Origin of the sequence: Nocardioides albertanoniae (genome assembly GCF_006716315.1) — a bacterium.
Classification (GTDB): domain Bacteria; phylum Actinomycetota; class Actinomycetes; order Propionibacteriales; family Nocardioidaceae; genus Nocardioides; species Nocardioides albertanoniae.
The window spans coordinates 4,921,844-4,970,507 of sequence record NZ_VFOV01000001.1 but is presented as its reverse complement, the minus strand read 5'-3'; the positions used below and the strand labels follow the sequence as shown (position 1 = coordinate 4,970,507).

Genomic DNA, 48,664 nt, shown 5'->3' with positions numbered 1-48,664 from the left:
TGCGGCAGACCGAGGGCCATGACGATCACGCCGACCATCTGCACCATGGTGAGCAGCCGGAACGCCCAGTCGTCGGTGTCGTAGGCCGAGGCCATCCAGGAGTAGTTGATCCACGCCCAGCAGATCGCGAAGGTCGCGAAGCAGAACGCGATGATGCCCGCCGTGACGTGCCCGGCCGCGAGCTGATGGGCGAGCTCGTTGCCGCTCGTGCCGAACGCGACGACGAAGGTCAGGTCGAAGAGCAGCTCGAGGGGCGTCGACGCCCGATGCTCCTCCTGCGGGTCGCGGCCGGTCATGCGTCGTAGGCGGCTGGTCGTTGTCACGCTGACGAGGATAGGACCTCGGAGGTGTGGTCGGGGAGGACGCCTCGCCGCGTCGGAGCGCCGCGGCTAGGCGCTCAGCGCAGGGCGGCAGTCGCAGCGGCGAGCGCGGTGACTCGATCCCAGTCGCCGGCGGCGAGCGCGTCCGCCGGGGTGAGCCAGGAGCCGCCGACGCACCCCACGTTGGCCAGCCCGAGGTAGCTGGGAGCGTTGGCGAGGGTGATCCCGCCGGTTGGGCAGAACCGGGCATCGGGAAGCACGCTCGGCAGCGACCCGAGGAACTTCGCGCCGCCGGAGGCCTCGGCCGGGAAGAACTTCATCGCGGTGTGGCCCGTCTCCAGCACCGCGAGCGCCTCGGACACCGTCGCGGTGCCGGGCAGGAACGGCAGCCCGGTCTCACGCATCGCGGCCAGCAGCGACGGAGTCGCGCCCGGCGAGACCAGGAACCGGGCGCCGGCCTCGGCCGCCTGCTTGGCCAGCGCCGGGCTGGTCACCGTGCCGGCGCCGATCACGACCTCCGGCACCTCGGCGGCGATGGCGCGGATGGCGTCGAGCGCTACCGACGTACGCAGCGTCAGCTCGACCACGGGCACACCACCGTCGGCGAGCGCTCGAGCCACGGGCACCGCCTGGTCGAGGGTGTCCACGACGACGACCGGCACCACCGGGGAGAGGTCGAAGAGGTCGGTGGAGGTGAGGTCAGACATGGACGGGGGTCTCCTGAGGCGTGGGGCTCTGCTGAAGCGGAGCGATGGGGAAGACGGATGCGCCGGTGTCGGCAGAGCCTACGGTGGCCCGGAAAGCACTGAACAGCTCACGACCGGTGCCGCGCCACTCGGAGTCCAGCGGCGCCCGGCCGGTGGTCGGACGGTGCGCGAACTCGCCGGCGTCGACCCCGGTCGACAGGGTGCCGGCGACGGCGTCGACGGTGATGATGTCACCGTCCTGCACCCGGGCGAGCGGCCCGCCGAGAGCGGCCTCGGGGGTGACGTGGATGGCGGCCGGCACCTTGCCTGAGGCACCGGACATGCGGCCGTCGGTGACGATGGCGACGTGCTGGCCACGGTCCTGCAGCACCCCGAGGGCCGGGGTGAGCTTGTGCAGCTCGGGCATCCCGTTGGCCGCGGGGCCCTGGTAGCGGATCACCGCGACGAAGTCGCGCCCGTCGAGGCGATGCTCCGAGAAGGCGGTGAGGAAGTCGGCCTGGTCGTCGAAGACCATCGCCGGCGCGGAGACCACGCGATGCTCGGGCGCCACCGCCGAGGTCTTGATGACGGCGGTGCCGAGATCGCCGTGCAGCACCCGCAGGCCACCATCGGGAGCGAACGGGTCGTCGGCCGGTCGCAGCACGTCGGGGTCGCCCGAGGTCGGCGCACCTTCGACCAGCTCGACCTCGCCGTCGCGGTTGAGCCGCGACTCCTGGGTGTAGGCCGACAGGCCGCGGCCCAGGATCGTGGAGACGTCCTCGTGCATGAGCCCGGCCGCCAGCAGCGTACGGATCAGGAAGCCGACGCCGCCGGCGGCATGGAAGTGGTTCACGTCGGCGGAGCCGTTGGGATACATCCGGGAGAGCAGCGGCACGACCGGGGAGAGGTCGGCGATGTCGGACCAGGTCAGCTGGATCCCGGCCGCTCGGGCGATGGCGACCAGATGCATGGTGTGGTTGGTCGAGCCACCGGAGGCGAGCAGGGCGACACAGGCGTTGATGATCGACTTCTCGTCGATCATCTCGCCCACGCCAGGAGCGCCCTCGAGCGCGAGCTCGGTCGCCCGGGCGGCGGCGGCCTTGGTGAGCGCGCCGCGCAGAAGCGTGTCGGGCGAGGCGAACGAGGAGCCCGGCAGGTGCAGGCCGAGCACCTCCATCAGCAGCTGGTTGGAGTTGGCGGTGCCGTAGAAGGTGCAGGTGCCGCGCGAGTGGTAGCTGGCGGCCTCGGCCTCGAGCAGCTCCTCGCGGGAGGCCTCGCCCGCCGCGTACCTCTGGCGTACGCGGGCCTTGTCCTTGTTGGGCAGGCCCGACGACATCGGGCCGGCCGGCACGAAGACGGTCGGCAGGTGGCCGAAGGAGAGGGCGCCGATCAGCAGGCCCGGCACGATCTTGTCGCAGACCCCGAGCATCAGGGCCGCGTCGAACATGTCGTGGGAGAGGGCGATCCCGGCCGACATCGCGATCACGTCGCGGGAGAAGAGGGAGACCTGCATGCCGTCGCGACCCTGGGTGATGCCGTCGCACATCGCGGGTACGCCGCCGGCGACCTGCGCGAGCCCACCGGCGCGCATCACGGCCGCCTTCAGCAGCGGCGGGTAGGTCTCGTACGGCGCGTGCGCGGAGAGCATGTCGTTGTAGGAGGTCACGATCGCGACGTTGGGCTTCGCGGCGGGGGTGACGACCTTGAGCTCGGCCTTGGCCGGTGCCGACGCGGCTGCGAAGCCGTGCGCCAGGTTGCTGCAGGCGAGGCGCCCGCGGGCCGGCCCGGTCGCGCGGGCGGCGGCGACGCGGGCCAGATAGTCGGCTCGCGTGGCGGCGGACCGTTCGATGAGTCGAGCGGTGACGTCGGCGACGATCGGGGAAACGGTCACGAACCCTCCAAAGGCAGTGTGCTTTGGCACACAATCCCATGATCTTTGGATCGATACAAGTAACTCTTATGTACTCCAAAAACATAAGAGGCGTACGCTTCACCCCATGCCCGAGATGACGACTGCCGCCGATGTCCTTGCTCTGGTGCGCTCGGGACGCGCCTCGACCCGCAGCGACCTCCAGAAGGAGACGGGCCTGTCGCGCACGGCCGTCGTCTCACGGGTCTCGGCTCTGGTGAACGCCGGGCTGATCCTCACCGGCGAGGAGCTCGCCTCCACCGGTGGCCGGCCGCCGGGCGCGCTGACGTTCAACGCCGACGCCGGGGTGGTGCTGGCGGTGGCGATCGGACGCTCGCGCAGCCAGCTCGCCGTCTTCGACCTCGACGGCCGTGAGCTCGCCGGAGACACCCGTGACCACGAGGTCGGCATCGCCGCCGACGCGCTCATGCCGGAGGTGACCGACCGGCTCGGGGCCCTCCTGGAAGGCATCGAGCCGCCGGTGCTCGGCGTCGGCATGAGCCTGCCCGGTGTCGTCGACCCGGCCCGTCTGGTCTCGGTCGACTCACCGGTCATGCGCGGGTGGGACGGCGTGGCGCTCGACCCCTACTTCGACCGTCTCACCGACGGCCCGCTCGTGCTCGTCAACGACACCGACGCGCTGGCCACTGCCGAGCTGTTCGGCAACGGACTGCACCCGCGTGACGCGCTCGTGGTGAAGGCCTCGACCGGTCTCGGCCTGGCCGTCATCGCCGACGGCCGGGTGCTGCGTGGCCACGCCGGCGCGGCCGGCGAGATCGGCCACACCCGCGTCGAAGCCGCCGGAGATCGCCCGTGCCGGTGCGGTGCGACCGGATGCCTGGAGACGGTTGCGGCCGGCTGGGCGCTCACCCAGGGACTGGTCGACTCCGGCGTATCCGCAGGTCACATCCGGGATCTGGTTGCCGCCGCCCTGGCCGGCGACGCGATCGCCCGGGGGCTGCTGCGCGAGTCCGGGCGCCAGCTCGGCGAGGTGCTGGCGATCGCGATCAACCTGCTCAACCCGGAGGTGGTCGTCGTCGGTGGCGACATGGCCGCCGCCTTCGACCTCTTCACCGCCGGCGTGCGCGAGACCGTCTACGCGCGATCGACCGCCCTCGCCACCCGCGACCTGACCTTCGTGCCGTCCACCCACGCCGACTCCACCGGCGTCGTCGGCTGTGCGGCCGTCGTCATCAACCACCTGCTCTCCGCCGAGCGCCTCGACCCCCAGCTCGCCCCCGCCAGATAAACGCCGAGTCGGCTCGTCCTGACCGAAATTCGCGTCGAGTCGGCTCGTTAGAACGAGCCGACTCGGCGATGAATCTCGTCAGGGTGCGCCGACTCGACGCGGTCAGCGGTAGATGAGGTATTTCCGGCGGGTGGCGTCGAAGGTGGCCAGCTCGTCGCGCCAGGCGGCCTCGACGTCGTCGCCGGAGGCGCCGTCGTCGATCTGCGTACGCATCCTGGTGGAGCCGGTGAGCTTGTCGATCCAGAAGGGGCGGGCGGTGTCCCAGGAGTCCTGCCGCCAGGCGAACTCCGGGTAGAGAGCCTTCGCGGCGACCAGCATCTCGACGCCGGTGCGGACCGGGTCGAAGCGGTCACGGTCCTGGATCGTCACCTGTACGCCGCCGCAGACCTCGCCGGCGAACTTGTTGACCGACGGGTTGAAGTACGCCTCGCGGAAGGTCACGCCCGGAAGGTCGGCCTCCTCCAGCCTCGCCGCCCAACGATGGTCGACGAACGGCGCCCCGATCAGCTCGAACGGCTTGGTGGTGCCGCGGCCCTCGGAGAGGTTGGTGCCCTCGAACATGCAGGTGCCGGGGTAGGCCAGGGCGGTGTCGGAGGTGGGCATGTTGGGGCTCGGCATGACGAAGTCGAGCCCGGTGTCGGCGTACAACGTCTTTCGCCGCCAGCCGGAGACCTCGACGACGTCGAGGTGGGTCAGCCGCCCGCCGGCGTGCTCCTCGAGGAACTCCCCGTCGAAGAAGCGGGCCAGCTCGCCGACCGACATCCCGTGCTGCTGCACGATCTCGCGGGCGCCGACGCCCGAGGTGTACGCCGCGGTCATCATCGGCCCGCGCGCGGTGCCGCCCACGGGGTTGGGGCGGTCGAGGACCACGAAGCGCTTGTCGGTCGCCACCGCCGCCTGCATCGCTGTCCACATGGTCCAGATGTAGGTGTAGAACCGCGAGCCGACGTCTTGGATGTCGAAGACGACCGTCTCCACGTCGGCCGTCGTGAACATCTCGGTCATCTTCGCGACGTCGGCGCCGTAGGCGTCGTAGACGGTCAGGCCGGTGCGCTCGTCGATGAAGGTGCCCTCCGATCCGCCCGCCTGCGCGGTGCCACGGAAGCCGTGCTCGGGGCCGAAGACTCCGGCGATCTCCACCTCGCCCGACTCGTGCATCTCGTCGACGATGTTGCGCAGGTTGCGGAGCACGCCGGTGGGGTTGGTGATGACGCCGACCCGCACGCCGGCCAGTGTCGACCAGCCGTCGTCGGCGGCCCGGTCGGCGCCGGTGGTGACCGCTCGCCCACGGCCGAGCGGAGCGGGTGCCGCAGCCGTGCGCGCCGCGGTCGCGTCTGCCGGACCCGCGAGGAGCGGAGCCGCTGCCGCGCCTGCCGCGGCGGCTCCGAGCAGGCGCCGTCGGTCGAATCTGGGGACGTCAGTGCTCATCGCTGCTCCTGGGCCGTGGGGTGAGGATCACCTTGCAGGCTAGACCTGACGGTGCCGGTCGGGAGGCGATTTCCCGACGTCGACCCGATGGCGACCCGATCGATGTCGGCGCTCAGTCCGTCGCCCGCTCGTGACGCGGTGATGGAAGGATGGCCCCATGAGCACCACGTCGCCGGACCCCCTCCGGATCGCCGCCTGGCAGTGCGCCCCCGACCAGCTCGACGTCGAGCGCAACCTCGCCCGCCTCGACGACGTCTGCGGGCGCGCCGCCGAGGCCGGCGCCGCGGTGCTGGTGGCGCCCGAGATGGTCACCACCGGGTATGCGATCGGTCCCGAGCAGGTGCACCGCCTGGCCGAGCCGGCCGACGGGGCGACGTACGCAGAGGTGGCTCGGATCGCGCAACGGCACCGGATCGCGATCGCCTACGGGTTTCCCGAGCTCGCCGGGGAGAAGGTCTACAACTCGGCGGCGCTGGTCGCGCCGGACGGCACGCTGTGCGGGGTCCACCGCAAAACCCATCTCTGGGGTGGCACCGACGCCGCCCAGTTCGACGCCATCGACGTGGCCCCGGAGCCGGTCGAGCTCGACGGAGACCCGGTGGGGATGCTGATCTGCTACGACGTCGAGTTCCCCGAGCCCGTACGCCGCCTTGCGGTCGCCGGGTCACGGCTGCTGCTCGTGCCGACCGCCAACCCGGTCGGCAGCGAGCACGTGCCGGAGGTGCTGGTGCCGGCGCGGGCGCTCGAGAGCCGCATCGCGGTCGTCTACGCCAACCAGTGCGGCAGCGACGCCCTGCACACCTACGGCGGGCGCAGCGTCATCTGCTCCCGCACCGGCCAGGTGCTGGCCGCGGCCGGCACCGAGGAAGAGCTGTTGGTCGCCGACGTGGACCTCGACGAGGTCCTCGCCGACGACCATCTGGCCGACCGGAGGCCGGAGCTCTACCTCTGACCGCTCCCCTATGAGGGGAGGGAGCGGACGTCGTTCTCTCAGTCGTCGAGCGTGGCCGCGGCGAGCACCGCGGCCGGGGCGACATAGCCGTTCGGGTCGATGACCCGGCCGGCCTCGCGGGCGTCCGCCACGACCTCGTCGGCCCACTCCAGACGTACGCGGCCGTCGCCGCCGTTGACGACCAGCAGCTCGGCGGTGCCGGGCTCGGCCGGGTTGTCCGTCGTGGCGTCGGCGACGTGGAACGTACGCCACGCGCCGGCGGGCACGGAGAGCGAGTCGAGCTTGCCGAGGCGTACGGTCTCCTCGCCGTCGCCGGTGTCGAGGGTGACTTCCCAGGTGCCGGCCTTGGCCGTGACCACCTGGGTGTGGTCGTGACGGTGCCGGAGCATCGCCTCGCCCTCCCGGCCGCGCAGCCAGGCGAGGTTGAAGGTGTGCGGCTCGTGCAGGTGCGGCACGGCTCGGCGGTCCTCGACCATGCCGTAGCCGATCACGGGGCTGAGCTCGACGCCGGCGCCGGGGAGCACCGAGCACAGGAACGGCTCGCTGACCCAGGTGCGGTCGCCGGGCGTCACGACGCGCTGCCGGAACTGCTCGGGCGTGAACGCGTCGAGCTGGTCGATCTCCGCCTGCGGCATCGGCTTGATCAGCGGCACCCCGTCGGGTGCGGCGTCACCGGCCACCGTGTCGATGAGCTGGTTCTCGGCGGTGAGGTAGAGCCCGTGGCCGGCGGCGTCCTCGAGGACCCGCGGACCCCAGATGATGCCGCCGGTGTCGTCGTGGCCGAGGACGGTCAGGAGCACGCCTTCGTCGGCGCCCTCGTTGGTGAAGCCCCGGAACACCCAGCTCGGGACGGAGATGACATCACCGTCGGTGGTGACGTACTCACCCTGGTCGCCGTCGGCGCCCCACCGCAGCCGGTAGTCACCGTCGAAGTTGATGAACACCTCAGCGGTGAAGTGCAGGTGCAGGCTGTTGGTCGTGCCGTTCGGCATCCCGGCCGCACCCAGGTTGAACCCGTGCGGCTCGGTGAGGTTGACGACCTGGTCGGGGTTCTGGGAGACACCCGGACCGATGAAGGAGTAGTTGTCCTTGCGGTCCGAGCCGGGCGTCCGGCAGTCGATGAAGGCGGCCTTGCAGGGCACCCAGTCGGTGCGCAGGATCGTCCGCTCGCGCAGGTCGCTCACGGTGTCTGCGTCCGTGGTGGAGTCCGTGGTGGACACGGTCATTCTGTTCCCTTCTTCTCTCCCGCGCGGGGAGGCGGGGTCGCGTCAGTAGATGTTGGTGTTGATCGCGGTGTCGCTGTCGCTGCGCATGCTGTTGATCTGCGCCCGCAGCGCGATGTCGTCGTAGACGCGGGTCTCGCGGACGATCCGTCCGTCCTGGATCAGGAACTGCGAGACGCCGATCAGGTCGACGGGCTGGTTCGTGAGCGCGCCGTAGCGGGGCACCCCGTTGTAGGTGCCCTTCATCTGCCACAGCACGGCGATGCGCAGGCCGGCGTAGCGCTCGGCGTCGTTGGTCTGGACGTCGCGTACGGCGAAGGTGGCGTCGGGGAACGGCGCGATCAGCCCGAGCAGGTCGCGCTGGTAGCCGTCGGGACGCACGATGGTCTCGTCGCCGACCGTCTGCAGGAACAGGTCGCGCACGAAGTAGTCCTGGACCTTGTTGAGTCGGCGCTTGTTCCAGACCTCCTCGATCATCTCGAGGACCATCTCGCACTCCTTGCGGTGGTCGTCGGGGCGCGGCCCGCTGTCACCGGCGGCGAGCACGTCGGCCGGGGGCTCCTCGAGCCAGGAGCCGGTGAACCCCTGGAAGACGACCTGCTCGGCGGCCTCGTCGGGGTCGATACCCCGCTGCAGCGCCTGGGCGAGGGTGTCGCGGGCGACCCACTCCTCGACCATCCGGCCGCGGCGGTAGAGACAGTTGGCGACCGTGCGGCTCCGGATCCGCCGCGGCACGCCGTCGACCAGGTGCTCGTCACTGCTGAAGACGAGGTGGGAGCTGAGGAAGGCGTCGTCGCCGCGGGCCTCCCAGATCACGTCCTCCGCCTGGCCGACGTGCTGGGGGGTCTCGGCGATCCGCATGAGGCTCCCGGCGATCACGCCGTCGCGGTCGAGCGTGGTGCCCAGGCCGCCGTGGACGATCGAGTCCGGCTCGTAGTTGTCCTCGATGAAGGAGATGTCGCGCTGCACCCAGATCAGGTCCGTCACCTCCCGGATGAAGTCGTCGGGATCGGTGAACGGCTCGTAGGCGACCGGCTTCAGCGTCATGTCTCTCCTCGTACGAAATGATCAGTACGCAAAGACTGTATGCGTATGCACACGAGGCCCGCAAGGGTTCTCGCCGAGCAACCCGGCGAGGTTCGTGCTCAGCCCTCGACGCGGCCCAGCGTCGCCCGCGGGACGTAGCTGGTGTCGAAGCGGGCGGTGTGCACGCCGCCCGCCTCGACCGACTCGCCGCTCTCGACCCGCTCGACGAGCAGGCGCGCGGCCTGCCGTGACATCGCCTCGAGGTCGTAGGCGACGGTGGTCAGCCGCACCAGCGGCCACGCGGAGGTCGGCAGATCGTCGAAGCCGACGATCGAGACCTCCTCCGGCACCCGTACGCCGCGTTCGACCGCCGTGTTGAGCGCGCCCAGCGCCACGACGTCGTTGCCGCAGATCACCACGGTCGGCGGGTCGTCGAGGTCCAGCAGCTCCTGCATCGCGTCGCGGCCGGTGCCGAACTCGAACGGGCCGCGGCGGACGTGCTTGCGGGCCAGGGTCAGCCCCTGGTCGTCGAGGATGTGGCGCAGTGCCTGCTCGCGCTCCTCGCCGGTGCTGGTGTTGACCGGACCGAAGACCGCGCCCACGCGGGTGTGGCCCAGGCGTACGAGATCGTCGACGAGCTTCTCCAGGCCGGGAGCCGGGTCCACCGTCACGGAGTCGGCGGGCACGTTGGGAGTGGTGCGGTTGAAGTAGACGAACGGGATCCCGCGGTCGGCGAGTCGCACGGGGAGCACGGAGTCGAGCGTGGTGGTGGCGAGGACGACACCGCACAGCCCGGCTCCGGCGACGAGGTCGGCGACCGGCGCCTGCTCGGAGGACTCGGTGATCAGCAGGAGCTCGTAGCCGTGCTTCTCGAGCTCGCGGTGCATCGGCGAGATCACGTAGGAGTAGAACTGGTTCTCCAGGTCGGTGACGACCAGCCCGACCCTGGTCGAGCGCCCCACGGCGAGCGCGCGGCCGATCGGGTTCGGCGAGTAGCCGAGCGTGATCGCCGCCGACCTCACCCGCTCCTTGGTGTCCAGGGCCACCTTGGGGTCGTCGCGCAGTGCCCGGGACACCGTCGCCTGGGAGACGCCGGCCAACCGGGCGACGTCATGACTTGTGACCACGCGTGTGTCTCCTCCGTGAATCTGGGGTTCGAGCATAACGGCGGTGGGTCCTGCCAAGGCTTCCGCACTTCGACCCTTGACGCCCTCGTCCCTGACCACTCTAATGTAAGGAATACGTATTCCCTACTGATTCCCCGAAAGAGGCAGCGGCATGGCGCGACACCTGAAGTCGGCGACCCCGAAGACGTTCAACGACGAGGCCCAGCGGACGGTCGCCGAGCGGGTGAGCGCGATCATCAGCGACATCCGTCGGCGCGGTGACGCGGCCGTACGTGACTACTCCGACAAGTTCGACGGCTGGACGCCCGAGTCGTTCCGACTCACCCCGGCCGAGATCGACGACATCGTCGCCACGCTGCCGGCGCAGGTGATCGAGGACATCGCCTTCGTGCAGGCACAGGTGCGCGGCTTCGCCGAGGCCCAGCGCGCCTCGATGCAGGACATCGAGGTCGAGACGCTTCCCGGCGTACGCCTCGGACATCGCCATGTCCCGATCGACGCCGTCGGGGCGTACATCCCGGGTGGGCGCTACCCGCTGACCGCCTCGGCCCACATGACGATCGTGACCGCCAAGGCCGCCGGCGTGCAGCGCGTCGTCGCCTGCACGCCGCCGATCCGTGGCGAGATCCCGGCCGCGACGGTCGCGGCGATGCACATGGCCGGCGCCGACGAGATCCACATCCTCGGCGGCGTCCAGGCGGTCGCGGCGATGGCCCTCGGCACCGAGACGATGACCCCCGTCAACCTGATCGCCGGCCCCGGCAACGCCTACGTCGCCGAGGCGAAGCGCGAGCTCTTCGGCGAGGTCGGCATCGACCTGTTCGCCGGCCCGACCGAGATCCTTGTGGTGGCCGACGAGACCGCCGATGCGTTCACCACCGCGGTGGACCTGCTCTCCCAGGCCGAGCACGGCCCCGACTCCCCGGCGGTGCTCGTCACCACCAGCGAGGCGCTGGGCAGCGAGGTCATCCGCCTGGTCGAGGAGATCCTGCCCGGCATGTCGACCAAGGACTTCGCCGAGCCGGCCTGGCGCGACCACGGCCAGGTGGTCGTCGTCGACGACATCGAGGAGCTGTGGCAGGTGGCGGACTCCTACGCCTCCGAGCACGTCCAGGTCTTCACCGCCGAGCCGCGCGACGCGCTGGAGAAGATGTCGAACTACGGCGCGCTCTTCCTGGGCGAGGAGACCTGTGTGTCCTACGGCGACAAGGTCATCGGGACCAACCACGTGCTGCCCACCCTGGGGGCCGCGCGCTACACCGGAGGCCTGTGGGTCGGGAAATACCTCAAGACCGTCACCTACCAGCAGATCTCCGACACCGCCTCCAGCGCCGAGCTCGGCCGCGTCTGCGGTCGTGCGGCCCGGGTGGAGCTCTTCGAGGGGCACGCCCGCTCCGGCGACGTACGCGCCTGGCGGCACGGCGGTGAGTCGTTCCCCTGGATCGAGGAGGTCGTCGGTGCGGCCCAGCCTTCCTGAGCAGGTGGCGATGAGCTCGAGCATGCCTGAGATCGCCGGCCGGACCGCGATCGTGACCGGCGGTGGCACCGGACTGGGCGCCGCGATGGCGCGGCACCTGGTGGGCGCCGGTGCCGCCGTCGTCCTGGTCGGCCGGCGGGCCGAACCGCTCCGGGTGACCGCCGCGGCGATCGGTCCGGCGGCCCGCGCGGAGACGTGCGACGTCGCCGATCCCGACTCGGTGGCCCGGCTCGCCGACCGGCTGGCGTCGGCCGAGGTCTCCGTGCTGGTCAACAACGCCGGCGTGCCCGGTCCGGTCGCCCCGCTGACCGAGGTGAGGCCGCAGGAGTGGGACGACGTCTTCGCGGTCAACGTGCGGGGCACCTACCTGATGTGCCGCGCGTTCCTGCCCGCGATGCTGGCGCGCGGTGAGGGCGACATCGTCAACCTCGCCTCGGTCTCGGGCAAGCGTCCGCTGGAGCGCCGGACACCGTACGCCGCCTCGAAGATGGCCGTGCTCGGGCTGACCTCGACGCTGGCCTTCGAGACGGGCGGGTCGGGCGTACGCGTCAACGCGCTCTCCCCGGGGCCGGTCGACAGCGAGCGGATGCACCGCAACTTCACCCTGGAGGCGGAACGCACCGGCACGAGCTACGACGAGGCCCGCGCGGCCTTCGTCGGACGCGCCGCGATGGGCCGGATGGTGACCGAGGACGAGGTCGGCCGTGCGCTCGTGTGCCTGCTGGGCATGCGCGGCATGACCGGTGCCGACATCGACCTGTCGGCCGGGATGGTCGCATGAGCGCGGCGCTCCGGGGCCGGCTCGAGGCCGGGGAGCAGCTGGTCGGCGGCATCGTACGCATGCCGTGCGAGGACCTGGTCGACATGATCGGGGTCGCGGGGCTGGACTTCGTCGTCATCGACTGCGAGCACGGTCCGCCCGACGTCGTCCCGCTGCGGCAGCACATCGCGTTCGCGGAGGCGCACGGCGTCGGTGTCCTGGTGCGCACCGGCGAGCGCGAGGACGGGCTCGTCCTCCGCGCGCTCGACCAGGGCGCCCAGGGCATCGTGGTCCCGCACGTCGACGACGCCGAGCAGGCTCGCCAGGTGGTCGCGAGCGCACACTACCCACCCCGGGGTCGTCGCGGTTTCGCCACCTACCCGCGGGCGGGCGGGTTCGGCACCGCCGACGCGGAGGCGCATCGCTCCCGGATGTCGGCGGAGACGCTGGTCATCGTGATGATCGAGTCACCTCGCGGCGTACGCAATGCCGAGGAGATCCTGGCCGTCGACGGCGTCGACGGCTATCTGGTCGGCGTCGCCGACCTGGGCGCCTCCTCGGGGCCCGGCGACCCGAGCGTCGCGGAGTCCCTCGCTGCCGTTGCCGCCGCGGCGGAGCGACAGGGCAAGATCCGCGCCGACATCGTCGGTACGCCGCAGGCCGGCGTCGCCGCCCACGACGACGGTGCCCAGCTGGTGGTCCACAACATCGCGGCCGCCGTGATGAGCACCCTTCAGGGGCTGCGGATCCCCTAGCTCGTCAGCTCTCGCCGTCCGAGCCCGGGCGGAGCCACACGGCTTCGTCCGGGCCCAGGCGGCCCGCCGTGCCCGAGGACCGAAGCATCTCCTCGGCGCCGGCCGGCAGGTCGACCGGGTCGGCGGAGGTGTTGAGCCACACCTGGACAGGGCCGCGGGCGAACGCCAGGACCCCCTCGGGTGCGGGCAGCCACGCGAACGAGGCAGAGCCCGTCAGCCGGTGCCTCCGGAGCGCGATCGCACGGCGGTGGAGCTCGAGCATCGAGTCCGGCTCGCCCTGCTGCGCCTCGACGGTGAGGGCGTCCCAATCCTTCGGCATCGGCAGCCAGGTGCGGTCGGTGGTCCCGGGCGGGCTGAATCCGTACGGCGGCGTCACTCCCGACCACGGGAGCGGGATCCGGCAGCCGTCCCGCCCGGGCCGGGTGCCGCCCGACTGGGACCAGATCGGGTCCCGACGGTCCGCGTCGGGGATGTCCTCGACCTCGGGAAGCCCGAGCTCCTCGCCCTGGTAGAGGTAGGCGGTGCCCGGCAGCCCGAGGGTCACCAGCGCCGCCGCCCGTGCCCGGCGCGTGCCGACCTCGAGATCGGCAGCCTCGGCGAGCCAGCGCTCCTGCTCCCACGTGCTCGCGACGGCGTGGTCGGGCTGGTGGCGCGCGAAGCGGGTCACGTGGCGTACGACGTCGTGGTTCGAGAGCACCCAGGTGCTCGGTGCACCGACCGCGGCCGCCGCGGAGAGCGCGCTCTCGATCGTCGGGCGCAGCACGTCGGCCCGGAACGGCGCGTGCAGGAAGTCGAACTGGAACGCCGTGTGGAGCTCGTCGGGCCGCAGGTAGCGAGCGAGACGCTCGTTGTCGGCGACCCAGGCCTCGGCGACGAAGACCCGGTCGGGGTAGCGGTCGGCGACGGCCCGCCAGCCGCGGTAGATCGGATGCACCGCCTCCTGGTCCCAGGCCGGGTGCCGGTAGTCGCCGGGCGGGAAGTCGCCGCCGTCGGGCAGGTCGGGGTGCTTCGCGAGACCGTGCGCCACGTCGATGCGGAAGCCGTCGACCCCGCGGTCGAACCAGAAGGCGAGCACGTCCTCGAAGTCGGCGACCACGTCGGCGTCGTCCCAGGCGAGGTCGGGCTGCTCGGGAGCGAACAGGTGGAGATACCACTCGGTCGTCTCCGCGCCCGGACGGGACGGCATCCGCGTCCAGGCCGGCCCGCCGAACAGGCTCTGCCAGTTGTTGGGCGGCTCCTCGCCGTGGTGGCCCCGGCCCGGGCGGATGACGTAGCGACGCCGGGCGTCCTCGTCGCCGGCCAGCGCGGCCCGGAACCACGGGTGCTCCGAGGAGGTGTGGTTCGGCACGATGTCGAGGAGCACACGGAGGCCGGCGGCGTGAGCCTCCGACAGCATCGCCTCGGCCTCGCCGAGGGTGCCGTACGCCGGTTCGATCTCGCGGTAGTCGGCGACGTCGTAGCCCGCGTCGGCCTGCGGCGAGCGATACCACGGGTTGATCCAGATCGCGTCCACACCGAGGTCGCGCAGGTAGGGCAACCGGTCCCGCAGGCCCGCGATGTCGCCGATGCCGTCGCCGTTCCCGTCGGCGAACGAGCGTAGGTAGACCTGATAGACGACGGCCGTACGCCACCACTCCGTGCCGCTCATGAGTCGAGCCACTCCTCGAGGATCGTCGCGATCTGTGCCGGCCGCTCCAGCGGGGAGAGGTGGCCGGTGTCGGGCAGGACCTCGAGCCGGGATCCGGGCACGAGGTCGTGGATCTCCTGGTGACGGTCCAGCCCGCAGAGCGCGTCGTCGGATCCGGCCACCACCAGCGTCGGCACCCGGACCTCGACCAGCCCGGGGCGCTCGTCACGCCGAGTGCCCTGGAGCCGGAGCTGCCGGACGTACCTCTCCGCACCGACCTCCTCGGCCATCAGCAGCGTCTCGGTGGCGGCGTCCTCGTCGGCCGCCGGACCCAGCAGCACCTCGAGCAGGCCGGACTGCAGCTCGGCGGCCGAGCCGCCTGCCGAGAGAGTCGCGATCTGCTGGTCCCAGGCCGTGCGCTGGGCGTCGGTCGGGGGCCGGGCGTTCGTGTCCATCAGGCACAGCCGGGTGACCCGTTCCGGTGCTGACCGGACCAGGGCCATCGCGACGATCCCGCCCAGGCTCAGGCCGGCGAGCGCGAACCGGTCGGGGAGGGTGCCGAGCAGCGTGGCCACGCAGGCGTCGAGGTCCGGGTCGTCGATCTCTTCGACGAGTGTCTCGTGGGTCGGGAGAGCGGCCCGGACCCCTGCCCACAGCCGGGGTGAGCACCCCATGCCGGGCAGCAGGACCAGGGGTTCCCGCTCGGCGGCCGCCGTCATCCCTTGACGGAGCCGGCGTTGAGACCGGCCACGAGGTATTTCTGGGCCACGAACGCGAAGGCGATCACCGGGAAGGTGAGCAGCATCGCCGCCGCTCCGGCCTGTTGCAGCAGCGGCAGCGTCTGACCCAGCTGGGTCGAGATGAAGACCGGCACGGTCCCGGCGTTGACGTCGCTGAGGATCAGCGCCGTGAGGTACTCCTGGAAGGCGAAGAGGAAGATGAACAGTCCGGCGGTGATGATGCCGGGCCCCATCAGCGGGACCATCACCTTGCGCAGCACCTGGAACTGCGAGCAGCCGTCCAGCATCGCCGCGTCGTCGAGCGAGCGCGGGATCGCGGCGAAGAAGTTGCGCAGCAGCCAGATGCTGAACGGCTGGTTGATCGCCACCAGAGCCAGCGCCACCGCCAGGTTGGTGTCGTAGATCCCGATCTGCTTGGAGATCTCATACATCGGCAGCAGCACCGAGAACCGCGGCAGCGCGCGGAAGACGAGCGCCAGGATCAGCAGCCCCGCGGCCACCCAGCCCGGACACCGGGAGAGGGCGTACGCAGCCGGGATCCCGAGCACGAGGGCGAGCACCGTGCTGATGACGGCGACCACGATCGTGTTGAGGAGGTACTGGTGGAAGGTCGTGGTCTCCCACAGGTCGACGAAGGCCCGGAAGCTCGGGTCCCAGGTGAACGTCGGCGGGTTGAGGAAGGCGACGTTCGTCGGCTTGGAGACGGTGATCGCGGTCCACAGCACCGGCGAGAGCATCATCAGGCAGACGACGAGGAGCAGGCTGCCGATGAAGACCTTCTTGGACGTGAGGAGTCGGCTCGGGGTCATCACTGGTTCGCCTCTCGGGCCGTGTCGCGGATGAAGGGGAAGAGCATGACCACGATCAGCACGATCAGCAGCACGTTGATGGCGCTTCCCAGGCCGAGCTGCTGGCCACCGTCGTGGAAGGCGACGTTGTAGATGTAGAGCATGATCGACTCGTTGCCGATCCCGACCGCTTGTGGCGAGAGCGGGATCAGCGCGTCGAAGACCCGCAGGATGTCCATCACGGAGATCAGGCACACGAACCCGAGCACGCCCCGGATGCTGGGCACGATGACGTGCCAGTGGATGCGCCAGCCGCGCGCTCCGTCGATCCGCGCGGCCTCCATCGTCTCGTGGGGCACGCCCTGGAGGCCCGCGATGATCACCATCATCGCGAACGGGAGCATGAACCAGAGCACGTTGAGCAGGATGACGACCCGGTTCGCCCACGGATCGGTGAACCACAGGATCTCCGTGCCCGTGATCTCGGTGACCAGGTGGTTGACGATCCCGCCGAAGTTCGAGTTGAACAACCAGGAGAACATCGTCGCACCGACGATCTGCGGGACGACGTAGGAGATCAGCAGGATGCCGAGCACGATCGGCTTGGTCCGGCCCAGCTGGTTGACCAGATAGGCCAGCCAATACCCCAGCACCACCAGGAGAAGACTGGCGACGAGGGTCAGCCCGACGGTGAACACGGTGGCGTGGATCAGCCGCGGGTCACTGAGCGCCTCCCGGTAGTTGTCCAGCCCCACCCAGGTGCCGTCCGCGCCGTACTGCACGCGCTCGAAGCTCCACCGGATCGTGCGGTAGAGAGGGTAGGCCAGCAGGCCGAACATCACCACCAGACTGGGAGCCATCAGCACCCAGAAGTCGCGTCGTCGCACAGTTTCTCCTCACCTGCTCAGTGCAGTGTCGAACGGCCGTGGGCCGCCCCACGAGACGATGGTCAGCGGTAGTCGGCCAAGATCTTGGTCGCGGTGCTCTGCATCTTCGCCGCGCCGTCCTCGACGCTGATCTCACCGAGGATGATCTTCGCGATGGTCGGGGTGACCGCGATGCTGATCCGCGAGGTCCACGGGTACGGCTCGGTCGCAGGCGCGCTCTTGATCGCCTCGTTCGAGGCGTCGGCGAACGGGCTGCTGTCCGAGTCGACCATTCCCTCGCGAGCCGGATAGGAGGCCGGCACTGCCGCGCGTGAGGCCTTGGGGCTGACCGAGGCGGCCATCATCTGGAACAGCGCCTCCTCGTCGACCTCGGTGTTCGCCGGGATCGACCAGCCGTCGATCGACAGCGTGTTGAACAGCGTGCCGCCCTTCTCGACGGCCGGCGGCGGTGCGAACGCCGTCTTCTCGGCGTACTGGGAGTTCGAGGTCATGGTGAGGTCGTTCATCCGGCCCGAGAACATGATGGAGATCGCCGCGGAGCCGTTGTACATCTGCTGCTGGACCGCCGGCTGGTCGAAGGTGGTGACCTCCGGGTCCATGTAGGGCAGCAGCGACCGCATCTCCTCCAGCGCCTTGATCGACGTCGGCGAGTCGAGGTTGGCGGTCTTCGCCTTGGGGTCGGTGAGGTTCTCGCCCAGGCTGCCCATCACCGAGTCGTACGCCGTCGCGATGTCGCTGCTGGCCAGCCACGGCAGAGCGAGGGGGTACTTCACCTCGCCGGAGTCCTGGATCTTCTTCGCGACCGCGCGCAGCTCCTCGAACGTCGTCGGCGGCTTCAGGCCGAGCTTGTCGAAGATGTCCTTGCGATAGGACATGACGTACGTCTGCGCCTGCATCGGCAACGCGTAGGTCTTGCCGTCGTACGACATGCCGTTGGTCATGTCCGCGTTGATCTCGTCGAGGGCGTACTTGTCGGAGTACTTCTCGATGAGACCGTCGAGCGGCACCAGCTTCTTCTGGGCGGCGAGGTCGGGGAGGGCGAACCCGTAGGTCTCGACGATGTCGTAGGTGCCGCTGTCCTCCGCCAGGGTCGCCGTGGTCTTCTGGATCTGGCCCGCGAAGTCGATGGGCCGATGCTTGAGGGTCACGTCACCCTTGGTGCAGCTCTGCACCATCGTGTTCGTGTAGGGGTCGATCGCCGTCGAGTTGTAGGCGAGGACGTTGGCGGTGATGGGCTTGTCGGTCTTGATGTCGCACGCGACCTTGGTGGCGTCTTCGGAGGCGACGCGGCTGCCGGCCGAGCACCCGGACGCGAGCACGGCGGTCGCCGCGAGTGCGGCAACGGCCGGTAGCACGATGTAGTGACGTGTCATGACGGTCTCCAGGGGGTTAGTGATACGTATGCACGACGTCAGTCGTCGAGCAGGTCCAGCCGGAGCTGGGCGCTGTCGCGGTGCCCGTCGAGCTGCTCGAAGTTCGAGACGGTGACGACGGGACGGGCCTGGGCTTCGGTGGCCTCCTTCGTGGAGCGCTGGTAGGTGAGCGTCTTGAGGAAGCCGGCCACGGAGAGGCCACCGGTGAAACGGGCGTTGCGGCCCGTGGGGAGCACGTGGTTCGTGCCGGACATGCCCTTGTCGGCGTAGGCGACGGTCGACCACTCACCGAGGAACAACGAGCCGTAGTTCGTGAGGTTCTGCAGGTACCAGTCGAGATCGTCGGTGAGCACCTCGAGGTGCTCGGGCGCGAGCAGGTCCATGATCGCGACGGCGGTCTCGCGGTCCTCGGCGAGGTAGATCGAGCCGTAGTCGCGCCACGCGGGCTCGGCGACGCTGCGGGTCGAGAGCCCGGCCAGCTGGCGGTCGATCTCGGCCGGGAGCTCCTCGGCGAGGCGCCGGGAGGTGGTGACCAGGGAGGCCGGCGACGTGGGGCCGTGCTCGGCCTGGCCCAGCAGGTCGGCGGCGACCATCGTGGTCGTCGCGGTGTCGTCGGCGATGACGGCGACCTCGGACGGACCTGCGAGCACGTCGATGCCGACGCGGCCGTAGAGCTGGCGCTTGGCCTCGGCAACGTAGGCGTTACCTGCGCCGACGATCATGTCGGCCGGCGGGATGCCGTCGAAGAGACCGAAGGCCATGGCGGCGAGCGCCTGGACGCCACCGACCTGGAAGACGCGCTCGGCGCCCGAGGCGCGGGCGGCGTAGAGGACCGCCGGGTGCGCGGCGCCGGCGTTGCTCGGGGGCGTGCAGCTGACGATGTTCGGGACGCCGGCGACCTTGGCGACGCCCACGGTCATGAAGGCGCTGGCGAGCAGCGGGAAGCGGCCTGCCGGCAGGTAGGCGCCGACCGCGCCGACCGGGACCTGGCGCTGGCCGCAGACCAGACCGGGGAGGATCTCCTCCTCGAAGTCGACGAGCCGGTCGCGCTGCATCTGTGCGAAGCGCCGGCTCCGGTCGGCCCCGGCGTCGAGCGCCTCGCGCAGGTCGGCCGGCAGGTCGCGCGCCGCGGCGGCGAACTCGGCCTTCCCGACCTCGAGGTCGGCGCCGGTGAATCCGTCGAGCTGCTCGGCGTACTTGCGGACGGCGTCCAGGCCGCCGGACTCGATGGTGGACAGCATCTCCGAGACCGTCGCGGCGACCTTCGGGTCGCGCTGCGCGGGGGCGTCAGGGCCGGGGGGCTCCTTGATGACGTGGAAGGGCCCGGGGATGAGCTGCTTGTCTTCGGGGTTCATATGCATACGCATACACTGGCAGACGCCCCTGGTCGTCCGCAAGGGTCGCGTGTGACCTGCCTCACCGAGGTCGTGGTGCGGAGCGGGGGACGTTGTTCGTGTGCGTCGTCAGTGGACCGAAGCGCTGATCGGCGGCCTCCCTGCGACGAGTGCGGGACGCGAGGTGACCGGGCTGGCCGCTAGGGCGTGCGTGGCCCGAAGCCCTGATGGTGGAGGAGCAGAGTCCCCTCGGGGCTTCGGAGGCGTCTGGGGCGTATTCGGCGACCAACTGCAACGTCGCTGCTCAGAAGCACGTAAAAAGCAGCGAAGGGTCTGATCCAGGCCGAACTCGGGAGCGCTTGGCTGCAGGCCACGCAACTCACGTCAGGAGAAGGCATTGAGCTCGAAGATTCTCGGGGGACTTCGCAGGTCGCTGGCGGCAACCCTCATCGCGGGTGGTCTCGTCGCTGCCGGTGCGGGAGGCGCGCACGCGGCACAGGGGGATGAGCCGATCCGGCAGCCCGACCGCGGGCCGGCGGGTCCGGTGACGGTCGGGGGCGCCGCGCTCGGAAGCGACGCCGCGGTGACGGCGACGACGGACGGGACGACGGTCGTGGGCAGTGGTCGGGCCCACCTCGAGTCGCCGCTCGGTCACAACGCAGGTGGCGTGGTCCACCATGACGACACCGGCGGTCCTCTCGGTCGCGGTGCTCGCCTCGGCGACGATCACCTCGGATTCGCCGGAGGTGTCACCGGTGACACCTCGTCGGTGGACGTCGTCGGCACCGGCCGTATCGGCGTGGAGAAGCGCTACTACGTGCAGGACTGATCTGCTCGCGACATGCGTCGGGGCCACCGGGACATTCCCGGTGGCCCCGACGAAGTCTTCGGCAAGCGCCGCGAGGCTCAGGCCTCGGCGCCGACCTTGATGGCCGAGATGTCGAACTCGAGCTTGATCTTCTCGGAGACGAGCACGCCGCCGGTCTCGAGAGCGGCGTTGAAGGAGAGGCCCCAGTCGGTGCGGTTGATCGCGACGGCGCCCTCGAAGCCGACCCGGATGTTGCCGAACGGGTCCTTGGCGGAGCCGGTCTGCTCGAACGGGACGGTGACCGAGTTGGTGTTGCCCTTGATGGTCAGGTCGCCGGTGATGTTCCAGGTCTCACCGTCGAACTCGACCGCGGTCGAGGCGAAGGTGATGTTGGGGTGGGTCTCGTTCTCGAAGAAGTCGCCGGAGAGCAGGTGACCGTCGCGGTCGGCGTTGCCGGTGTCGACGGAGTCGGCCTTGATGGTGAGCGAGACCTTGGAGTTGGCCGGCTCGGCGGTGTCGATCGTCGCGGTGCCGTCGAACTCCTTGAACGCGCCACGCACCGTGGTCACCATCGCGTGGCGAGCCGAGAAGCCCAGGCGGGTGTGGGTGGGGTCAAGGGTGTAGTCGCCCGAGATGTCCTCGATGGCGGCGGTGGGTGCGTCGAACTCGGTGTCGGCCGGGGCCGCGTCCTTCTTGCTGAAAATGCCCATGGTGGGAAAGCTCCTGGAAGAATTGGTTGAATCTGCAATTATCGTAACAGGGAAGGCTCCGCCAATGTTCCCGCTCTCGTGGGCAATCTGGCGGCAACCGGAGAAATTGGTTGCAGTGACAACGCTATCCCTAAATGACGAAGGCCCGCTCCCCTGAAGGGAGCGGGCCTTTGAAGTGCTTGGTCTCAGGCGGCGTGACGCGTGGTCGCGGGCGCACTGACTTCGACCCAGCGGGCCTCCATGTGCTTACGGCCGCGGCGGTCGACGACGGGAAGCCAGCGCAGCTCGAGCTTGCCGGTCACCTTGTTTCCGTTCATCAGACACCTCCTGTTCACCTTGTGTTCACCAAAGGTACCTCACCCCCACTGGAATGTCCAAGTAATCGCAGATGTCGGTCGTTGCGCCCCACCTGCGGGTGCTCTGCAGCAGTGAATGTGGCCTTCGCTCCCCACTTGAGCGTGAACTGGCTGATCTTGCCCGATATCGGGCAGAAACTTGTGACTCTGGTTGGGGTGCTTCACAGTTGCTCCGTGAACGCCGAGCAAGCGCTGATCGACCACGTGGTCGCCACCACCGGGCTCTCGCCCACCGAGGCGGCCCGTGTGATCGAAGACGTGGTGGCCTACTTCGACGAACCGGTCGAGGCCTACGTACGTCGTCGGCACGCTCAGCTGAAGACCTATGGCGCGAAGAACGATGCGATCTTCGCGCTGCTCGCCGAGGAGTTGCGGGCGCGGGTCGTCGCTGCGCCCCGGCTCACCGAACGACAGCTGCGACGGCTCATCTACGGATAGCCACGGAGAGAAGGACAGAGCAATGTGCGGAATCGTCGGATACGTCGGCCCCCAGCAGGCGGTCGGCCTGCTCACCGAGGGCCTGGCGCGGCTGGAGCACCGCGGCTATGACTCGTCGGGCGTCGCGGTGCTGGGCAGCAGGCTGCAGGTGGTGAAGAAGGCCGGCCGCGTACGCGATCTGGTCGATGCCCTGCCGAAGCGGTTCGCCGGCAAGGTCGGCATCGGCCACACCCGGTGGGCGACCCACGGCCCGGCCAGCGACGCCAACGCCCACCCGCACGTCTCCGCCGACGGTCGCGTGGCCGTCGTGCACAACGGCATCGTCGACAATGCCGCATCGTTGCGCGAGCGGCTCACCGAGGCGGGTGTCGAGCTCGCCAGCGACACCGACACCGAGGTCTTCGCCCACCTCGTCGCGGCCTCGACGGCCGACACCCTCGAGGCCAAGGTCGTCGACGTGCTGGCCCAGATCGAGGGCACCTGGGGTCTCGCGGTCGTGCACGCCGACTTCCCCGACCGCATGGTCGTGGCCCGCAACGGCTCACCGCTGATCGTCGGCGTGGGTGACGGCGAGATGTACGTCGCCTCCGACCTGGCCGCGGTCGTACGCCACACGACCACCGTCGCCCACCTCGACGACGGCGAGCTGGCCACCGTCACCGCCACCGGCTTCACGACGTTCCGCCAGGACCTGACCACGACCACGACGACGGCCCGCGAGGTCGACGTCGACCCGTCGGCCTTCGAATACGGCGAGCTCGCCGACGAGCCGCGGATGTTCACCGAGATCCTGGAGCAGCCGTCGTCTGTCGAGCGGGCGCTGCGCGGGCGGCTCGACGAGCGGTTCGGCACGGCGCATCTCGGCGGTCTCAACCTGGATCCGCGCGAGCTGCGGGCGATCCGCCGGGTGAAGATCCTCGGCTGCGGGTCGGCCTACTACGTCGGCCAGATGGGTGCCGGCCTGATCGAGGAGCTCGCCCGCGTCCCCGCCGACGCCGAGGCCGCCTCCGAGTTCCGCTACCGCAACCCGATCATCGAGCCCGACACCCTCTACGTCGTCGTCTCCCAGTCCGGCGAGACCATCGACACGCTGCTCGCCGTGCAGGAGATCAAGCGCAAGGGTGGCCGGGTGCTCGGCGTCGTCAACGTCGTCGGCTCGGCGATCGCGCGGGCGGTCGACGGCGGCATCTACCTCCACGCCGGCCCGGAGATCGCGGTGGCCTCGACCAAGGCGCTCACCAACATGTACGTCGCGTTCTCGCTGCTCGCGCTCCAGCTCGGCCGCGTACGCGACCTCTCGATCGCCGACGGCAAGCGGCTCATCGCGGGCCTGCAGGCGCTGCCGGCCCAGATCGAGGAGGTGCTCAAGAGCGAGTCGCATCTCGAGGAGATCGCAGCGCGCCTGGCCGAGGCGGAGTCGATGTTCTTCATCGGGCGCGTACGCGGCTACCCGGTCGCCCGCGAGGGCGCCCAGAAGCTGAAGGAGATCTCCTACCGGCACGCCGAGGCCTACCAGACCTCCGAGCTCAAGCACGGTCCGCTCGCGCTGATCTCGGCGGAGGTGCCGACGGTAGCGATCGTGCCGCAGGACGAGCTCACCGACCGCAACGTCGCAGCGCTGCACGAGATCGACGCCCGCCGCGGGCCTCTGGTCGTGGTCACCCACCCCGACGTCGACCTCGGCGAGCTCGACGCGCTGCGCGTCGACGTACCGAAGAACGAGGTCGAGCTCGACCCCATCCTGATGACGATCCCGCTCCAGCTGATCGCCTTCCATGCGGCCAAGGCGCTCGGTCACGACGTCGACAAGCCCCGCAACCTCGCAAAATCGGTCACGGTCGAGTAGCCGGGTCCGATTCAATGGGCCGCATGCACCTGGCAGGGATCAACGTCCATCCGGTGAAGTCGACGGCGATCAGGCCGGTCGAGGCGGCGTACGTCGGCCGCACCGGGATCGTGGGCGACCGCGAGTGGATGGTGGTCGACGGCAGGGACAAGCTGGTCACGGCTCGAGAGCTGCGGTCGCTGTTCGAGATCGTGGCGGAGACCCCGGCGACCGGTGGCCCGACGGGCGTGGACCTGACGCTGAGCGGCCCGGGGGCGGACCCGCTGGAGGTGACGGCGCCCGACGAGGACGCGCCGACCGTCGGCGTACGTTTCTTCCGGAAGCAGCTCACGGCGCGGGCTGTCGGCGAGACGGCCGACAGCTGGCTGCGGAAGGTGCTCGGCCGCGACGACCTGCGACTGATGTGGTGTGCCGAGCCGACGAGGCGGGCGATGAACCCGGACAAGTTCCGGCCCGGGGAGCACGCCGCCTTCCACGACTCCTCGCCGGTGTCGCTCATCTCGGATGCGTCGGTCGGCCAGGTCGATGCCTGGGCCGACGACGACGTCCCGGCCGGACGGTTTCGCGCCAATCTGCTCGTCGAGGGCGTCCCCGAGCCGTTCGCCGAGGACGGCTGGCAGGAGGTTGCGATCGGCGGCGCCAGGTTCCGTGTCGCCGAGCGGATCGACCGCTGCGTGATGACCACCATCGACGCCGAGACCCTGGAGTCGGGCAAGGACCCGCTGCGTACGCTCGCCCGGCACCGCCGCTGGGACGGCAAGGTGTGGGCAGCGGTGCACCTCGCCGTCGTCCACCCCGGAGAGATCGCCGTCGGCGACGAGGTCATCGCCTCCTGACGCCGTTCAGAGCAATCGCCGACCTTCCCAGAGTGCGGATAGTGGCACCGCGGTGAGTCGGTCGCCGAAGGGCCGGATCTCCGAACCCAGATAGAGCACGTAGCCCGCACGAAACTTCTCGCCGTACTTGTCACGCATCCAGGCCAGATGCTTGAACGAGTCGACCTTCGCCGTAGCGCTGGCCTTGACCTCTATGCCGACGATGCTCCCGTCTCGCTTGGTGAGGACGAAGTCGACCTCGCGGCCCTCACGATCTCGAAAGTAGTTGAGGCTCGCACGAGCGCTGCTGGTGGTGAGCTGGCGGGTGAGCTCGGTGAAGACGAGAGTCTCGACGAGCTGGCCCGCCTGGGGATGTCCGGGCTCGGCGACGCTCTCATCGACACCGAGAAGAGAAGCGGCTAGCCCGGTGTCGGTCACGTACGCTTTCGGGGTCTTGATCAGCCGAGAGCTGAGGTTGGTCGACCACACCGGAAGGCTCGCGGTGAGGAACACGATCTCGAGATAGCCGAGGTAGTCCCCGCGCGGTGTTCTGTGCGAGGTGCATGCTCTTTGCCAGGTCGGTCAGGACCAGCTGACTGCCGGAACGTGCCGCGACCAGGCTCAGAAGCTGCGGAACCGCGCTCGCGTTGCGGATGTCGGCGAAACTTGCCACATCCCGCAGCGTCACTGTTGAGACGTACGAGTCGAACCATGCGTCGCGGACAGACTCGGGCACACGGATCGCCTCCGGATATCCGCCCGATCGGATCAAGTCGAAGTACTGGTCTCGGTCCCAGGGTGAGAGCAGGTCGCGGGAGGTGAATCCCGACGGGTCGAACAGCGCGGCGGGCGTGTCAACGACGGAGCCGGTGCGTTCAGCAGCGCTCAACGGCCAGAGGTCGAGAAACACGGCTCGGCCTGCCAACGACTCTGAGAGCGTCGGAACGGTCAGGAATCTGGATGATCCGGAAAGAACGAACTGACCCGGTGAGTTGTCGCCATCAGCGCACTCGTTGATCGCAAGGAGTAGGTCGTCGCCGCCTCGTTGCACCTCGTCGATGATCCGAGGCCGCGCCCCGAACGACACGTAGCCAGCGGGAGGATGTCGTTCACGCCGTCAGTGTATCCGCAGATTTCTCATCTACTGATGGATCCGCGGTGGGTCTATTGATTGATTCGCGGACCATCTGGTAATCGATTTGCTGGCGATTGCTCCGCGCAGGACGATCGGTGCCTGGCGTCGACGGGTGGGCGCGTGCTGGCAGAGGTGGATGCGTACGCATGCTCGGTGGGCGTCACCACGCTCGAACTCTGGGTGCTTCAGGACAACGCCCGGGCGATCGCGTTCTATGAGCGGTCGGGGTGGCGTACGTCTGCTGATCTGAAGTCGCAGGTCGATTCCCGCCGCATCGAGCGGCGGCTTGAACGGATCTTGACTGTCGGCACGTGATCGGGGCCACCGCGGCGAGGAATGCAGAGAACGTGCTATATGGGCCTACCGTTGGATGGTGAGCACCGACGCTGATTCTGCCGTATCCACCCCTCCCGCGCCCGAGGCGGCCGGCGGCGAGTCCGGCGTGGAGGCGCAGCAGGGTCCGACCTTCGACTCACTCGGTCTCTCCGCCGGTGTGCTCGACGCCGTCAAGGCGCTCGGCTACGAGACGCCGTCGGCGATCCAGGCCGCGACGATCCCCTCGCTGCTCGAGGGTCACGACGTCGTCGGCCTCGCGCAGACCGGCACCGGCAAGACCGCCGCGTTCGCGCTGCCGGTGCTCTCCAACCTCGACGTCTACCAGAACGCTCCGCAGGCGCTGGTGCTCGCGCCGACGCGTGAGCTGGCGCTGCAGGTGTGCGAGGCGTTCGAGCGCTACGCGACCAACCTCGACGGCGTACGCATCCTGCCGGTCTACGGCGGCCAGGGCTACGGCCCGCAGCTGACCGCGCTGCGCCGCGGCGTGCACGTCGTCGTCGGCACCCCCGGCCGGATCATGGACCACCTCGAGAAGGGCACGCTGGATCTCTCCCAGCTGCGCTTCCTGGTGCTCGACGAGGCCGACGAGATGCTCAACATGGGGTTCGCGGAGGACGTCGAGACGATCCTCGCCGACACTCCTGAGGACAAGCAGGTCGCGCTCTTCTCGGCGACCATGCCCTCCCAGATCCGCCGGCTCTCGAAGAAGTACCTGCGCGACGCCAAGGAGATCTCGGTCAAGGCGAAGACCCAGACCGCCTCCAACATCACCCAGCGCTACCTGATGGTGTCCTACCCCCAGAAGGTCGACGCGCTCACCCGCATCCTCGAGGTCGAGAACTTCGAGGGCATGATCGTCTTCACCCGCACCAAGTCGGAGACCGAGTCGCTCGCCGAGAAGCTGCGTGCGCGGGGCTTCGCGGCCACCGCGATCAACGGTGACATCGCTCAGGCCCAGCGCGAGAAGACCGTCAACCAGCTCAAGGACGGGTCGCTCGACATCCTGGTCGCCACCGACGTCGCGGCTCGCGGTCTCGACGTCGAGCGGATCTCCCACGTCGTCAACTACGACCTGCCGACCGACGTCGAGGCCTACGTGCACCGCATCGGTCGTACGGGTCGCGCCGGCCGCACCGGCGACGCGATCTCGTTCGTCACCCCGCGCGAGCGCTGGCTGCTGCGCGCGATCGAGAAGCACACCAAGGCATCGCCGAAGCAGATGAACCTGCCGTCGGTCGACGAGGTCAACGCGACCCGCCTCTCGCGCTTCGACGACGGCATCACCGCCGCTCTCCAGGAGGGCGAGAAGATCGAGTTCTTCCGCGACGTGGTGCGCCACTACGTCGAGGAGCACGACATCCCCGAGGTCGACGTCGCTGCCGCTCTGGCCGCGGTGCTCCACGGCGAGGAGCCGCTGCTCCTCGAGCCCGAGCCCGAGAAGCCCGCCTACGACGACCGTCGTGGACGTCGCGACCGCGACGACCGTGGCTCGGGGGCGCGCCGGGAGACCGGTACGTCGCGCCACACCGGGCAGCCGCTCGCGACGTACAAGATCCAGGTGGGCAAGCGTCACCGCGTGGAGCCGCGCCAGATCGTCGGCGCCATCGCCAACGAGGGCGGCCTGCGTCGCGCCGACTTCGGCAACATCTCCATCCGCAACGACTTCTCGCTCGTCGAGCTCCCCGCCGACCTCGCCCCCGAGACCTGGAAGGCCCTGGAGTCGACCCGCATCTCCGGCAAGCTCATCGAGCTCTCCGAGGACTCCGGCGGTCCCGTACGCCGCTCCGGCGGTCGCTTCGACAAGAGCGGCCCCCGCCACGGTGGTCGCGGCGACTCCAACGACCGGCCCCGCAAGCCGCGCCAGAAGCGCAAGTTCGACTGACCTGATCCTCCTGCGCTCTGCCGAGAGGTCACCCCTGCAGGCTGAGAAGTCACTCCCGCAGGCCGAGGCGTCACTCCTACAGGGTGAGAAGTCACTGGTGTGACTTCTCGACCTGCAGAGTTGACCTTTCGGCCTGCGGGAGTGACGCCTCGGCGGGTGGGTCTCAGCAGGCGGCGAGGGTGCGCTGGGCCGAGACGGCGACCAGGGCGAACGGGATGGCCATGAAGGCGATCGCGCTCATCGCGAGCATGACGGTGAGTCCGCCGGTGAGGGTGAGCATCGTGAAGCCGATCACCGGGATCGCGAGGGCCGTGGCCAGCGACCAGGCCGCGGTCAGGCGAGCGGTGCGAGCGCCGATCGGGAGCCAGCGCTGACCGATCGCGGTCGCCACGAGCGCGATGACCGCGCCGATGGTGCCCGCGGTGCCGACGTAACCGATGAGGGTGTCGAGCACGTGGAAGAGGCCTCCGTCGGGTGCCGCCGCGCCGGCGCTGGCGCCGAGGTCGATCCGTCCGTCCCAGAGGACCGTCTGGGGGATCATGACGAGCACGAGCAGGATCGCCGTACGCCGCGCAGCACCGATCGCGACGGTGTCCCGGAAGCCGGGGGCGACCTCGTCGACCGAGCCGAAGTCGCGCAGTGCGAGGGTCTCGGCCTCCATGGTCGAGTAGCCGGCGGTGGCGTACGCCTCGGTCGCGTCTTCGAGGTGGCCGCCGGCCTCGCGCAGCAGATCGCGTCGGGTCCAGCTGGGGCCGGGGATGGCGGCACGCAGGTCCGCTAGGTAGACGTCGACTGCGCTCATGGGCTGATCGTCGGTCGCAGGTGACCTCGGGCGCATCAGGGACGACCCTGAAACGACGCCGGAGCAGCCCTGGTGCCTGGTACCCACTCGACCTGCAGGAGTGACTCCTCGGCCTGCAGGGGTGACTTCTCGGCGGAGGTGGACAGCGGAGGGAGGGGGATCAGGCAGGGCCGAGCACGTCGGAGACGACGGTGGCGAAGGTCTTCCACTCCTGGCGGTGGGCGGCGAGGGCCTTGTGGCCGGCGCGGGAGAGCTCGTAGGTGCGGCGCTTGCGGCCGCCGACCTCTGACCAGGAGCTGTCGAGATAGCCGGCCTTCTCGAGGCGGCGCAGGGCGGGGTAGATGGTGCCGGTGGGGAGGTCGAGCTCGCCACCGCTGCGAGCGGCCAGCGCCTCGATGATCGCGTAGCCGTGAAGGGGCTGCTTCTCGACGACGGCCAGGATCAGCGAGTCGAGGTGGCCACGGAGGGCGTCGGCTTTCATGTAGACAGCCTACACAGCCCGACGTACATTGTCTCCGTACATGTTGTCTGTCTACACGTAGCCAGGCATAAGCGACAAGGAGACATGATGACCATCCAGACCACCCCGAGACCCAGCCCGCTGCGGCGGCTGGCGTCCTTCTCGCAACGCCATCACTGGACCGCCCTGCTGTTGTGGGTGGTCGTCCTGGTGGGTGTGACGGCGGCCGCGCAAGGCATCGGCGACGACTACCGCAACTCCTTCGACATCCCGGGCACCCAGTCGCAGGAGATGGCCGAGCTGCAGGCGAAGCACGGCGGATCGAACGGTGACGAGGTGCGCGCGGTCATCCATGACGAGCGCGGTTGGAACACCGACCGGCAAGCCGTCGACGACCTGGTCGCCGACCTCGCCGCGCTCCCGCACGTCGAGACCGTCGAGCCCGCCGACCCGCAGCGAGGCTCGGTGAGCGAGGACGGCACGACCGCACTGGTCACCGTCGTGATGGATGCCGAGCCGGGCGAGCTGCCGATCAGCACCTACGAGCCGTTCCTCGAGCTGGCCGACGACACCTCGGCCGGCGACCTCCAGGTCGAGATGGCGGGCGACTCGATGCGCGAAGTCAACGAGGGCGAGGGCGGCAGCTCGGAAGGGATCGGGATGCTGGCGGCCCTCGTGGTCATGCTGTTCATGTTCGGCTCGTTCCTGGCCGCGAGCCTGCCGCTGATCACTGCGATCTTCGCGGTCGGCACGACCTTCGGCGTGGTCACGCTGCTCTCCCACGTGACCACGATCCCCGACTACACCGCGCCGATGCTGATGATCGTCGGGCTCGGCGTGGGCATCGACTACGCGCTGCTGGTCTTCTCCCGCTACCGCAGCGAGCTGCTCCACGGCGCCACCCGTGAGGACGCCGCCGCGACCGCCATCGACACCGCCGGCCGCTCCGTGCTCTTCGCCGGCGTCAGCGTGATCCTGGCGCTCTGTGGCCTCTACGTGCTGCAGCTGACCTCGATCCAGGGCGTCGTGCTCGGCGTCGCGCTCACCGTTGCGATGACGATGATCGCCGCGGTCACCCTGCTCCCGTCACTGCTCACGCTCTTCGGCAAGCGCCTGGAGAAGTCCGTACGCCGCCACGCGGCCCGGTCCCGTCGCGAGCCCGGCCGCGGCTGGCGGGCGTGGGCGCGTGGGGTGCAGCGGCACCCGTGGGTGGCGCTGCTCGTCTCCCTGGTCGCCCTCGGAGCCCTCGCGACTCCCGTGCTCGGCCTCCAGCTCGGCTTCGCCGACGCCGGCAACGATGACGCCTCCTCGACGACGCGCAAGGCATACGACCTGGTCAGCGACAAGTTCGGGCCCGGCGCCAACGGCCCGCTCGTGGTCGTGACCGAGGGCTCGCAGGCGCAGGCCGCCGCGGCGTACGAGAAGACCCAGGCGTACGCCGGTGTGGCCGCCGTGACGCCGCCGCAGCCGTCGGACGACGGCGCGGTGTTCACCTCGATCGCCTTCCCGGAGACGGGCCCGCAGGACGAGGCGACCACCGAGCTGGTCAAGGATCTGCGCGAAGACCTCGGCGACGACGTGCTCGTCGGCGGCTCCACCGCGGCGCTGATCGACTACTCCGACGCGGTCGGCAAGAAGCTGCCGCTCTTCATCGGTCTCGTGGTCGGTCTCTCCGCGCTGCTGCTGATGTGCGTCTTCCGCTCGGTCGCGGTGGCGATCAAGGCGGCCGTGCTCAACCTGATCTCGATCGGCGCCTCGATGGGCGCGATGACGTACGTCTTCCAGGAGGGGCTGCTCGGTGTCGAGCCGGGGCCGATCGAGGCCTTCCTGCCGGTGATGACGTTCGCGATCGTCTTCGGGCTCTCGATGGACTACGAGGTCTTCCTGATCTCGCGGATGCGCGAGGAGTGGCTGCGCAGCGGCGACGCGCAGGAGGCCGTGCGCGAGGGCCTGGCGAACACCGGCGGTGTCATCACCGCGGCCGGCGCGATCATGGTGGTGGTCTTCGGCGCCTTCTGGTTCAGCCCCGACCGGATGCTGCAGGAGATGGGCTTCGTGATGGCGGTGGCGGTGCTGCTCGACGCCCTCGTCGTACGTTGCCTGGTGGTCCCGGCGGTGATGCGGCTCCTCGGCGCGGGTGCCTGGTGGCTTCCCGGCTGGCTCGATCGAGCCCTGCCTCGGCTGCAGAACATCGAAGGCAACCCGAGGTAAACGGATTCCAGGAGTCAGGTAAAACGTGCAACGAAGGCCTGCGGGCAGGCGGAAGAAGGCGTAGAACCGAATAGTGAACGGGCCACCGACCGGTGGCCCCGGACCTCGGGAGTTGCCATGATCGGTTCGACCTTCCGCCTGTCCAAAGTCCGCCTCGCGGTCTCCCTCACAACCCTCTCCCTCCTCGGCGCCGGCCTGGCCGCCGCCTCCGGATCGCCAGCTTCAGCAGCGGTGCCCATTGCTTCGAGCTCCGCTTCAGCAGTGCACATCGCTTCGAGCTCCGCTTCAGCAGCAGCTGGCGAGCCCTACGTAGCACTTGGCGACTCCTACGCCTCAGGAGTCGGCACCCGGAGCTACATCGACGACGGCACCACCTGCAAGCGTTCGCCGTTGGCCTACGCGAGCCTGATCTCCGCGGCGAAGGGCTACTCGCTGAACTTCCGCGCCTGCTCGGGCGCGCGAGTCCCCGATGTCACCAACAACCAGATCAGCGCCCTGTCGACCTCGACCAAGTTCGTCACGATCTCGATCGGCGGCAACGACGCCGGCTTCGTCGACGTGGTCACCGAGTGCGCTCTGCCGGCCTGGGCGAGCGACTGCCCCGGCGCGGTCGCCGGCGCTCAGAACTACATCCGCAACACGCTGCCCGGCAGCCTCGGCAACCTCTACTCCCAGATCAGCTCGCGCGCACCCGGCGCGAAGGTGGTGGTCGTGGGCTATCCGAAGCTCTTCATGGGCGAGGACTGCAACGCGGGCACCTACTTCAGCCCGGAGGACGAAGCCCTCCTCAACGACACCGCGGTGCTGCTCAACGACACCACGGCCTCCCGCGCGAGCGCTGCCGGCTTCACGTACGTCAACCCGATCAGCCGGTTCACCGGTCACGCGGTCTGTGACGACGTGGAGTGGGTCAACGGGCTCTCCAGCCCGATCGAGGAGTCGTATCACGCCAACGCGGCCGGTCACCGCGACGGCTTCACACCGCTGGTGAGCCCTCCGCTCACCGGCGCCGCCACCGCCACGAGCCCGGCGGTGATCGCCGACGCAGAGGCGGCCGGTCCGGCACAGGCGGCCAAGCAGAGGACGTACGCCGCCCGTGACCGTCACATCGAGCCGGAGGTGTTCCAGCCCCCGAGCCGTGAGCTCCTGGAGAAGCTCGCCGACGAGCGCGGCGTCGACCTGGACGCCTGGCTGGCGACCCACTGACCCGGGTGGTGAAGCTGGGCGCGGCCGGACCGGTCGTGCCCAGCTTCACAACTCCCGCGTTGAGGAGGTGTAACCCACTGTTGGGGTCGCGGCTGATAGAACCGTTCCATGCGAGTCTTCCGGGGCATCACGGCCCTTGCCGTTGCTTTACCGCTGCTTGCTGCCTGCGGTGGGGCCAAGGACCCCGGACCGAGCATGTCGTCCCTGACCTCGGCTCTGGAGACCGGCACGTTCACGAGCGTCGACTTCGTCGCGAAGACCGACCCGGCCGCCGTGGCCGACGAATACGGTGACCTCACCGGCAACCTGTTCGGCAAGCTGGGCGCCCCGCACGTGTCGGCGACCAAGCCGACCTTCACCGGCAACGGTGCCGACCGAGCCAAGTCGACGCTGACCTGGGCTTGGGGTCTGCCGGGAGGCAAGTGGACCTACCAGTCGGAGGTCGAGCTCGCCAAGAAGGGCGACACGTGGGAGTTCGTCTGGGAGCCGACGGTCGTCTCGCCCGTGCTCACCGAGGGCCGAAGCCTCCACGTCGAGACCGTGCAGCAGCAGCGCGGCGAGATCATGAGCACGTCGGGCGCGACCCTCATCGCCGACCGCCCGGTCGTCACGGTCGGCATCGACAAGACGCTGATCGACCCCGTCGCGGCGCCGGCCGCCGCCCGTGACATCGCCAAGATCGTCGACATCAACCCGAAGCGCTACGCCAAGCGGGTCAGAGCGGCCGGCGCCAAGGCCTTCGTCGAGGCCCTCTCGATCCGCAAGCCGATGATGACGAAGGCGAAGCGAGACCGGATCGCCAAGATCAAGGGCGCCGCCATGCTCAACCGCACCCTCCCGCTCGGTCCGACCAAGCAGTTCGCCTCCCCGGTCGTCGGCATCGTCGGCGAGGTGACCGCGGAGATGATGAAGAAGAAGCCCGGCACCTACCTTCCGGGCGATCATGCCGGCCTCTCCGGGCTGCAGGCCCGCTACGACGACCGGCTGAGCGGCAAACCCGGCCTGCAGGTCACGGTGGTCGACGACAAGGGCGAGGTGCTCAAGAACCTCTACAACACCGACCCCGTCGACGGTCAGTCGCTGACCATCACGCTCGACGAGGGGCTGCAGAAGAGTGCGGAGAAGGTGCTCAAGCGCGTCAAGCCCGAGAGCGCCCTGGTCGCCATCCGGCCCAGCGACGGAGCCGTGCTGGCCGCCGCCAACGGCAAGGACAACAAGATGAACCTGGCCACCTACGGCCAGGCCGCCCCGGGATCGACCTTCAAGGCTGCCACCACCCTGGCGCTCCTGCGCAAGGGGTTCAACGCCGACAGCCAGGTCAAGTGCCCGGCCAAGACCACCGTCGACGGCAAGACCTTCACCAACGACTCCTGGTTCCCGAAGTCCGCGATCGGCGAGATCACCCTCGCCCATGCCGTCGCCGAGTCGTGCAACACCGCGATGGTCGGTGCCGCCGAGGAGATCAGCCACGCCGAGATCGCCTCGGCCGCCGCTTCCCTCGGCTTCGGCATCGACCGGGAAGCCGGCTTCACCTCCTACTTCGGGCAGATCCCCGAGCCCGGCAGCGACACCGAGCACGCCGCCGACCTGATCGGACAGGGCAAGGTGCTCGCCTCGCCGCTCGTGATGGCCTCCGTGATCGGGTCGATCCAGGCCGGCCACACGGTGGTGCCCAACCTCGTCGAGGGCCAGGTCGCGAAGCCGTCCGGCGTGGAGCCGCTCGCGGAGGACGAGGCCGAGCAGCTGCGTACGATCTTCCGCGGTGTGGTCACCGACGGCACCGGTCGCGGCCTGCTCGACGTGCCCGGCAAGCCGGTCATCGCCAAGACCGGCACGGCGGAGTTCGACCGCAACGGCAAGCGCCTGACCCACACCTGGATGATCGCCGCGCAGGGTGATCTCGCGGTCGCCGTCTACGTCGACGAGGGCGAGAACGGCGCGGCCACCTCGGGGCCGTTGCTCGAGGCCTTCCTGCGGATGGCCAACGAGCGCTGAGCGGACAACCCCGCAAATGGGATGTGGCCCGGCCAGAGGCCGGGCCACTCTCGAGTTCCCAGTGCTTCTCCACCGACGGGGGGAACGGTAGAGGAGCTGTAGGGACGAGCCTGGCGGCCTTGCGGCCGCGAGGCCCGGTCGAGGCTTGGAAGTGCTCCCTCCCTACGTCGACACGGATAGACAATCAGACTTGTTCCGGCGAGTCACGCGTACGGCTCTTTGCAGTCGAACTGGTGATCAATCGTTGACAAGATGTTGATCAACGAGCCGCGTATCGCTCGCGTGGTTTGATCGGTGTCATGAGTGGACTCGATCTTCTGGCACCGGAGCACCACGGGCTCTTCATCGGCGGCAGCTGGCGCGAGGCGGAGGGTGGCGCGAGCTTCGCCGTCCTCGACCCGGCGGACGGCTCCGAGCTCACCAGCGTCGCCGACGGCACGGTCGGCGACGCGATCGCGGCGCTCGACGCTGCCGTCGCGGCGCAGGCCTCCTGGGCCAGGACGCCACCGCGCACCCGGGCGGAGATCCTCCGCACGGCGTTCGAGCTGATCAATGAACGGGCCGACGACCTGGCCCACCTGATGAGCCTGGAGATGGGCAAGCCCGTGGCCGAGGCCAAGGGCGAGGTGAGCTACGGCAACGAGTTCTTCCGCTGGTTCTCCGAGGAGGCGCCGCGCATCCACGGCCGCTGGATGGAGAACCCGGTCGGCGGCTCGCGGCTGCTGACGGTGCGCAAGCCTGTCGGCCCCTGCTTCTTCGTCACCCCGTGGAACTTCCCGCTGGCCATGGGCACCCGCAAGATCGGACCGGCCATCGCCGCCGGCTGCACGATGGTGGTCAAGCCGGCCGAGCAGACACCGCTGACGATGCTGGCGCTGGCCGCCATCCTGGCCGAGGCCGGGCTGCCCGACGGCGTGCTCAACGTCGTCACCACCACCGCCGCACCCCAGGTCTCCCGGGCGGTCCAGGCCGACCCGCGGCTGCGCAAGATCTCCTTCACCGGGTCGACGCCGGTGGGCCGTACGCTCGTGAAGCAGGCGGCCGACAACCTGCAGCGGATGTCGATGGAGCTCGGCGGCAACGCGCCGTTCATCGTCTTCGACGACGCTGATGTCGACGCCGCGGTCGAGGGCGCGATGGTCGCGAAGATGCGCAACATGGGCGAGGCCTGCACCTCCGCCAACCGCTTCCTCGTCCACACCGACGTCGCCGAGGAGTTCGCCACGAAGCTGGCCTCGCGGATGGGGGCGCTGGTCGTGGGCCGCGGCCAGGACGACGGTACGCAGGTGGGGCCGCTCATCGACGAGAAGGCCGTCGACTCGGTGACCTCGCTGGTCTCCGCCGCCGTCGAGGGCGGCGCGAAGGTGCTCACCGGCGGCTCGGCGCCGTCGGGGCCCGGATACTTCTTCACGCCCACCGTGCTCTCCGACGTGCCCGCCGACGCGGAGATCAACGCCCAGGAGATCTTCGGCCCGGTCGCGCCGATCACGACGTTCACCACCGAGGACGAGGCGGTCTCGAAGGCCAACGCGACCGAGTACGGCCTGGCCTCCTACGTCTACACCCGCGACCTCTCCCGCACCATCCGGATGGCCGAGTCGCTCGACTACGGCATGGTCGGCGTCAACACCGGGCTCCTGTCGAACCCGGCCGCGCCGTTCGGCGGGATGAAGTCGTCCGGTTTCGGCCGCGAAGGCGGCTTCGAGGGCATCGATGAGTATCTGGAGACGACGTACGTCGGGATCGCCGCCGACTGACCGGTTCCTCTGGAAAACGGTCGGATGACCGCCACCCCCGCGGCGGTCACCTGACCTTCGTGCGTGCTGTTCAGTGCCTGCCCGGCTCACCCCCACATCCTGAGCCGGGCAGGAGACCTCGGCTGGTCAGATCACTGAACCGGGATGGCCGTCACGAAGGACTTGGCGTCGACCTTGCCGCTGTCGGCGCTGCCCTGGTCGTCGGCGTAGCCGAAGGCGTACACGTCGACCTTCTCGCCCTCCGCGATCTCGACCACGCGGGTGGAGGAGCAGTGGGACTCGCGGTTGGTCAGCGTGCTGATCGCGCCGGTGAAGCAGGTGCCGAGGTCCTTGCCCCAGTCGGTGCCGTCGTTCACGCGGACCGCGAGCTGCATCCGGGTCTTGCCGCTGGTGGTGTCGTTGTTGAGGAAGAAGCCCTCCGAGGAGAGGACGTACGTGCCGGGGGTGAGCTCGATCGTGTCGAGCAGGGTGGCGCGGACGGTTCCGGTGAACTTGCCGAACGAGCCGCCGACGTCCTTCACGGTCACGAGCTCGGTGTCCGAGTAGATCGGCGACACGACGCCGTCCTTGCCGGGTGCGCCCGGAGTGCCCGGCGCGCCCGGAGTGCCCGGCGCGCCGGTGTCGCCCCTCTGCCCCTTGAGGTACTTCTCGGTGGAGTCGTTGATGTCGGCGCTGGTGATGGATCCGTTGCGGATCTCGGACGCACCGACGCCGGCCTCGCCGATGTCGCCGGACTCGATGGTCTGGTTGCGAATCTCCGAGGTGCCGACGCCCTGGGCGGCGATGTCACGGGACTGGATGGTCTGGTCCTTGATCTGTGCCGACGTGATCTGGGCGGCGGCGTAGGCGCCACCGCCGCCGAAGATGGCCGCGGTGGTGGCGGCGATGACGACGGTCGGGACCTGTCCCATGAGCTTCTTGAACATGACTTCTCCTTTGAACCCACTGAGTGATGAGGAGCCAGGCGCCTCGAGACAGCCGGCCTGGGATCAAGGTGCGGTCAGGGTCAGAAGGATCAAGCGACAATCAAATTCTGATCACCCAAATCAGGTACGGAGCCGACCGCCGCAAGGTTCGGCTGCGAGCTACTCGAAGCACCACAGCAGCAGCTCGGTCGGCACCCCGGCGCTGATCGTGAACGGCGTTGACTCCGCGCCCTCGTCGGCGGTGATCTCGTAGGCGTCGCCGGCGGCGAGCGGCTCGGCCATGCCGCTGCGCAGCAGCGCGCCGGAGGCGACGTGGAGGTGCCGCAGGCGCGCGTCGGGGAGGGTGATCTCGGCCGGGCCGGAGGAGCCGACGTGGCCGATCCACAGCGTGCCCTGCTCCAGGCGCACCGCCTCGGTCCACTCGCCCTCACGCGCGGCGACGTCGCGGACGGCGTACGTCGGGTCGCCGGTGCTCCCGGAGATCCACGCCTGGATGAACCGGGTGCCGGCAGCCGACGCGACCTCGGAGTGGTCGACGCCGTCGCCGCTGGCGAAGACGCCGAGCTGTCCCGGCGCCACGGTCGCGGTGGTGCCTGTCGAGTCGGTGTGGGTCACCTCGCCCGACAGCGGCCAGGTCAGGATGGTGACTCCCGCATGGTGGTGCGTGTCGAAGCCCTCGCCGTTGCGCAGCAGGTGCTCGTCGTAGGTCACGATCGGCCCGAAGCCGATGCGGTCAGGGTCGTAGAAGGGGCCGAAGGAGTAGGTGTGCCAGGTCATTCTTCCTGGTCGGAGGCCAGGGGGACGTTCGGTGAATCGGGCGGTTCCTCGGCGGATCTGGGCAGTCACAGTCATGATTGTGCCGTGGCGTTTCCCAAGTTTCCGACAGGCTTCGTGTTCGGCACTGCAGACGTCACCCGGCCGGGGGGCGAGCAGGACGTTGACCTGCTCAAACGTCTCGGTGCACCCGGATACCGGTTCGCGGTCTCCTGGCGCGAGCTTCAGCCGGGTGGGCGCGGTGCCCTCGATGCGGCTGCCCGCGATCGCTACGACCGTCTCGTCGACGAGCTGCTCGAGGCCGACCTGCGCCCGTCGGCCACCCTCTACGCCGGCGAGCTGCCGGAGCCCCTGGCGGCCGACGGCGGCTGGCTCAACCGGGCCACCGTCGACGCGTTCGGCGACTACGCCGAGGCGGTCGCCGCGCTGATCGGCGACCGGGTGCCCGAGTGGGTGCCGGTGCAGGACCCCAACGTCGGCGCCTATCTCGGCTACGGCCTGGGCACGATCGCGCCCGGGCGTCGCGCCGGCTGGGGAGTCGTCGCGGCGATGCACCACCTGCTCCTGGCACATGGCCGGGGCGTGCAGGTGCTGCGTACGGCCGGAGCGACGACGGTCGGCTGCGCGACCCACCACGAGCCGATCTGGCCGCTCTCGGAGGATCCTGCCGACGTCGGCGCCGCCAAGCTGGTCGACCTCGCCTGGAACGGCGTGCCGCTGGAGGCGATGCTGATGGGCCGCTACCCGCGCGACATCGCCGGTCTCGCCGACGACGTCGTGATGCCCGGCGACATGGCGGTGATCCGCTCACCCCTCGACTTCTACGGCATCAACTACTTCGCGCCGCAACGTATCGGCGCCTCGGCCGAGGGCGACGACCTCCCGTTCCGGCTGGTGCCGCTCGTCGGCTACCCGGCCACCGACACCGGTTGGGGCGTCGTGCCGACCGCGCTCCGGGAGTGGCTGATCATCACCCGATCCCGCTATCGCGCCGCGATGCCGCCGATCGTGCTGACCGGGTGCGGCGCCGCCTACGACGCGCCGGTGGAGAACGGCGTGGTCGACGACCAGGCGCGCGTCGACTACCTCGAGGCCCATCTGGAGGCGATCTCGGCCGCGATCGAGCGCGGTGTCGACGTGCGCGGCTTCTACGCCTACACACTGCTCGACCGCGACGGCTGGGAGGCCCCGTTCACCGGCAAGGACTGGGAGGACGGCGTCGGCGGCAAGTACGGCCTGGTGCACGTCGACGACGCCGGGGTGCGTACGCCGAAGCGCTCCTTCGGGTGGTACGCCGACCTGGTCGCCGCCCACTCCGAAGGCGCCCCTACGGGCTGAACTGCCGGGTTGAGCCGACGGGCTAGAAGGCGAGCTTCTCGCCGACCGCCTTGATCGCGTCGAGGTCGCCCGGCTTCGGGATCCACGGCAGCGTGAGGGAGTCCTTGGACTTGTCGGTGTAGCGCGGGATCACGTGGAAGTGCAGGTGGAACACGGTCTGCCACGCGGTCGACCCGCAGTTGTTGAGCACGTTCACGCCGTCGGCGTTCAGCACCTCGACGGCCCGCTTCGCGACCGTCTGGGCGGCCTTCGCGGTCGCCGCATAGACCGCCGGGTCGGCCTCCAAGACATCCTTGGTGTGCGTCTTCGGCACCACCACGACGTGGCCCTCGGAGGCCGGCGCGATGTCCATGAAGGCGTACGTCTCGTCGTCCTCGTAGACCTTCGTCGAGGGGATGTTGCCCGCGACGATGTTGCAGAACAGGCAGTTTTCGTTGGCCGAGTCGCTCATGTGCCCGAGGTTATCGGGTCACCGCCCGGCGGGTCAGAGGCCGGCGGCGACCTCGGTGCCCTGCTTGATGGCGCGCTTGGCGTCGAGCTCGGCGGCGACGTCGGCGCCACCGATCAGGTGCCAGTTCTGGTAGGCGCCCTGCATGTCGGCGTCGGCCTCGGGCCACAGGGTGCGCACCGACTCCTGGCCCGCGCACATGACCACGTGGTCGACCTCGAGCGACCGGGGCTCGCCGTCGACGGCGTAGTGGAGGGTGAGCGCGTCGTCGCCGGCCTCGATCTTGTCGTACGTCGCGCCCCGGACCTGCTTGACGCCGTCCTGCTTCAGGTGGGCACGGTGGGCCCAGCCGGAGGTCTTGCCGAGGCCGATCCCGATCGGGGTGGTCTTGCGCTGCAACAGGGTGACCTGGCGGGCGGGCGCGTCGAGCACCGGGGTGGTGAGGCCGCCACGGGCGGTCGCGGGGTCGCCGACGCCCCAACGGGCCTTCCACTCGTCCATGGTCTCGGGCTGGTGGGTCAGCCAGGCCGACACGTCGACACCGATGCCACCGGCGCCGATCACCGCCACGCGGCGGCCCGGCACGACCCGGCCGGCCAGCACGTCGGCGTACGTCACGACCCGGTCGTCGTCGGAGCCGGCGATCTGCGGCACCCGAGGCGTCACACCGGTCGAGACGATGACGTGGTCGAAGCGCTCCAGGTCGGCCGTGGTGGCCTCGGTGCCGAGGCGCACCTCGACGCCGAGCACCTCCAGACGACGGGTGAAGTAGCGCAGCGTGTCCTTGAAGTCCTCCTTGCCGGGCACGGCCATCGCCAGGCGGAACTGGCCACCGAGCTCGGGGGACCTCTCGAAGAGGGTGACCTCGAAGCCGCGCTCGGCGGCGGAGGTGGCTGCGGCCAGACCGGCCGGCCCGGCACCGACGACGGCGACCTTCTGCTTCAGCTTGGTCGGCGCGAGCACCAGCGTCGTCTCGCGCGCGGCGCGCGGGTTGACCAGGCAGGAGGCGGCCTTGTTGGCGAAGACGTGATCGAGGCAGGCCTGGTTGCAGGCGATGCAGGTGTTGATCTCGTCGGTGCGGCCCTCGGCGGTCTTCTTGGCGAACTCGGGGTCGGCGAGCAGCGGCCGGGCCATCGAGACCAGGTCGGCCTTGCCCTCGGCGATCGCCGACTCGGCGAGCTCGGGGGTGTTGATCCGGTTGGAGGCACAGACCGGCACCGACACCTCGGCCTTGAGCCGCGCGGTCATGTCGAGCCAGGCGCCGCGGGGCACCTGGGTGATGATCGTGGGCACCCGGGCCTCGTGCCAGCCGATGCCGGTGTTGAGCACCGAGACGCCGGCGTCCTGGAGCGCGTAGGCGAGCTCGATCGTCTCCTCCCAGGTCTGGCCGTCCTCGACCAGGTCGAGGATCGAGAGCCGGAAGATGATCGGGAAGTCGTCGCCGACCAGCTCGCGGGCGCGGCGCACGATCTCCACCGGGAAGCGCATCCGGTTGGTCACCGAGCCGCCCCAGCGGTCTTCACGCTGGTTGGTGCGCTCGGTGAGGAACTGGTTGATCAGGTAGCCCTCCGAGCCCATGATCTCGACGGCGTCGTAGCCGGCCCGCTTGGCCAGCGCGACGCTCTTGGCGAAGTCGGTGACGGTCGAGTCGACGCCCTTGTCGGAGAGGGCCGAGGGCTTGAACGGGTTGATCGGCGCCTTCAGCGCGGAGGCGCTGACCGAGAACGGGGTGTAGGCGTAGCGGCCCGCGTGCAGCACCTGCATCGCGATCGCGCCGCCCTCCTCGTGCACCGCACCGGTGACCCGACGGTGCTGGGCGGCGTGCAGCCGCGAGCTCATCTCGCTGGCGAACGGCTTCAGCCAGCCGCGCTTGTTGGGTGCGTAGCCACCGGTGATGATCAGCCCGGTGCCTCCCCTGGCCCGTTCGGCGAAGTAGGCCGCCAGCTTCGGGATGTCCCACGCGTGGTCCTCGAGCCCGGTGTGCATCGACCCCATCACCACCCGGTTGCGCAGGGTGAGCGACCCGATCGTGAGTGGGGAGAGGAGGGATTCGTACGCCATGGACGTATGCTACTCATGAGTAATAAGAAGCGGCTAGTGCCCGGACCCCTTACGATTCCGATCATGCCGATTCCGCGCGTGCGCACTCGCCTCGCTGCCCTGCTCGTCGCTCCGCTGGCTCTCGCTGCCGGGCTCACCGCCTGCGGCAGCGAGGGTGAGACCAGCGCCGAAGGCGGCGCACCCGCCTCCTGTAAGGCGGCGGACCTGCCGCTGAAGCAGGACGGCAAGCTGACCATCGGCACCGACTCCCCGGCGTACGAGCCGTGGTTCTCCGACAACGACCCGAGCAACGGCAAGGGTTTCGAGTCGGCGGTCGCCTACGCCGTCGCCGAGCAGCTCGGGTTCGCGAAGGACGACGTCGTCTGGATCAAGCAGGCGTTCAACACCTCCTACACGCCGGGCGCGAAGAAGTTCGACTTCGACATCAACCAGATCTCGGTCACGCCCGAGCGGGAAGGCGTCGTCGACTTCTCGCAGGGCTACTACACCGCCTCGCAGGCGGTCGTGACCATGGAGAAGGATGCCGCCAAGGCCGCCTCGCTCGACGACCTGAAGGGCCTGAAGCTCGGCGCCCAGACCGCGACCACGTCGCTCACCGCGATCCGCGAGGACGTGAAGCCGAGCACCGACCCGATGGTCTTCGACACCAGCGACCAGGCCAAGCAGGCGCTGCTCAACGGACAGGTCGACGCGCTCGTCTTCGACCTGCCGACCGCGTTCTACATCACCGGTGCCGAGATCGAGGGCAGCACGATCACCGGGCAGTTCGAGAGCAGCGAGAAGCCTGAGGAGTTCGGGCTGCTGACCGAGAAGGACAGTGGCCTGGCGCCCTGCCTCGACGAGGCGCTGGCGGCACTCGACGACGATGGCACGCTCGCCGCGCTCGAGAAGGAGTGGCTCTCCGACGTCGTCTCCGTGCCGGTCTTGAAGTGAGCTGGTCGCCCAGCGAGCGGGAGCTCGAGAGGCAGGCCGTACGCCGCCGGCTGCGACTCCAGCAGATCGCCGTCGCGACCGTGGTGACCGTCGTGGTCGCGGTCGGGCTGGTGGTGCTCGTGCTCTCCTCGCCGGGGTGGGACCGGGTCCGCGACTACTTCCTGAGCTGGTCGCACGCACGGGACTCGTTCGCGGCGATCGCGGAGGGGTTCTGGATCAACATCCGGATCTTCCTGGTCGCCGAGCCGTGCGTGCTCGTGCTCGGCGCCGTCGTCGCCATCGCACGCCAGACGACCTCGCCGTGGCTGGCGCCGCTGCGGCTCCTGGCCACCGGCTACACCGATCTGTTCCGTGGCGTGCCGTCGATCCTGGTCGTGGTCATCTGCGGCATCGGCATCCCGGCGCTGGGGCTGGCCGGGGTGACCAGCTCGCTGTTCTGGTTGACGACGTTCGCCCTGGTGCTCTGCTACGGCGCCTACGTCGCCGAGGTCTTCCGCGCGGGCATCCTGGCCATCCACCCGACCCAGGTCGCCTCGGCCGAGGCACTCGCGCTCACCCGAGCCCAGACGATGCGCTTCGTGGTCCTTCCGCAGGCCGTACGCCGCGTCGTGCCGCCGCTGATGAACGACCTTGTCTCGCTGCAGAAGGACACCGCGCTGATCTCGGCTGTCGGTGTCTTCGAGGCGCTCCGGGCGGCCCAGGACTACCAGGGCTACAACTTCAACGGCACGCCGTTGCTGGTCGCCGCGGCGTACTTCCTCGTCGTCGCGGTGCCGCTCACCCGGCTCACCGACTGGCTGATGCGGCGACAGATCGAGAAGGAGCAAGGCCGATGACGGCGCTGCTGGAGGCCACCGGGCTGCGGAAGGCCTACCGCGGACGGGCTGTGCTCGACGACCTGGACCTGACCGTCGCCGAGCACGACGTGGTCTGTCTGATCGGCGCGTCCGGGTCGGGGAAGTCGACCCTGCTGCGCTGCCTCAACCTGCTCGAGACGATCGACGACGGCGTGATCACCTTCGACGGACGGGAGATCTCCGACCCGCTCGTCGACCCGCGCTCGGTGCGCCGTGAGATCGGGATGGTCTTCCAGGCCTACAACCTCTTCCCGCACCTGTCCGTGCTCGACAACTGCACGCTGGCGCAGGTGCGCGTGCACGGTGTCGGTGCAGGTGAGGCCACTGGTCGTGCCCGGGAGCTGCTGGCCCGGTTCGGCCTCGCCGACAAGGCCGACGCCCACCCCGACGCCCTCTCCGGCGGTCAGCAGCAGCGGGTCGCGCTGGTGCGGGCGATGTGCACGCGGCCGCGCCTGCTGCTCTTGGACGAGATCACCGCGGCCCTCGATCCCGAGCTCGTCGGCGATGTGCTGGAGATCGTCCGGGCCGAGGCTGCTGCCGGCACCACGCTGGTCCTCGCCACCCACGAGATGTCCTTCGCCCGGGAGGTGGCCACCAAGGTCTGCTTCCTCGACGGTGGCCGCGTGCTCGAGCAGGGTCCGCCGGAGCAGCTGTTCGGTGACCCCGTCGAGGAGCGCACCCGCGCCTTCCTGGCTCGCGTCCGATCCTGAGCGCCGGCGGGGAGCCTGATATCCGGCTTTTACTAGACGATGACACCTTGTGAATCGTTCACAAGGTGTCATCGTCTAGTAAAAGGAGCGAGTCCGCCTTGTGAGGCATGGCCATCGGCGAACTATCCACAGGGTTTTCCACAGGCTCTTGAATTCGTGTTGGCCGATGCGGCCTCCGTGCCTAGCGTCCCTGCCATGGGGGCAACCACACGGGTGACGACGCGCGAGGCGATACGTCGGATCTGCGAGCTGCACATGATCGGGAAGGTCGAGGCGAACCGGGTCTTGACCGCCGGCCTCGCCGGTCCGGGACAGAGAGCGGGCAGAGCGATCGCCTATGACGAGCGCAGGCTGGCCGAGCTGCTGGCCCGGCCGCGCTGCACGGATCAGACGCTGGATGCGGTCCGCCCGGTCATCGTCAGGCTCGGGCGCGATCGCAGGTTCGATCTCTCGCAGACCTGGGAGGAACAGGCCGAGGTGGTGCGAAGGAATTGGTATGTGCCGTTCCTCCTCGGCATGTTCCTCGACCGCTGGGGCTGCCTGGGCGGCCGCCGGTTTCCGCTGGTCGCGACGGTCGCCAGCTGGGTGGTGTTCGGCGCGGAGGTGACCGGCCACACCTACGACGAAGGCACCCCGCCGGCGGCGAACCGGAGCACGCCGCCTCGTACCTTCGAGGTCGAACCGCCGGGCGCCTGGTTCGAGCAGATCGAGGAGACCTGGCTGCCGCTCGAGCACGGGCCGACGGTGACCGTCTGGGGCGCACCGACCAACGGTCCGCTGCGCGAGGTCGATTGGCTCAGAGGCGATGCCGAGAAGCAGAAGGAGCGGATCGAGTACGAGAAGTGGCTGCGGTCGACGCCGGTCCTCCGCGATGTCGCTCAGGTCGGCCTGACCAGCGTCGATGCCATCCTCCGGGCCTGGAATGCCGCTGCCCCGTGCCGTCCGGAGAGCGGACGAGACGGGGCAGCGTAGGGTCGAGTCAGACCGCGGCCGGGGCCGGGAACGTCGGGTACTCGACGCCGGAGATCGACTGCACGGTGCGCACGACCTGGCAGGAGTAGCCGAACTCGTTGTCGTACCAGACGTAGAGGATCGCGGAGTCGCCGTCGACGATGGTCGCGTTGCCGTCGATGATCGAGGCGGCCCGGGAGCCGATGAAGTCGGAGGAGACCGCGTCACGGGCGGTGGTGAAGTCGACCTGGCGGCGCAGCTCGCCGGTGAGCGAGGCCTCGCGGAGGTATTCGACGACCTCGTCCTTCGTCGTCTCGTTCTTGAGCGAGAGCGACAGGATCGCGATCGATACGTCCGGGGTGGGGACGCGGATCGAGTTGCCGGTGATCTTCGCCTTCAGGTCGGGGAGCGCCTTGGAGACGGCGGAGGCCGCACCGGTCTCGGTGAGCACTAGGTTGAGCGGTGCGGAGCGGCCGCGGCGGTCGGCCTTGTGGTAGTTGTCCAGCAGGTTCTGGTCGTTGGTGAACGAGTGCACCGTCTCGACGTGACCGCGGACGAGGCCGAAACGGTCCTCCATGAGCTTCAGCGGCGGCACGATCGCGTTGGTGGTGCAGGAGGCGCAGGAGATGATCTTCTCCTCGCCGGTCAGCGTCTGGTGGTTGACCCCGTGCACGATGTTGGGCACGTCGCCCTTGCCCGGCGCGGTCAGCAGCACCTTCTTGATGCCCGGACGCAGGTGGTTGGAGAGGCCCTCGCGGTCGCGCCACTTGCCGGTGTTGTCGATCAGGATGGCGTCGTTGATGCCGTACGCCGTGTAGTCGACCGTCGTCGGGTCGTTGGAGTAGATGAACTGGATCGGGTTGCCGTTGGCGATGATCACGCCGTTCTTCTCGTCGACCGTGATCGTGCCGGCGAACTGGCCGTGGATCGAGTCGCGGCGCAGCAGCGAGGCGCGCTTCACGAGGTCGTCCTCGCCGCCCTTGCGGACCACGACGGCCTTGAGGCGGAGGCCGTGGCGCGAGCCGGCCTTCTCGACGAGGAGCCGGGCGACGAGCCGGCCGATGCGGCCGAAGCCGTAGAGCACGACGTCCTGGCCGCCGTTGCGCTCGATCTTGTTCTCACCGGTGGCGCCGGCGAGCTTCTCGGCGACGAAGTCGTCGACGGAGAGGCCGCGGTCGTCGGCGGCGTACTGGATCGCGAGCTGGCCGAGGTCGATCTTCGAGGGGCCCAGGTCGAGCTTGGCGACAGCCTGGAGGAGGGGGAACGTGTCGGTGACCGACAGCTCCTCACCCTCGATCTGGCGGGCGAAGCGGTGAGCCTTGAGGATCGAGATGTCGGACTTGCTCACCAGCGAGCGGCTGTGAACCAGGATGGTGACATCCTTCTCGCGGTAGAGCTTGCCGATGATCGGGATCATCGTCTCCGCGAGCTCCTCGCGGTGCTGCCAGTCGTTGAAGGTCTCGTCGGTGTTGCTCACAGCTCAACTTTCGGTTGCTCGGGAAGAAGGGACGGCACACCCCGCCAGGCTCGATTATCGGCATCCCGGGAGCCCGGGCCACCTTGATCGATCCAACCTCTGCAACCGTGTGATCTGGCTCTCGCAGCGGGCTCGATCCGAGGGCCTCGACCCCCGGGAACGGCGCCTACTCCGACGCCGAGGGTGTCTCGGTCGGCTCCGTCGGCTCCGTCGGGGTCTCGGTCGGCTCGGGCGTCTCGGACTCCGTCGGCTCGGCGGTCGGCGTCTCGTCGGAGGGCTCCTCGACGGGCTCGCTGACCATGGCGGAGGAGCCGGACGCGCTCGCCTTGGCGAACCCGTCGGCGGAGCCCGTCATGGTGACCGTGATCGAGGAGCCGGCGTCGGAGTCGCGGACCTTGTAGCCGCAGGGTCCGTCGAGGATCTCGGTGCCGCCGCTGGACCAGACGCAGTAGCTGTCGGTCGGCATCGGGTCCCAGCCGACCGCGCTGGCGACCAGCGACCCGCCGGGCACCGCCTCGCCGCTGACCTCGACGCTGCCGGGCACGATCTCCTCGACGGTCTCGGCGCCGTCGTCGGGTGCACCGGTCACGCCGGGATCCGGCACGGTGGTCGAGGCGGCGTCCGCCGAGGAGGCCGGTGCGTCGCTGTCGCCGCCGGCGGTCGGCTTCGCGGAGGGAGACGTGTCGACGGTGGCCGAGGTGTTGCCGAGACCGGGCACGAGCCCCTGGTTGGAGGCGACGGCGACGCCCGCCGAGAGCAGCACCACCGCTGCGGCGACCAGCGACGCCATCTTCAGGCGGCGTCCGCGCTGTGCGGACGCAGGGCTCTTGCCGGAGGAGGCCGCGGCGTCGGCCCCCGGCGTCGCAACCGGCATCGTCGCGGGCGTCACCGGCGCGATCAGGTCGGCCGTATCGGTCGGTGCCGCCGGCTCGGGCGGCTCGGCAGCAGCGGGCGCGACCGCAGGGATCCCCGACAGCGTACGGATGGTGGTCTCCTCCTCGGAGGTGACCGGAGCGGGCAGGAGCGACCAGTCGCCGTTGGTGGCGAGGATGTCGGCGGCCGATGGGCGTGCGGTCGGCTCCTCGGCCAGGCAGGCGGCGACCAGCGGACGCAGGTAGTCGGGGCAGAAGCTCAGGTTGGCCGACTCGCCCTTGAGGAGATGACCCATCGAGCCGATCTCGCCGCTGAACGGCCAGCGGCCGGTGGCGGCGACGAAGGCGACCAGACCCAGCGCCCAGATGTCGACGGCGGCGGAGAAGGTGCCGGTCTGCACCTGCTCAGGTGCCTGGTAGCCGTAGGTGCCGACGGCCTTGCCGGCCTGGGTCAGCGCGGTCCCGTCGACGGCACGGGCGATGCCGAGGTCGATCAGGCACGGGTCGGTGGTGCCGTAGAGGATGTTGCCCGGCTTGATGTCACGGTGCACGAGGCCGGTGCCGTGCACCGCGGCGAGTGCCTCGGCGACCCCGGCGACCAGCTGGCGTACGTCGATCTCGGAGAGCCGTTCGCCGGATGCGACCAGCTGGCTGAGCGGCGGATCGGCGATGTATTCGCTCGCCATCCACGGGTGCTCCGCGGCGGGGTCGGCGGCGAGGACGTCCGCGGTGAACCGGCTCCGGACCTTCTTGGCCGCCTCGATCTCCCGCTCGAAGCGGGCACGGAACCCGGGGTCGGAGGTGAGCTCGGGGAGGATCGCCTTCACCGCGGCTCTGGTGCCGTGCTCGTCCTCACCCAGATAGACGACGCCCATGCCGCCGTGCCCGAGGCGGCCGGT

The 48,664-nt window shown here is 69.6% G+C and carries 43 protein-coding genes and 2 pseudogenes (1 of these 45 only partly in view); 20 read left to right on the top strand and 25 right to left on the bottom strand.

The features are described from left to right. The 3 genes from FB381_RS23750 to edd form a co-directional block, all read right to left on the bottom strand. On the bottom strand, window positions 1-323 hold a 323-nt coding region (locus tag FB381_RS23750), incomplete at its 3' end, for a low temperature requirement protein A (RefSeq protein WP_211352523.1). A 74-nt stretch (window positions 324-397) separates the two neighbouring features. After that, window positions 398-1,027 carry a bifunctional 4-hydroxy-2-oxoglutarate aldolase/2-dehydro-3-deoxy-phosphogluconate aldolase gene (gene eda / locus FB381_RS23745; protein WP_141782523.1) on the bottom strand — a complete coding sequence of 210 codons (630 nt, stop codon included), beginning with the start codon at window positions 1,025-1,027 and terminating at the stop codon, window positions 398-400. Next, window positions 1,020-2,897 carry a phosphogluconate dehydratase gene (edd, locus tag FB381_RS23740; protein ID WP_141782522.1) on the bottom strand — a complete coding sequence of 626 codons (1,878 nt, stop codon included), beginning with the start codon at window positions 2,895-2,897 and terminating at the stop codon, window positions 1,020-1,022. Before edd ends, eda begins: the two co-directional genes overlap by 8 nt. Before the next feature lie 106 nt (window positions 2,898-3,003). Here edd and FB381_RS23735 point away from each other — a divergent pair, with 106 nt between their 5' ends. Continuing rightward, window positions 3,004-4,164 (top strand): ROK family transcriptional regulator, encoded by a 1,161-nt coding sequence (locus tag FB381_RS23735; protein WP_141782521.1) that lies wholly within the window; start codon window positions 3,004-3,006, stop codon window positions 4,162-4,164. A gap of 102 nt (window positions 4,165-4,266) precedes the next feature. Here the strand turns inward: FB381_RS23735 and FB381_RS23730 are convergent, their stop codons facing one another. Continuing rightward, on the bottom strand, window positions 4,267-5,592 hold the full coding sequence (locus FB381_RS23730; RefSeq protein ID WP_141782520.1) for an exo-beta-N-acetylmuramidase NamZ family protein: 1,326 nt from the start codon (window positions 5,590-5,592) through the stop codon (window positions 4,267-4,269). A gap of 157 nt (window positions 5,593-5,749) precedes the next feature. Between FB381_RS23730 and FB381_RS23725 the strand changes: the two genes are divergently transcribed. Continuing rightward, a complete protein-coding gene (locus FB381_RS23725; RefSeq protein ID WP_141782519.1) occupies window positions 5,750-6,544 on the top strand; it encodes a carbon-nitrogen hydrolase family protein in 795 nt (264 codons plus the stop codon). A gap of 38 nt (window positions 6,545-6,582) precedes the next feature. On the opposite strand, the gene FB381_RS23720 is transcribed toward FB381_RS23725, so the two are convergent. The 3 genes from FB381_RS23720 to FB381_RS23710 form a co-directional block, all read right to left on the bottom strand. Further along, on the bottom strand, window positions 6,583-7,770 hold the full coding sequence (locus tag FB381_RS23720) for a cupin domain-containing protein (RefSeq protein ID WP_170225293.1): 1,188 nt from the start codon (window positions 7,768-7,770) through the stop codon (window positions 6,583-6,585). Window positions 7,771-7,812: 42 nt separating this feature from the next. After that, entirely contained in the window at window positions 7,813-8,814 is a 1,002-nt protein-coding gene (locus FB381_RS23715; RefSeq protein WP_141782518.1) for a nuclear transport factor 2 family protein, read from the bottom strand. 98 nt (window positions 8,815-8,912) lie between these two features. After that, the gene (locus FB381_RS23710; protein ID WP_170225292.1) at window positions 8,913-9,920 is read right to left on the bottom strand and encodes a LacI family DNA-binding transcriptional regulator; all 1,008 of its coding nucleotides are present in this window, start codon (window positions 9,918-9,920) and stop codon (window positions 8,913-8,915) included. Between the two features lie 151 nt (window positions 9,921-10,071). Between FB381_RS23710 and hisD (FB381_RS23705) the strand changes: the two genes are divergently transcribed. Genes hisD (FB381_RS23705) through FB381_RS23695 form a run of 3 tightly spaced genes read left to right on the top strand, consistent with a single transcriptional unit; the run spans window position 10,072 to window position 12,912 of the window. Then, entirely contained in the window at window positions 10,072-11,397 is a 1,326-nt protein-coding gene (hisD, locus tag FB381_RS23705; RefSeq protein ID WP_141782516.1) for a histidinol dehydrogenase, read from the top strand. Between the two features lie 22 nt (window positions 11,398-11,419). Further along, window positions 11,420-12,178, top strand: coding sequence for an SDR family NAD(P)-dependent oxidoreductase (locus FB381_RS23700; protein WP_141782515.1), 759 nt, complete (start codon window positions 11,420-11,422; stop codon window positions 12,176-12,178). Beyond that, window positions 12,175-12,912: an HpcH/HpaI aldolase family protein gene (locus tag FB381_RS23695; RefSeq protein WP_141782514.1), complete on the top strand. Its 738-nt coding sequence runs from the start codon at window positions 12,175-12,177 to the stop codon at window positions 12,910-12,912. Before FB381_RS23700 ends, FB381_RS23695 begins: the two co-directional genes overlap by 4 nt. Before the next feature lie 4 nt (window positions 12,913-12,916). Here FB381_RS23695 and FB381_RS23690 read toward each other — a convergent pair whose 3' ends face one another. The 6 genes from FB381_RS23690 to hisD (FB381_RS23665) all read right to left on the bottom strand — a co-directional run bounded on the left by FB381_RS23690 (window position 12,917) and on the right by hisD (FB381_RS23665) (window position 19,688). After that, on the bottom strand, window positions 12,917-14,560 hold the full coding sequence (locus FB381_RS23690; protein ID WP_141782513.1) for a glycoside hydrolase family 13 protein: 1,644 nt from the start codon (window positions 14,558-14,560) through the stop codon (window positions 12,917-12,919). Continuing rightward, window positions 14,557-15,258 carry an alpha/beta fold hydrolase gene (locus FB381_RS23685; protein ID WP_141782512.1) on the bottom strand — a complete coding sequence of 234 codons (702 nt, stop codon included), beginning with the start codon at window positions 15,256-15,258 and terminating at the stop codon, window positions 14,557-14,559. Before FB381_RS23685 ends, FB381_RS23690 begins: the two co-directional genes overlap by 4 nt. Further along, window positions 15,255-16,088 carry a carbohydrate ABC transporter permease gene (locus tag FB381_RS23680; protein ID WP_141782511.1) on the bottom strand — a complete coding sequence of 278 codons (834 nt, stop codon included), beginning with the start codon at window positions 16,086-16,088 and terminating at the stop codon, window positions 15,255-15,257. The genes FB381_RS23685 and FB381_RS23680 overlap by 4 nt, the downstream gene beginning before the upstream one ends. Then, window positions 16,088-16,954: a carbohydrate ABC transporter permease gene (locus FB381_RS23675; protein WP_141782510.1), complete on the bottom strand. Its 867-nt coding sequence runs from the start codon at window positions 16,952-16,954 to the stop codon at window positions 16,088-16,090. Before FB381_RS23675 ends, FB381_RS23680 begins: the two co-directional genes overlap by 1 nt. Before the next feature lie 62 nt (window positions 16,955-17,016). Further along, complete coding sequence (locus FB381_RS23670; protein WP_141782509.1) at window positions 17,017-18,327, bottom strand: ABC transporter substrate-binding protein; 1,311 nt, start codon at window positions 18,325-18,327, stop codon at window positions 17,017-17,019. Between the two features lie 38 nt (window positions 18,328-18,365). Further along, window positions 18,366-19,688 (bottom strand): histidinol dehydrogenase, encoded by a 1,323-nt coding sequence (gene hisD / locus FB381_RS23665; protein WP_141782508.1) that lies wholly within the window; start codon window positions 19,686-19,688, stop codon window positions 18,366-18,368. A 370-nt stretch (window positions 19,689-20,058) separates the two neighbouring features. Here hisD (FB381_RS23665) and FB381_RS23660 point away from each other — a divergent pair, with 370 nt between their 5' ends. Then, window positions 20,059-20,490 carry a hypothetical protein gene (locus tag FB381_RS23660; RefSeq protein WP_141782507.1) on the top strand — a complete coding sequence of 144 codons (432 nt, stop codon included), beginning with the start codon at window positions 20,059-20,061 and terminating at the stop codon, window positions 20,488-20,490. Window positions 20,491-20,567: 77 nt separating this feature from the next. Here the strand turns inward: FB381_RS23660 and FB381_RS23655 are convergent, their stop codons facing one another. Together FB381_RS23655 and FB381_RS24510 are read right to left on the bottom strand one after the other, a co-directional pair. Continuing rightward, window positions 20,568-21,179 (bottom strand): YceI family protein, encoded by a 612-nt coding sequence (locus tag FB381_RS23655; RefSeq protein WP_141782506.1) that lies wholly within the window; start codon window positions 21,177-21,179, stop codon window positions 20,568-20,570. A gap of 185 nt (window positions 21,180-21,364) precedes the next feature. Further along, window positions 21,365-21,496, bottom strand: coding sequence for a hypothetical protein (locus FB381_RS24510; protein ID WP_281285070.1), 132 nt, complete (start codon window positions 21,494-21,496; stop codon window positions 21,365-21,367). 213 nt (window positions 21,497-21,709) lie between these two features. Here FB381_RS24510 and FB381_RS23650 point away from each other — a divergent pair, with 213 nt between their 5' ends. Genes FB381_RS23650 through FB381_RS23640 form a run of 3 tightly spaced genes read left to right on the top strand, consistent with a single transcriptional unit; the run spans window position 21,710 to window position 24,655 of the window. Beyond that, window positions 21,710-21,973, top strand: a complete 264-nt coding sequence (locus FB381_RS23650; RefSeq protein ID WP_141782505.1) for a hypothetical protein — start codon at window positions 21,710-21,712, stop codon at window positions 21,971-21,973. Between the two features lie 22 nt (window positions 21,974-21,995). Continuing rightward, window positions 21,996-23,819, top strand: a complete 1,824-nt coding sequence (glmS, locus tag FB381_RS23645) for a glutamine--fructose-6-phosphate transaminase (isomerizing) (RefSeq protein WP_141782504.1) — start codon at window positions 21,996-21,998, stop codon at window positions 23,817-23,819. A 23-nt stretch (window positions 23,820-23,842) separates the two neighbouring features. Further along, window positions 23,843-24,655 (top strand): MOSC domain-containing protein, encoded by an 813-nt coding sequence (locus FB381_RS23640; protein ID WP_170225291.1) that lies wholly within the window; start codon window positions 23,843-23,845, stop codon window positions 24,653-24,655. A 6-nt stretch (window positions 24,656-24,661) separates the two neighbouring features. Here the strand turns inward: FB381_RS23640 and FB381_RS24145 are convergent. Both FB381_RS24145 and FB381_RS24620 read right to left on the bottom strand, forming a co-directional pair. Continuing rightward, window positions 24,662-25,180 (bottom strand): annotated as a pseudogene (locus FB381_RS24145) (ATP-binding protein); the annotation flags it as partial. A 340-nt stretch (window positions 25,181-25,520) separates the two neighbouring features. Further along, window positions 25,521-25,685 (bottom strand): annotated as a pseudogene (locus FB381_RS24620) (AAA family ATPase); the annotation flags it as partial. A gap of 237 nt (window positions 25,686-25,922) precedes the next feature. Here FB381_RS24620 and FB381_RS23630 point away from each other — a divergent pair. Next, window positions 25,923-26,084: a GNAT family N-acetyltransferase gene (locus FB381_RS23630; protein ID WP_141782502.1), complete on the top strand. Its 162-nt coding sequence runs from the start codon at window positions 25,923-25,925 to the stop codon at window positions 26,082-26,084. 55 nt (window positions 26,085-26,139) lie between these two features. Further along, a complete protein-coding gene (locus FB381_RS23625; RefSeq protein ID WP_211352519.1) occupies window positions 26,140-27,987 on the top strand; it encodes a DEAD/DEAH box helicase in 1,848 nt (615 codons plus the stop codon). Between the two features lie 163 nt (window positions 27,988-28,150). On the opposite strand, the gene FB381_RS23620 is transcribed toward FB381_RS23625, so the two are convergent. Together FB381_RS23620 and FB381_RS23615 are read right to left on the bottom strand one after the other, a co-directional pair. Continuing rightward, window positions 28,151-28,789, bottom strand: coding sequence for a permease prefix domain 1-containing protein (locus FB381_RS23620; protein WP_141782501.1), 639 nt, complete (start codon window positions 28,787-28,789; stop codon window positions 28,151-28,153). Between the two features lie 160 nt (window positions 28,790-28,949). Then, the gene (locus FB381_RS23615; protein WP_141782500.1) at window positions 28,950-29,270 is read right to left on the bottom strand and encodes a PadR family transcriptional regulator; all 321 of its coding nucleotides are present in this window, start codon (window positions 29,268-29,270) and stop codon (window positions 28,950-28,952) included. Between the two features lie 87 nt (window positions 29,271-29,357). Here FB381_RS23615 and FB381_RS23610 point away from each other — a divergent pair, with 87 nt between their 5' ends. From FB381_RS23610 to FB381_RS23595, 4 genes are all read left to right on the top strand, one after another. After that, complete coding sequence (locus FB381_RS23610) at window positions 29,358-31,460, top strand: MMPL family transporter (RefSeq protein WP_141782499.1); 2,103 nt, start codon at window positions 29,358-29,360, stop codon at window positions 31,458-31,460. A gap of 261 nt (window positions 31,461-31,721) precedes the next feature. Further along, window positions 31,722-32,666 carry an SGNH/GDSL hydrolase family protein gene (locus tag FB381_RS23605; protein WP_246088286.1) on the top strand — a complete coding sequence of 315 codons (945 nt, stop codon included), beginning with the start codon at window positions 31,722-31,724 and terminating at the stop codon, window positions 32,664-32,666. Window positions 32,667-32,861: 195 nt separating this feature from the next. Beyond that, entirely contained in the window at window positions 32,862-34,661 is a 1,800-nt protein-coding gene (locus tag FB381_RS23600) for a penicillin-binding transpeptidase domain-containing protein (protein ID WP_170225290.1), read from the top strand. Between the two features lie 299 nt (window positions 34,662-34,960). Further along, a complete protein-coding gene (locus FB381_RS23595) occupies window positions 34,961-36,418 on the top strand; it encodes an NAD-dependent succinate-semialdehyde dehydrogenase (protein WP_141782497.1) in 1,458 nt (485 codons plus the stop codon). 131 nt (window positions 36,419-36,549) lie between these two features. On the opposite strand, the gene FB381_RS23590 is transcribed toward FB381_RS23595, so the two are convergent. Both FB381_RS23590 and FB381_RS23585 read right to left on the bottom strand, forming a co-directional pair. Continuing rightward, window positions 36,550-37,344 (bottom strand): collagen-like triple helix repeat-containing protein, encoded by a 795-nt coding sequence (locus FB381_RS23590; protein WP_141782496.1) that lies wholly within the window; start codon window positions 37,342-37,344, stop codon window positions 36,550-36,552. Between the two features lie 159 nt (window positions 37,345-37,503). Next, window positions 37,504-38,121 carry a pirin family protein gene (locus FB381_RS23585; protein WP_170225289.1) on the bottom strand — a complete coding sequence of 206 codons (618 nt, stop codon included), beginning with the start codon at window positions 38,119-38,121 and terminating at the stop codon, window positions 37,504-37,506. An 84-nt stretch (window positions 38,122-38,205) separates the two neighbouring features. On the opposite strand from FB381_RS23585, the gene FB381_RS23580 reads away from it, so the two are divergent. Further along, window positions 38,206-39,456: a glycoside hydrolase family 1 protein gene (locus tag FB381_RS23580; protein WP_246088285.1), complete on the top strand. Its 1,251-nt coding sequence runs from the start codon at window positions 38,206-38,208 to the stop codon at window positions 39,454-39,456. 22 nt (window positions 39,457-39,478) lie between these two features. Here the strand turns inward: FB381_RS23580 and FB381_RS23575 are convergent, their stop codons facing one another. Both FB381_RS23575 and FB381_RS23570 read right to left on the bottom strand, forming a co-directional pair. Beyond that, window positions 39,479-39,907 (bottom strand): HIT family protein, encoded by a 429-nt coding sequence (locus FB381_RS23575; RefSeq protein ID WP_141782493.1) that lies wholly within the window; start codon window positions 39,905-39,907, stop codon window positions 39,479-39,481. Window positions 39,908-39,940: 33 nt separating this feature from the next. Beyond that, window positions 39,941-41,965 (bottom strand): NADPH-dependent 2,4-dienoyl-CoA reductase, encoded by a 2,025-nt coding sequence (locus FB381_RS23570; protein ID WP_141782492.1) that lies wholly within the window; start codon window positions 41,963-41,965, stop codon window positions 39,941-39,943. Between the two features lie 63 nt (window positions 41,966-42,028). On the opposite strand from FB381_RS23570, the gene FB381_RS23565 reads away from it, so the two are divergent. The 4 genes from FB381_RS23565 (at window position 42,029) to FB381_RS23550 (ending at window position 45,437) form a co-directional block, all read left to right on the top strand. Then, window positions 42,029-42,898 carry an ABC transporter substrate-binding protein gene (locus FB381_RS23565; RefSeq protein ID WP_246088284.1) on the top strand — a complete coding sequence of 290 codons (870 nt, stop codon included), beginning with the start codon at window positions 42,029-42,031 and terminating at the stop codon, window positions 42,896-42,898. Further along, window positions 42,895-43,734 (top strand): amino acid ABC transporter permease, encoded by an 840-nt coding sequence (locus tag FB381_RS23560; RefSeq protein ID WP_141782491.1) that lies wholly within the window; start codon window positions 42,895-42,897, stop codon window positions 43,732-43,734. Before FB381_RS23565 ends, FB381_RS23560 begins: the two co-directional genes overlap by 4 nt. Further along, window positions 43,731-44,465 (top strand): amino acid ABC transporter ATP-binding protein, encoded by a 735-nt coding sequence (locus FB381_RS23555; RefSeq protein ID WP_141782490.1) that lies wholly within the window; start codon window positions 43,731-43,733, stop codon window positions 44,463-44,465. The genes FB381_RS23560 and FB381_RS23555 overlap by 4 nt, the downstream gene beginning before the upstream one ends. 195 nt (window positions 44,466-44,660) lie before the next feature. Further along, a complete protein-coding gene (locus FB381_RS23550; RefSeq protein ID WP_141782489.1) occupies window positions 44,661-45,437 on the top strand; it encodes a hypothetical protein in 777 nt (258 codons plus the stop codon). 7 nt (window positions 45,438-45,444) lie between these two features. Here the strand turns inward: FB381_RS23550 and FB381_RS23545 are convergent, their stop codons facing one another. Together FB381_RS23545 and FB381_RS23540 are read right to left on the bottom strand one after the other, a co-directional pair. Further along, a complete protein-coding gene (locus tag FB381_RS23545) occupies window positions 45,445-46,893 on the bottom strand; it encodes a glyceraldehyde-3-phosphate dehydrogenase (RefSeq protein ID WP_141782488.1) in 1,449 nt (482 codons plus the stop codon). Window positions 46,894-47,059: 166 nt separating this feature from the next. After that, on the bottom strand, window positions 47,060-48,664 hold the 3' portion of the coding sequence (locus FB381_RS23540; protein WP_141782487.1) for a serine/threonine-protein kinase. It continues 18 nt past the right edge of the window; only the last 1,605 of its 1,623 coding nucleotides appear in the window; the start codon falls outside the window, past its right edge — the gene reads right to left on this strand; it ends in the stop codon at window positions 47,060-47,062.

Excerpts from the sequence above, each read along its gene's own strand:
- FB381_RS23565 (WP_246088284.1), top strand. The coding sequence starts at position 42,029 with ATGCCGATTCCGCGCGTGCGCACTCGCCTCGCTGCCCTGCTCGTCGCT.
- FB381_RS23690 (WP_141782513.1), bottom strand. The coding sequence starts at position 14,560 with ATGAGCGGCACGGAGTGGTGGCGTACGGCCGTCGTCTATCAGGTCTAC.
- FB381_RS23550 (WP_141782489.1), top strand. The coding sequence starts at position 44,661 with ATGGGGGCAACCACACGGGTGACGACGCGCGAGGCGATACGTCGGATC.
- FB381_RS24510 (WP_281285070.1), bottom strand. The coding sequence starts at position 21,496 with ATGAACGGAAACAAGGTGACCGGCAAGCTCGAGCTGCGCTGGCTTCCC.
- FB381_RS23640 (WP_170225291.1), top strand. The coding sequence starts at position 23,843 with ATGCACCTGGCAGGGATCAACGTCCATCCGGTGAAGTCGACGGCGATC.
- FB381_RS23555 (WP_141782490.1), top strand. The coding sequence starts at position 43,731 with ATGACGGCGCTGCTGGAGGCCACCGGGCTGCGGAAGGCCTACCGCGGA.
- FB381_RS23730 (WP_141782520.1), bottom strand. The coding sequence starts at position 5,592 with ATGAGCACTGACGTCCCCAGATTCGACCGACGGCGCCTGCTCGGAGCC.
- FB381_RS23725 (WP_141782519.1), top strand. The coding sequence starts at position 5,750 with ATGAGCACCACGTCGCCGGACCCCCTCCGGATCGCCGCCTGGCAGTGC.
- FB381_RS23595 (WP_141782497.1), top strand. The coding sequence starts at position 34,961 with ATGAGTGGACTCGATCTTCTGGCACCGGAGCACCACGGGCTCTTCATC.
- eda (WP_141782523.1), bottom strand. The coding sequence starts at position 1,027 with ATGTCTGACCTCACCTCCACCGACCTCTTCGACCTCTCCCCGGTGGTG.
- FB381_RS23685 (WP_141782512.1), bottom strand. The coding sequence starts at position 15,258 with ATGACGGCGGCCGCCGAGCGGGAACCCCTGGTCCTGCTGCCCGGCATG.
- FB381_RS23700 (WP_141782515.1), top strand. The coding sequence starts at position 11,420 with ATGCCTGAGATCGCCGGCCGGACCGCGATCGTGACCGGCGGTGGCACC.
- FB381_RS23570 (WP_141782492.1), bottom strand. The coding sequence starts at position 41,965 with ATGGCGTACGAATCCCTCCTCTCCCCACTCACGATCGGGTCGCTCACC.
- FB381_RS23615 (WP_141782500.1), bottom strand. The coding sequence starts at position 29,270 with ATGAAAGCCGACGCCCTCCGTGGCCACCTCGACTCGCTGATCCTGGCC.
- glmS (WP_141782504.1), top strand. The coding sequence starts at position 21,996 with ATGTGCGGAATCGTCGGATACGTCGGCCCCCAGCAGGCGGTCGGCCTG.
- FB381_RS23655 (WP_141782506.1), bottom strand. The coding sequence starts at position 21,179 with ATGGGCATTTTCAGCAAGAAGGACGCGGCCCCGGCCGACACCGAGTTC.
- FB381_RS23590 (WP_141782496.1), bottom strand. The coding sequence starts at position 37,344 with ATGTTCAAGAAGCTCATGGGACAGGTCCCGACCGTCGTCATCGCCGCC.
- FB381_RS23600 (WP_170225290.1), top strand. The coding sequence starts at position 32,862 with ATGTCGTCCCTGACCTCGGCTCTGGAGACCGGCACGTTCACGAGCGTC.
- hisD (WP_141782516.1), top strand. The coding sequence starts at position 10,072 with ATGGCGCGACACCTGAAGTCGGCGACCCCGAAGACGTTCAACGACGAG.
- FB381_RS23585 (WP_170225289.1), bottom strand. The coding sequence starts at position 38,121 with ATGACCTGGCACACCTACTCCTTCGGCCCCTTCTACGACCCTGACCGC.
- hisD (WP_141782508.1), bottom strand. The coding sequence starts at position 19,688 with ATGCATATGAACCCCGAAGACAAGCAGCTCATCCCCGGGCCCTTCCAC.
- FB381_RS23695 (WP_141782514.1), top strand. The coding sequence starts at position 12,175 with ATGAGCGCGGCGCTCCGGGGCCGGCTCGAGGCCGGGGAGCAGCTGGTC.
- FB381_RS23610 (WP_141782499.1), top strand. The coding sequence starts at position 29,358 with ATGACCATCCAGACCACCCCGAGACCCAGCCCGCTGCGGCGGCTGGCG.
- FB381_RS23715 (WP_141782518.1), bottom strand. The coding sequence starts at position 8,814 with ATGACGCTGAAGCCGGTCGCCTACGAGCCGTTCACCGATCCCGACGAC.
- FB381_RS23720 (WP_170225293.1), bottom strand. The coding sequence starts at position 7,770 with ATGACCGTGTCCACCACGGACTCCACCACGGACGCAGACACCGTGAGC.
- FB381_RS23680 (WP_141782511.1), bottom strand. The coding sequence starts at position 16,088 with ATGACCCCGAGCCGACTCCTCACGTCCAAGAAGGTCTTCATCGGCAGC.
- FB381_RS23625 (WP_211352519.1), top strand. The coding sequence starts at position 26,140 with ATGGTGAGCACCGACGCTGATTCTGCCGTATCCACCCCTCCCGCGCCC.
- FB381_RS23575 (WP_141782493.1), bottom strand. The coding sequence starts at position 39,907 with ATGAGCGACTCGGCCAACGAAAACTGCCTGTTCTGCAACATCGTCGCG.
- FB381_RS23620 (WP_141782501.1), bottom strand. The coding sequence starts at position 28,789 with ATGAGCGCAGTCGACGTCTACCTAGCGGACCTGCGTGCCGCCATCCCC.
- FB381_RS23735 (WP_141782521.1), top strand. The coding sequence starts at position 3,004 with ATGCCCGAGATGACGACTGCCGCCGATGTCCTTGCTCTGGTGCGCTCG.
- FB381_RS23670 (WP_141782509.1), bottom strand. The coding sequence starts at position 18,327 with ATGACACGTCACTACATCGTGCTACCGGCCGTTGCCGCACTCGCGGCG.